Raw genomic sequence first — 56,790 nt, forward strand, 5'->3', positions numbered from 1 at the left:
GCCGCCTCTCCTGGCGTCAAACGCTCGTATAAATCCCGCTTTTTCAATCACTTGGATTTTGAGCCAGATCGATGATCGCTGCCCGCCAGGCGGTAGTGAATTTACCTCGGGGCAAACCAACGCGGAATTGACACACTCACCGCCAAGCTTCGGCCCACGCCGCTGACCTCCTCACCATAGCAGCCGGCCAGGGTTTGTCAGGCCGGGGGTTATCTAGCCGAGACTTGTCAGAACCGGGGCCGTCAGCAAGCGCCACGACCCAGGCAGCGGCGCAAATAGGCCCAGTCGAAAGCCGGCCCGGGATCGCGCTTGCGCAGCGGCGCGATCTGCGCGTGGCCCACCAGCCGCGCCGGCGTGATCGCCGGATAGTGCTGCATCAGGGTCGAGAGCACCGCGGCCAGGGCATGGTACTGCGCCGCCCGATAGGGGCGTTCGTCGGTGCCCTCCAGCTCGATACCGATGGCGAAGTCGTTGAGCCCCTCGCGCAGGCGGCCCGTCTCGTCACGCCAGCGCGAACGCCCGGCATGCCAGGCGCGGGCATCGAAGGGCACGAACTGTACCAGCTCGCCATCGCGGCGGATCAGCAGATGCGCCGAGACACGCAGCGCGGCGATGCTGGCAAAGTACGGATGCGCCGTGGGCAACAGCGTATTGGTGAACAGCTGCTCGATCGCCGGCCCGCCGAACTCGCCCGGCGGCAGACTGATACCGTGCACCACCACCGCCGAGACCTCCCCCTCGGGGCGGGCGTTCGCGTTGGGCGAAGGCACCCGCCGCGCCTGGGTCAGCCAGTGCTGCTCGAGCGTCAGGGTCATGCGTCGCCCTCCGGGTCGCGGGCCACCTGCACCAGGCGCTCATCGCGCGGGCTGATGCCGAAGTGGTGGCGATAGCTGGTGGAAAAGTGTGCCCCCGAGGAGAAGCCATGAGCCAGGGCGATATCGCCCACCGCCTGATCGCTCTCGCGCAGCAGCCGGCGCGCGCGCTGCAGGCGCAGGTTGAGATAGTAGCGGCTGGGCACCGCCTGCAGATGCTTCTTGAACAGCCGCTCCAGCTGACGCCGGGAGATCCCCAGATGCGCCGACAGCTCGTGGGTGGTGAGCGGCTCTTCGATATTGGCCTCCATCAGCGCCACCGCGTCGAGCAGGCTCTCGGGGGCGTTGCCCAGCCGCGAGCGCAGCGGTAGCTGCTGGGGTTCGTCGGCCATACGGATGCGCTCGCACACGAAGTGCTCGGAGATACGCTGGGCCAGCCCCGCGCCCTGCTGCTGCCCGATCAGCGTCATCAGCATATCCATCGCCGCGGTGCCGCCGCCGCAGGTCAGGCGGTCCCGGTCGATCTCGAACAACTGATGAGAGACATGGATTGCGGGAAAGGCGCGGCTGAAGGTGTCGGCGCTGGCATAGGGGATCGAGGCGCGATAGCCGTCGAGTACCCCGGCGCGGGCCAGCCACTGGGTGCCGCCGGCGATACCACCGAGCATCACCCCGCGCTGAGCCAGCCGCTTGAGCCAGGCGAGCAGGGTGTCGCTGGCATCGCGTGCCACCTCGGCGGCCAGCGGCGGCGCGCACACGAACAGCAGGTCGAGGTGGCGCGCATCGCTGCCGGCCACCCCATGGGGCGTCAACGCCAGCTCGGCCACGCTGGCCACCGGGCGGCCATCGATGCCGAAGGTGGTGACCCCGTAGAGGCGCCGCTCGGCCAGGCCATTGGCGACGATCAGCGGCTCGATGGCGCAGGCCTGGGCCAGCAGCGAGAACCCGGGCAGGAGTACGAACCCCACCTGCCGTGGGGCATCGTGGGCCGACGTGGTCATGCTGTCGAGACTCTCGGCATCACACCCGCGAGCCCCCGGCACCCTGCCCGCTCAACGCACGCGAATCACATCTGGACGACATCGAACTCAACCATCGGATCGACCTCGGCATCGTAATCGACGTCGTCGCGCTCGAAGCCGAACAGCTTGAGGAACTCGTGCTTGTAGCCGGCGTAGTCGGTGAGCTCGAACAGGTTGTCACTGGTGACCTGCGGCCATAGCGCCTTGCACGCATCCTGGATATCGTCGCGCAGTTCCCAGTCGTCCAGACGCAGGCGCCCGGCCTCGTCGAGCGGCGGCTCGCCGGCGGCATACAGGCGCTCGCCGAACAGCCGGTTGAGCTGCTCGATGGTGCCCTCGTGGACGCCCTGCGCCTTCATCACCTTGTAGACCATGGAGATGTAGAGCGGCATCACCGGGATCGCGGCGCTGGCCTGGGTCACCACCGACTTGAGCACCGCCACGTTGGCGCTGCCACCTTGCTGGCCAAGGCGTGCGTCGATCTCGCCAGCGGCGCGGTCGAGGTCTTCCTTGGCCTTGCCCAGGGCACCGTGCCAGTAGATCGGCCAGGTGATATCGGTGCCGATGTAGCTGAACGCCACCGACTTGGCACCGGGCGCGAGCACGCCGGCCTTGTCCAGGGCATCGATCCACAGCTCCCAGTCCTGGCCGCCCATGACATCGATGGTATCGGCGACCTCCTGCTCGGTGGCAGGCTCCACCGAGGCCTCGATGATGGTGTCCTTGTTGGTGTCGATGGCGGTCGCGGTGTAGGTCTCGCCGATCGGCTTGAGGCTCGAGCGCTTGAGTTCGCCGCTGTCCGGCATCTTGCGCACCGGCGAGGCCAGCGAGTAGATCACCAGATCGATCTGGCCCATGTCTTCACGGATCAGCTCGATCGCCTTCTCGCGCACTTCGTGGGAGAAGGCGTCGCCATTGATCGCCTTGCTGTAGAGCCCTTCGGCCTTGGCGAACTTGTCGAACGCGGCGGCGTTGTACCAGCCCGCAGTCCCCGGCTTCTTCTCGCTGCCGGGCTTTTCGAAGAACACGCCGAGGGTGTCGGCACCGTAGCCAAAGGCAGCGGTGATGCGCGCCGCCAGCCCGTAACCGCTGGAGGCACCGATGACCAGCACGTTGCGCGGCCCGCCTTCGACGCCATCGAGATTGGCGCGGGTCGCCTCGATCTGTTCGAGCACGTTGCGCTCGCAGCCGAGCGGGTGAGTCGTGGTGCAGATGAAACCGCGGACCTTGGGCTTGATGATCACGTCTAACCTCGTCTTCCAGTACCGAATCGGGACGCTGCGGGAGATGCCTCCCGCAACGATGTTGTGCGCATTCTAACAGGGTGACGAAAACTTGTGCGCAGGCCGCGCAGGCTTGTGTCGGCCTGCCCACTGTCCGAAGATGGCGCGCCATATCCCCCCGAGCCCCTGCGGCCAGAGAGTCAGCATGAGCGACGAACAGGAAATCGAAACGTTGATCGCCCGCCGCGGCGCGCTGTGGCTGGCGCTGTCAGCGCTGTGGCTGGAGCGCGAGCCGCGCGAGACGGATTTTGCGCGCATGATGCGCGAGATCGAGGCCAGCGGCCTGACGCTGAAAGAGCTGGAGTGGGTCTATCGGCTGGAGATGTCGCCGGTGATGGTGCGCTATCAGGTGTCGATGGCGGGCGAGTGGCGCGCCTTCGACGAAAACCTGCTGCTCTTGCGCCTGGTTCGCCATAACCGCCGCCTGAGCGGCGCACGCAAGGCCGTTGCCACCCTCTTTTCCGGGCTCACCACCATGATGAGCCGGCCGCGCTTCGACGAGCTGGTGTATCGGTTGATGGTAGAACGTGGCGAACGCCCGCCCACCTGAGCGCCCACCCATCTGAGAAACTCACGCGAGGCTCACGCCGAGAATGGCGTATCCAGCGCTTTCTGAATATCCCGCCGCAGCGAGCGCGGCGAGGCGCGGGGGCCGAAGCGGCGGATGATCTGGCCATCACGGCCGACCAGAAACTTGGTGAAGTTCCACTTGATCGGCGTGCTGCCGAGAAACCCCGGCGCCTGTCGCCTGAGCTGGGTGAACAGCGGATGGGCGTCGCGGCCGTTGACCTTGACCTTCTCCATCACCGGGAAGGTCACCGAGTAGCGCTGTTCGCAGAAAGCGCCGAACTGGCTGGCCGACTCCGGCGACTGGCGGCCGAACTGGTTGCACGGAAAGGCGAGAATGGTGAAGCCCTGGTCGCGGTACTCGCGATAGAGCTTCCCCAACCCCTCCAACTGGGGCGTGAAACCGCACTGGCTGGCGACGTTGACCACCAGCAGCACCTGGCCACGCAGCGCGCGCAGATTGAAGGGTTCGCCGGCATGGGTGCGGCAGTCTTGCGTGTACAGCGACATGGCGGGCCGCTCATCCTGACCTGGAACTCCGTCGCCGCAAAGCGCGACGGGCTCGTTGAACATCGAGGCGACAAGGTTGCCACGCCGGGCAGCGCTTCACCAGCCATCCTGATCCAATGCCAGTTCCAGCGCCACGCGGGTATCCGGTGTGGAGTGCTCCAGAGCCAGCGCCGCCGAGGGTTGCAGCCAACTGACCGCCGCCACCTCCTCCGGCTGTAGGCGCAGCGGGCCGACATAGCGCACACCGTAAAGACTGCCATAGATGCGCAGGGAGCCGTCGACGAAACGGAACTCACCCAGTGGGGTCAGCGGCACCCGACGAATCCCCAGTTCCTCCTCGAGCTCGCGCCGCGCCGCCGGCAGCGCCGCCTCCCCCGCCCCGACCACGCCACCGGCGGCGAGATCGTACCAGCCCGGATGGGTCTCCTTGATCAGCGTGCGCGTCTGCACGCAGAGCTCACCGGCCGGGTTGCGCACCACGATGTAGGTGGCGCGGTGCCAGCAGCCCAGGCGCCGCAGTGTCACCCGGGAGGTGCTGCCACAGGGGCGGTTACGCGGATCGACGAGCTGCACCTGCTCGTCGGCGATGATGGTGTCGCTCATGGGAAGCTCGTGCTCCATCGGCCAGAAGATGCGCGCCAGCTTAGCACCCTGCACTGGCGCCATCGCGTGCTGCTTCGGCTCAGCGCTTTACGCCATGCCCTTGCCATGCCCCACTGCCGCCTGGGTCGACTATCACGCCAGCGTCATCGCCCAGCGCTAGGCTCCAGGGTCAACGCATCGAACCTCAGGCTTGGGAGGCCAGGCATGATCGATGACGCCCAGCACACGGAGCTTTCCACCCACCGGGTCGAGGGCCAGCTTTCTACGCCCGCCACATGCGATCTCCGCTCCAACAATGCCGCCCTGAGCGGCGCTCGTGCTGCGCGACCTCGGCCCCGGAAGGAGGACTTTCCAATCCCGCCATTTTTAGGTATACAATGCACCTTTCAATCTGCCTTCATGCATCATGATTCGAACAATAACAAGAACCAATTCATGAGAAAGGAAGAACCACATTGAACGTAAAAGGCATACAAGTGGTTGAGCTCCTGCTATCCAAATACCTCAACATTTCCAAATCCAACGACCAGTACCGCCGCCTAGGCTTGATTCTCATCACGATTCTCTCTTGCACTGCCATATCGGCGTTTTTCACATTCTACAACCTGGTCATTGACTACTACCCGCCTCTTCTTTACGTCGATTTTATCGGCACCTTACTGGGTGGGTTATCGCTATATCTCTTCCTGCGTTTTCGCTGGATCTTACTGTCATCATTCATTTTAATCCTGATGGTGACCGGTGTCTGCTTCATGGTCATGGTAGACAGAAACAACCTGGACTATTCGCTGGCCTGGGCCTTTGTCGCGCCATTGATCAGCATCTTTTTGCTGGGCTACCTGTATGGCACGCTTTACAGCCTTCTGTATTTAGCGTTTGTCATGTGGCTGTCAGGCAGCAACCTGGGCGTTTGGCAGCCCGCCCCCTGGGATAGGGACTCTTTCGCCAACATCATCGCCATTTATCTATTGCTTTTCATGCTGTCGTGCTATTACGAAGCCAGCCGTCGCTACGCTCACCAGCTTCTCCAGGAATCCAATGACAAACTGAGAACTCTGGCATCGACTGACGCCTTGACCGGGCTATTCAATCGTCGCCACATGGAAGACCTGCTCCTGAACTCAAAAAAAATCTTATTTATCATCATGGCCGACGTGGACAATTTCAAAAGTATCAATGATGAATTCGGGCACGCGGTCGGCGACGAAGTTCTCGTCAGTCTGGGCAAGGTCATGCAGTCTGTCGCAGGCCCCGATGGCACCGTCGGACGATGGGGTGGCGAAGAGTTCATCATCGCGATCCATGCCGACCAAGAAAAAGAAGTGATGAGACTTCCGCAGCGCTTATTGGAAGCCGTCTCGAGCCATCCGTTCGCTACAGGGCGCCCCGTGACGGTCAGTCTCGGATGTGCATTTCATAACGCCAAAGAGCACCGTGCAACACTACGCTGCGTGGATGAAGCCCTATACAGCGCCAAAACCTCGGGCAAGAATTGTTACAAGCTGGTCAAATATCCTCTCTAATATAGATACGGGACCGCACGCGTCGGTGCGACCCCCTATCTGGAACCAGCTACTATTTATCTGAAACCAGCCAAGATCAATCTAAAATCAGCCACGATCAATCTTCGAACAACGGCGCACAAGGCTGCATCATTTCATTGGCCCGCCAATCGGCCTGTAAACAAAAGCAAGGGCGCAACTGCTTACTGTCAGCCAGGTCCAACCATAACGTACAAGCGCTATCGTCTCCTGCGTCGCCCAATCGCTTCATGTCACGGCGCTACGTCACGCCTTCGCCCCCCCCCTGCCGCATTGGTCGAATATCACGCCCACCCACATCGCCCAGCGCTATGCTCTAGGGTCAACGCTATCGAACCTGAGGCTTCGGAGACAGCGCATGACCGATTATGCCCCGCGTACAGAGCTTTCCACCCACCGGGTCGAGAATCAGCCTTGCGCGCTCGCCGCAGACGATCTCTGGGCCAGCGATGCCGCCCTGCGCGATGCCGTCGCCTACGCGGCCCCAGCCTGGGTCGGCGAGCGCCTGGCACGCCTGGGACAGCGCCTGGGCCAGCCCGACATCGCCGAGTGGGCCGACCAGGCCAACCGCTATCCCCCCACGCTGCGCGCCTTCGACCGTTACGGCCAACGCCTCGACGAGGTCGACTACCACCCCGCCTACCATGCACTGATGACGCTGGCGATCGAGGGCGGCTGGCACGCCGTGGCCTGGGAGCGCGAGCATGACGGCGGCCATCAGGCCCACGTCGCCGGGCTCTATCTGCTGACCCAGGCCGAACCTGGCTTCTGCTGCCCGCTCACCATGACCCATGCGGCGATGCCGGTACTGCGCCATCTCGAAGCCGACACGGGCTGGCAGCAGCGCCTGCGCGGCTGCCACTACGACCCGCTCGCGCTGCCGGCGTGGCACAAGTCGACCAACACCTTCGGCATGGCGATGACCGAGAAACAGGGCGGCAGCGATATACGCCGCAACACCACCCGAGCCGAGCCGATCGAGGCCCCGGGCAGCGGCGCCTGGTACCGGCTGAGCGGGCACAAGTGGTTCTGCAGTGCGCCGATGTCGGACGCCTTTCTCACCCTGGCGCAGACCGACGAGGGTCTCTCGTGTTTTCTCGCCCCGCGCTTCACGCCGGACGGCGAACGTAACGCCATCGAACTCCAGCGGCTGAAGGAGAAGTGCGGCAACCGCGCCAATGCCTCCGCCGAGATCGAGTACCGCGGCGCCTGGGCACAACTGGTGGGCGAGCCGGGGCGCGGCGTTGCCGCGATTCTGGAGATGGTGCAGCAGACCCGGCTGGATGCCGCCACCGCACCGGCCGGCATGATGCGCCAGGCGCTGCGAGCCGCCCACACGCATGCCAGCGGACGCGCGGCCTTTGGCGCCCGCCTGGTCGAGCAGCCGCTGATGCAGCGCTTGCTCGCCGACCTGGCACTGGAGACCGAGGCCAGCCTGTGGCTGGCCATGCGCGGCGCCCGGGCCATGGATCGCGCCGCCACCGACGCTCACGAAGCGGCGCTGGCACGACTGCTGCCGGCACTGGCCAAGTTCTGGCACAACAAGCGCGGCCCCGGCTTCATGGCAGAAGCGATGGAGTGCCTGGGCGGGATCGGCTACGTGGAGGAGTCACCGCTGGCGCGTCTCTACCGCGAGGCGCCGGTCAACTCGATCTGGGAGGGTTCGGGCAACGTGATCTGTCTCGATGTGCTGCGCATCCTCGCGCGTCATCCCGAGAGCATCGCGGCGCTGCGCCAGGAACTGGCACCGGCACGCGGCGGGCATCCCGCGCTGGATAGCGCCCTGGCAGAGCTCGATACCCTGCTCGCCGCCCCCGCAGAGACGCAAGCGGCGCAGGCTCGCTGGCTGACCCAGCGCATGGCCCAGGCGCTGCAGGCCGCACTGCTGCTGCGCCAGGCGCCGACCGCCGTGGCGGAGACCTTCTGTGCCACGCGCCTGGCCGCGGCCACCCCGCAGTACGGTGTCTTGCCCACCGGCGCTCCAGTGGCCGAGATTCTGGCACGGCTTGGGTGAACGCCCTGGCCGACGCCGGGGTGCGTGGCGGCGGCCACCGCTCAGCCCAACGCGACCCTCGCCGCCAACCCCAGTAGCACCACCCCCGTGAGGCGGTTGATCCACACCGCACGGCGCTGCAGCCAGGGCAGCACCCGCGAGTGGGAGAGCAGCAGCGCCACCAGCACATACCAGCCGCCATCCACCAGGGTCGCCGTGGCCACGATCAGCCAGCGCCCGGTGGCGCTCATGTCGGCACTCACGAACTGGCTCAGCAGCGCGACGAAGAACACGATCAGCTTGGGATTGCCCAGCGCCACCAGCAGGCCATCGCGCATGGCAAGCCGGCGGCCACTGGCGACCCGCGCCACGCGCAGCCCCTCGCCGCCCCCGGCACGCAGCGCCTGCACGCCGAGCCAGGCCAGATAGAGCGCGCCGCCCAGTGTCACCAGCCGGAACAGCCAGGGTTGATGCGCGATCACCGTGGCCAGGCCGAGCACGGTCAGCCCGGCATAGAGCCCCACCCCCAGCGCATGCGTAAGCGCCGCCACCACACCAGGCGCGCGGCCGCCGCTGACGGTATGACGCATCACCATGGCCAGGCTCGGGCCCGGCGACATCGCCCCCAGGGCGCAGATCAGCAAAAGCGACAACCAGAGTTCCGGGGACACGCTGATACTCCTTGTACGACTCGGTTTGACAGGCAGTCGGCGCGACGACCAAGTCGGCCAGTCAAGCCTGGAAAAGTGCCGACGTTACCCTCCAAGGCGGCATAGGGCTAGCGCGACGGCATCACAGGCGCTCTCTCGTCACACATCCCATTACGTCGTCTATTGCCAGGAGCTATTTCCAAGAGCTACTGCCAAGAGCTACTGCCAAGAGCTACTGCCAAGAGCCATTCATCCAGCGCTATCCAACACCAAGCGCTATCCAACACCAAACGCTATCGCCAGGACACTTTTCCCCGTCTACGCTGTCACAGGTCCAGACACCAGGGAGGTGGACCATGAGCTTATTCAAGCGTGATGACTCACAGACGCGAGCCGAACGTATCCGCGACGACATCCATGATATTGGCGATCAGAGCCGGGCGCTGGGACGCGACCTGCGCGACGAGACCGCGGACGCCATCGAGGAAGCCCGCCTGCGCAGTGAAGAGCAGTATGCCCGCGCGGCCGCCGAAGCCCGCCGGCGCCAGCGCCGCTTAGGCCGCTCGACCCGTCGCTCTCTCGATGAGTGCGACCGCTACGTGCGCGACAACCCGTGGCGCGCCATCGGCGCCGCGGCAGCCGCAGGGGCAGTCATCGGCCTGCTTCTCGGACGCCGCTGACCGCCGCTCGAGTTCGGCAACCAATTTCGACAACCGGTCAAGCGCAACCATAGCTTCAATGATTAACCACGATTAAACTTTCCAATCGAAGCTGTGGAATATTGAGAACGATAGTCGTTTAATCGTGGCACACCCGCTTTCAGGAGACCCGAGATGAGCGCTGACAAGTGGCAGACGATCGACGTGAAACACATCGACAGATCCGCCCGATCCCTACATGCCTGTTCGCTGGACCCGTCGATTCGCTGTCTCGCCGAACTGCGGGCGTCTCAGATCAACGGCTGCCTGACCTGCACCCACTTCCGCCAGGAGCAGGCCGAGGCGCTGGGCATCGCCCCCAGCAAGCTCTCGGCGCTCGACGCCTGGTCCGAATCCGACGAGTTCGACGAGCGTGAAAAGGCCGCGCTGGCCTGGTGTGAATCCTTCACCCGCTTCCGCCCGGCAGATCCGGCCATGCGCAAACTGGCACTCACCGCCTTCTCGGCGCGTGAACTGGCCGACCTGACCATGGCGATCGAGATGACCAGCGCGCTGAGCCGCGCCTCGCGCCGCGCGGCGAACTGATCGCGTCGTTCGGTCTCTTCAGGGCTCATCCCCGAAACCCCGCCATGAGCGGGGTTGTCGGCGTTGCCCGCTAGCCCCGCGACGCAAAAAATGGCAAGCAAGAGAGTACAGCTGCCAGAGAGCGTGACGCCGTCACGCGCCAGCCCTCACTCCACCCGCTCGATCTCATCATGCAGATGGCCCACGATGCTCCCCTCCGCTTCCAGCGCGGCGGCATCGAGCAGATGCACCCAGCCGCGCAGCCGGCGTAAAACCCCCTCCTGACGAAAAGCGGTCAAGGTCCGACTGACGTGCACCGGAGAGAGCCCCAGCGCATCCGCGAGCTGCTGCTGTGACAGCGGCACGCGAAAGGAGTCACCGGTCGAATCGTCGTTACGCTTGGTGCGCGAATAGAGTTCGAACAGTAGATAGGCGACACGCTGGCGCGCGCTACGCCGCGACAAATGCACCAGGCGCTCGCTCAACAGCGCCTGCTGGTAGGAGGCGACCGCGAAGCACAGGGAGGTCAACCGGGAAGAGTCGCGGAAGATCTCGAGCAGGCGCCGGTGAGGCGTCAAGCGGATCTCACCATCCTCCAGCATCGCCATGCTCGACAGCCGCTGCTTGAACGGGAACTCGCGCAACCCGATCACGTCGCCCGGCATGAACACCTCGAGGATATGGCGGGTACCATCCCGCAGCTCACGAAAGGAGTACGCCCAGCCCCGGCTCAGCGTAGCGAAATCCCGCGCGGCATCGCCCTCGCGCCATAACGCCTGCCCCTTGGCCATCGCCAGCGCCGGGCCTTCCAGCTGATCGAGCCGGCGGCACTCGCTCGCGGACAAGCTACCATAATGTTTGAAATGCTGAGATAGACAGCCTTCCTGCTGACCCATGCTTCCGTGCCTTTTGAAATTTTTCAGGCATGACAGCATGTTAGGAGAGCGAGTTATATAACACCGGTTAGATCGGCAAGCGAAATGGCCCCGGGGATCAGGCCCACAAGCGCTCTGCCGATAAACAACCAAGCCCCTCTTCATCGACAACAGGACGTTACCCCATGAAAGAGCGCGCAGATTTCGATTACCAAGCATTGTGGCAAACCGCACTGCATGGTGCCCTCTCCAAGCATGGCCTCGCCCGCTCGGAAACGAACACGCAGGAACCGGCTTATCAGGAAGCCCTGCGCGAAGCCTTCGGCTTCTTTCTGCTCACCTCTTACGCGGCGTCGATCCGCGAATCCCGCGCCACGCCCTGGTGCCCACTGGAGGGGCTGGATGCCGCCAGGCTGGTGGCCATGGAGAAACTCCATCTCCACCCCCACAATGCCCGCTCGATGATCGAACAGGACCTGCTCTGGGCGCTGCATCCCGAGCTGTGCGAGTTCACCCTGCCGGAAGCCGCTCGGGACACCTGCCGCCAAACCCTGGACGCCGCCGGCCTTGCCGATTGCCTGGCCGCCACGTCCAACGCCTGAGATACGACGGACACCCGCGCTCGACCGGCCGAGCGCGGCGATGAAGAAATCCCGGGCACTGCCGATAGAACGATGAGATTGCTAACGAAAGTTAGCGATTTTTTCATGGCTGTGACAAGGAACACGTCGTGCGCTTGACGAAACACGAACTGGCGAGCCTCCCCGAACGCAAACGCAGCCGGCGTCAACCGGGGAGCCTGGCAAGCCTGGCCGCCCAAGCGGGCATGCCACTGGGCACCCTGAAAAGCCGAGTCAAGACCCTGGTCGACCGAGGCTACGATCGCGACAAAGCGATCAAGCTAGCGCTGGAGACACCGATCGGGCCGCAAGGGAGACCCCGCAACCCCTGAGCGACCCGCTACCGAGCGGGGGAGACAAAGCGGGGCAATAAAGGGGGGGGGGAACAAAGGGGAGAGACAGATAGTGTCGCGGATGGCGCTGAACAGTCGAGGTTCGTTTACAAGCGCTGGCGCCACCGCGGGTTCGAACAGGAAAGCTAGGAACTTTTCAGCCCTGATGCTAATTATACTTAACAATCAACGGCTCGTTACAATTTTCCCGTGCTGCAGCGTGAAAAACCGGCGTAGACTGCCGTTGTGAATCGCACCCCGATCAGCGCACGTGAGCCGGTCTGCGTTCGATTCATGACAGACACAGACGACCATGAACGGAAGTGCGCAGACAAGTGCACTCGAAGCGGTTCATAATGCTATACCGCCCGCGGCCGCCTTCCCCCATCAGGGAGATCAGCGCGCCGCGGGCTTTTCATTACCCCATTTCAGCGCCTCTACCCACCACCCTGCTTTGCGTCTTGCCCCACGCTTATTGGCGGGTGGCTCACACGACACCGGGTCGATACGCCTGCCCTATCGCGGAGGAAGAAAAAAACATTCAACATTAGAATGCGCTAAATAGTGCAAATCGCGCCATCTTGGCGCATGATTCATGCCATCACGATCCCATGGCGAGCGGCAAGAACGGCCCGCCCCCACCGCGTTCATGGTCGCTTCTCTGAGCGATCTTTCCGCCCGATGCCAACGCCTCGGGCTTTTTTGCGTCGGCAAAACGTTCGAATGGCCAGGCACGCGCCCGACCATCGTCGCGTGCCCCGGCGCCTCTTGCCCTCAGGTACCGGTATGCAGCGACATAGGGGCCTTGTGCGCCTCCTGCTCGCCTTCCAGACCGATCATCTCGTCGTACGGCGACTGCTGGACCAGATACAGAGGCACGCCATCGAAACCCCCGGCATGGCGCAGCCGCTTGCGCGCATCCTGCAGCGAGGCGGGCCGCAGCACCCCGCCCGATTCGTTTTGAATCACCTCGCTGCCCGCCGCAGTCACCGCTCGATAGAGGAAGAGATCGCCCTCGAGCTTTTCGACATGGAGCTCCTCGATACCGCCCTGCCGGGCAAGTGTTACCAATTCCTGAAATGTCATCGTCGCCTCCCAGGCGTTGCAGCCAGAACGCGGCCAATTCCCGCGCCGCTTAATGGCACAAGTCTTGTACAGAAATTTTATTCTGTACAGCTTAGTGCTTCTGAAGCGGCTATCGATTCGCCAGAGACGCCAGCGCCCCGACTGCGAGGCAATCGGGGCGCTGGTGGTCTAGTTCTCGCTCGTCGAGAGCTTGGTCGTCAATAACTTAGAGGGCGATCAGCGCGCGGCATGGCGCGACGTCATCGCCAGTAGCACGATGGCCAGCACACAGGCACCGATCAGCAGCGCGAAGCCGCCATCCCAGCCGTAGGCATCCACGGTGTAGCCCACCAGCGCACTGGCGGCGACCGAGCCACCCAGATAGCCGAACAGGCCGGTGAATCCCGCCGCGGTGCCGGCCGCCTTCTTGGGCACCAGCTCGAGCGCATGCAGACCGATCAACATCACCGGGCCATAGATCAGAAAGCCGATGGCGATCAGGCTGAACATGTCGAGCATGGCGTGTCCCGGCGGTGTCAGCCAGTAGAGCGCGGTGAACAGCGTCACCAGCACCATGAAGGTGATCCCGGTCGCCGCGCGGTTGCCCTTGAACAACCGATCGGAAAGCCAGCCGCACAGCAGCGTGCCGGGGATGCCCGCCCACTCGTAGAGGAAGTAGGCCCAGGAGGATTTATCGACGGTGAAGCCCTTCACCTCCTGCAGATAGGTGGGCGCCCAGTCGAGCACGCCGTAGCGCAGCAGGTAGACGAAGACGTTGGCCAGCGCGATGTACCACAGCAGCCGGTTCTTGAGCACGTGCTCGACGAATATCTCGCGGGTGGAGAACTCCTTCTCGTGGGAGTCGTCGTAGCCCTCCGGGTAGTCGTTCTTGTATGCCTCGATCGGCGGCAGCCCGCAGGTCTGGGGCGTGTCGCGCATGGTCAGGAAGGCGAACACTGCCACGCCCACCGCCACCGCGGCGGGCACGTAGAACGCCGAGTGCCAGTCGTTGTACCAGGCCATGCCCAGAATGAAGAGCGGCCCGATCAGCCCACCGCCGACGTTATGGGCGATGTTCCAGGTCGAGACGATGCGCCCGCGCTCCTTCTGCGACCACCAGTGCACCATGGTACGGCCACAGGGCGGCCAGCCCATGCCCTGCACCCAACCGTTGAGGAACAGCAGCACGAACATGATCGCCACGCTGGAAGTGGCCCAGTCGGTAAAGCCGAACAGGAACATGATCAGCGCCGAGAGCAGCAGCCCGGTCGGCAGGAAGATACGCGGGTTGGAGCGGTCGGAGACCGCGCCCATCAGAAACTTCGAGATACCGTAGGCCACCGAGACACCGGCCAGCGCCACGCCCAGATCACCACGCGAGTAGCCCTGCTCCACCAGATGCGGAATCGCCAGGGTGAAGTTCTTGCGCACCAGATAGTAGCCCGCATAGCCGAAGAAGATCCCAGCGAAGATCTGCCAGCGCAGCCGCCGATAGACCGGATCGATACGCGCCTCGGGCAGCCGCGCCGCCGCGCCACCCGCCTTGAAGATGCCTAGCATGATTACCTCGTGAACACGGAATGAGTGCCGATACCCCACCGGCCGACTCGCCGACAGGCAGGCGAGCACGATGTTCACTTTCGAAAGCGAACGGACGCGCAAACTGTCATATTTCTGTCATATAAGCTGCTAGGCTTTAGTCTAATGGCGCTCGTGACGCCAGCCGGAAAGCAGGAAAGGTCTGGCTTTCAGGGTTATGATCCGCAAGAGTGGAAGCTGCGAGGTTGGTGTCGCCGACGGGCAGGCGCGGGGCGTGGTTTGGGAACACGCTTGCGATCAATGTACAGAAATGAACATCTACCAACGGGGGAAGACGCCCAGTGTCGCCCTCACGCCAACGAGGTCAGCGATGATCAAATCAGGCGTAGGCATGCGGTTTCTAATGAGGGATTTTGAACGCGAGGGATTCCGGCTTGTTTTGGCTGGTTTCCCTCGAATTCAAGCGCTTGGCGACGCCAATGGGCCGACTACAGCTTGTTCTGAACAGTGGCGGTGGACACAATGTGGTCAACCGATTTCGAATTCTAGCCCAAGGATGGCAAAAATTGTTTGCGTTAGAAAAAACACCCACTAACTGTATTTCAAAAAGCCAGTAAGCGTCTAAATGCGTTAACACGACTGGCAAGCCAATTACACAACAAGACTCACACTATAAAAGCAACAAAGATATTCTTACCTTCAGCTTATTTAAACGCAGCCAGACAAAGAAACCGAAAGAAAAAGCCTTGCAACCAAACCCAGTCAATAGTCACACCTCAAGATTAAGAGGTTTTTCACCCCAGCCCTTAGCGCTACAAGTTTTTCCTAAGATCTTCTATAGACGTATCGAACTTGTACCACAATCCGGCTTTTATTATGCTATATGCGCATATAGCCATACCAATCACACAAACACTGTACCAGCCCGTAAAAAAAAGCGAGATAGCGATGTCCGTTTTTGATGCTTTCGCATCTACAGCTAGCGCAACCGAAAACACTAGGCCAACAAGAGCACACACTGACTCCACAAAGAACACCACCATAAGAATTATTATTTTTATCCTAGAAACAAGAACCTCTTTGCTCATAAAAAAGCCTAGGATACCCAGAACCCCTACAAGAATAGAGATATCCAGGCTTGATATTGCTGCAGGCACCTTTTTAAAGAACCAATAGCTATGCACACAATCAAGCATTGGAAGAAGAAAAAATGCAATACCAACTAAGATGGGCAAAACTGAACACACCCAAAACATACAATTTTTCAGCTTTTTCCCTTCCTCCACAATTTTTTCCGTCCTTTCTAACCTGCAATTTATACACAGACGTTCACTCACTTCACTTTCTTTACTTTTCATTAACTCTCTCCACCAATTTCCTATCATAATTAAGCATCATTCTTTCCAATCTCACTCCGGCCGCCTCACAGGCTTGGTTCAGTATCCTATCCCGCTTCTGCCTTGCTTTCTGCTGGTGACTCGGGTCATCTAACTCGATAGCGCAACATACCCGGAAATCTTCCCGATAGCACAGCACAAAGTCGAAGTGCCATTGAGAGAGTTGTCTAAACAAAGCGTTATATTCTTTGGAGTTCTTCGGATGCAATGCCGTATTAGGTTGTATCACATCCACAACGCGCATCTGCGCGAACACAAAAAACCGATCTCGATATTTCTCTTCTATGACTCGGTAGGCAAGCTGCTCCGATGGCGTCATCACCTGCGCTTTTGAGACATAGGCATCGCCTCGCTCCATCAACTCTTCAGATAAATTCCGATCCCCTACCCTGGGCTCTTTTCGCTTTTTGTTCTGTCGACTTCCCCATTCATCAAAATATCTATCAAGAGTATCCCTCTCTTTCTTTTTCTCGTATTTATCGACTTCTTCCGCAACCGTCTTCATTGTCTCTTCGACATCATGCCACGATGATCGAAGCCTTCTGTTTATACCAATCCAAATGGGCTCAATTGCAGCAAAAAAAACACTATATGCCACAATTGATACAACAATAAAGCCCAATATTGGCCATTCCGACACCAAAATTAGCGCCTTAAATGATCCGATATAAACCCAGCAAATAAAAGCGACTACGGATATTGCACCACATATGCCTATCCATATCATACTTGTGATGTGCTTTGAGGGAGTCAGCCATAGCGCTAACCAGCTACCGACTGCTGTGCCGCCCCCCGTCAGCATAAGACCTTCTGAGATGTTCCCCAACATGCGCAATTCCCCCGACGGACCCCTTTCTATTTTTCATCGGTAGATCCTTGGCCATTTTGAGCGTCTACGCGCTCTCTCCTTCCGCCCGCCCATCACTGATTCCCTGTTCCCCGGTACCAGCGCGCAATTACCCGTCTCGCGAGTCGGTATCCGTGCCCTTCTGCTCGCACATCAAGCGAAACGAGGCCCTGCCGCTTGTGGCTAATCGGCAACATACCACAGCGACTGCTCTCATCAATCGCTACATTAGGCGGTCTGGACGGTGTGACTTGAGAAGATAGATAGAGGAAATGAAGACAAGCCAGAGCGGCCGGTGTCGAAGAGAAGGCAGGTAGATACAGAAGAAACAGGCGCTATTGGCTGCCACAGGCAGCGTATACCCAAAGGCTCGGGCGAGATGATGGAACGAGCAAATAGACGCCGCTGGTATACCCGGGCGCGAGCGCGCGACCAGACTGCGACCAAAAACGTTAAGGGGGGAGGTCTTTCAGGGGGATGTGGCGCTAAGCCACTGATCTCACACATGGTGCCGGCGGTCGGACTCGAACCGACACACTGTTTCCAGCGGCGGATTTTGAACGCGAGGTATTCCGGCCTGTTCTGGCTGGTTTCCCTCGAACTCAAGCGCTTAGCGACGCCGACGGGGTGGCTACAGCTCGTTCTGGACAGTGGCGGTGGACACAATGTGGTCAAGGGATTATGAGAGCAAATCCTTAGCTGTCCATTAGAGCTCGTTCCTATAGAAATCAGTCGATTGCCTCCTTCAAGCTGGTCTGCTATGGCTAGCTATGTCCTCTTAACGTGGGCAACGCGTTCTAAAAAGAAATCTCTTGATACCCTCGCCATGGAAATCATAGGCAGATACGGCATTTCGAAACTCTAAGGACCGTATCTGCCGATTTTTCGTGCAAATGATCACATGAGTAAAATCAACCTATTTCGGGATGCTCTTTATAAAATTCACTCAAATCCAGAATTGCTCTTCTATACGAGCGCGCATCGTCCAAAGGCACGTCAAAGTCGATATCTCCACCGTGCTCCTGGCCCACCAACAACCCTTGAGGATTTCTATCGGTATTTATAAGATCAACGTAAAGCCCGTAATCCAACTTATAAACAATAAATCTTTCACCTGGCCTGTGGGCTGCAGAACGGCTCTTGTTTAAAATATGCAAAGCCCTTTGATCGAACAATCTGTCAATAATAATATCTTTAGTACCAACCGGCAGTAGGAACGCCCTCGTTTGTCTATTACCAATAACCTCGTCTCTAATCCAGTCTAGCAGTATCCTGTTCTCCGGATTTGCATTAATTGCCGAATATTTCTCAGTGGTGAAAAATGAATATGCTGCAGAGCGAATTACCGGCATTGATATAGGACTTAGGTGAGACTTCTGTGCGCACAATGATAAAATCCGCATGGCATCTCGCGGCACACCCTCTGTTGCACGCACGAATTCAAGAAAGACATTTTCTTGAGTAAATGCCAAGTTGATTATTTCGGCATTGCTCGGCAACTCTACACCAATATCTTTAGCTGCTGCTCTAGCATGGTTAACGACGAAATTCTTAAAAAACTCTTTAGCTCTTTGCTCGTCGTTATCAACAACCAAATAATCATCTAGATTTATATTTGCAGCAATATCAGCACCGAGCTCGAAACCTATATAACCACCCCCTGCACTGTCTCTCTTAAAGTGGGACCTGTGCTCGATTGCAGCCACCTTTAGACTTATATTTGGCACACTAAACATTGATCGACGCAACATATCAGCCAAATGTGGCTGTATATCTGGAGGGATTGTCGTCCATTCATCAATCAAAACCCAAAGCCTTTTAGTGCCTATTGCTGACGCCAACGACCTAATTGATCTTGAAAAGAAACTGAAATCAATCCAGCTTTCTTCAACCCCCTTTTTCCTGCTCATCTCTTCAGTACTAGAGCTATTAGCTGTGGCGTACTGAGCTCCTGCTTTTATGGGACTTTCGATATTGCCTGCCGTTATTCCCATATTCTCGCTGACATGTTCAGAAGTCCCACTACTCGTTTGAGACTCTGTTTCTCCTTCGACCCTGGTTTCTGTAAATCCATTGACAAACTGATCCAGCACAGGGAGAACCTGCGACAAATCCCAGTCACTGCCAGGGTCCGTAAATATCTCTAACAGTTGATGGTGCATTTCCGAGCAGACATCTACTAATAGTCTCGTCGCTCTTTCCCTAACAGGCAAAGACTCGTCGTTATAGATAGAACCGTTCGAGCCAATTGCTTGAGCATCCACAAATATAGCTATATCACCATCTTCTATTTTTTTTGCTTGAAAAAAACGCATGGCGTGGGTCTTACCTGCCCCCCTCCTACCATACATAATTTGGTTATTCCTCGACTCCAACAAATTAATCAGCGGACCCACTTGTACAAAAGTATCAGCAACCTGATTAGGAGTAATCCTTTCTGCGCGATCTTCAAAACGCATTAAGCACAAGTTAATTTCTTGGATCACAATATTTCCCCGTGAATAATTTTAAGAGTTTATAAACTGTTAGACCATTGGAGCTTAGAGCATCTAACGCGCCCTTTCTCTCATCACCTTCGCTTCTTGGAACTTCTAAAAAAGCGTTTCTTTATCTTCGCCTCGATGATAACCCAAGAGAACGAAAGTACAAGCATACCTCCGACGAACAGAAAGAATTCCCCATACAGCTTGTGCATCAGCTCTTCAGGCATGAGCATCCCCCTCTGCTGTCTTCCACAGATTTATTCAACTACATAAATTGTCGTCTGTAGATCCTTGAGAAAGTTGAGCGTCTAACGCGCTCTCTCCTTCCGCCCGCCCATCACTGATTCCCTGTTCCCCGGTACCAGCGCGCCGTTACCCGTCTCGCGACTCGGTATCCGTGCCTGTCTTCTTGAGCGTCTGACGCGCCCTCTCGATCTCTGGGCTTATCTGCCCTGCTTCTTCGTTCACCTGGTCAGTCATCAGCCACAGCGTGTACTTCGGCCAAAGGTTGCATATCGCGGACAGTAGGTCCCCTTTCGGCACCCGCCCTGTCTGCTCGATCCCAATGAGCGTTTTCTTTGGCACACCAATCAGTTCTGAGAACTCTGCGCGGCCCGACGTCTCCGTTTCGCGGATGAGACGAATTTTGTGTGCAAGGTCGCTTGACATGTGCCTATCTCTGGGTACACTTCAAATCAAGCTGTGCTCATTTCTAGGTCCACCCTGAATAGAGCACAGCAATCGCAATGGACAACAACACCCAGAAACATACCACAGCGAGCCAAAACGAGCTGATACCGCCATGGAAAAGAGCAACGCGCCCCAGGTCCCGGCCACCGTGCCCGTGATGACCATCGAGCGATTCTCCGAGCTTTCCGGCATGTCCTATAGCGCCGTCAAGGGCCAGCTCCAATTGGGCAATCTGCCGCTGTTCAAGGTCGGCCGCCGTCGCATGGTCAATGTGGCGCTGCTCAACGCCGAATGCCTCCAGGCGGAGGACTGGTCATGATCCAGGTCACGTTCGCCCACCTCGTCGCCGACGCCCCCTCTGAGGGCACCGGCTTTTACCTGGATGGCCTATACGCGGGCTATATCGGGCAGGACGCTACCGGCGCCGCCTTTGTCTATTTCCATCGCGCGTTCTGGCTTCCTACTCGTCTTCGCGAGGCTCGCGGCTATGTCCCCGTCGCTGATCGATCCGCTGCCCTACGTCTTGTGTCTCGGCTTGCTCTACGTCTGGCTTACCGGCAACTGAGGTCTCGCGCTCGGGCTATCTGCCACTCCCAGTGTGCCAAGAGCTTCTACCAGCTCGTCCTCGATAGCCTGGATGCCCAGCGCCGCCTGTCCCGCGTGCTGATCGACCAGCGCACCTGGAATGACCCCAGCCAGGGCAACGGCTCTCGCGATCTCGCGTTCACTCCTGAATGCGCATCGCCTGAGCCCGTGCCCGCTGCGCGTTCCCCCAAGCGCGTCTTCAACGTCTACCCGGCGTTGACCTTCAACCTCTTGCACTACACCGACGGCAGCTATCGCCGCGTCACTGCCGCCGACATCCAGGCCGGGGCCGACCCACGCCCCGCCAATACCGCGTTCCCCTTCGCCCAGGTCACCGGTGGCTCGCTCCCCCCGTCGCCTGCCTCTGCCAGTGCCTGGGCGCTTTTTATTCCCCCGACCGTACCGCGTTTCTCGGGCGGTCATCGCCACGCAGTCCCCACCACGAGGAACACCCAATGACCACGACCAAGAAACAGCCCGTTCGTGTGTTCCTGGACCAGAGCGACCACTCGCGCTTCTTGGTTCAGGCTGGCACCAACCGCCTGACGCCTTCCGCCCTGGGCGAACGGCTCATGCAATACGGCCTCTCCCTGCTCGAAAGCGGCGACCGCTCGCCGTTGGCAGGCACCACCAACCCGGCCCGCCCGGACGCCGGGGCCTAAGTCATGTGGCTGCCTGCCCGTCACCCGTCGCCCATCGGTCGCGCGGCTCCCCGAGTCGGCCACGGCCCCGCTGTCACACCAAGCGCAGCGCCGGTTGACAGCGGGGTCGGGGTCGACTGCCGTGCGACTCGATCGATGGGCACGGTGGCGGCGCAGGTAGCAGCCTGCCCGGAGCCCCGAGCCTTGAGGGAGCGGGCCCAGCGGTGTCTCCAAGGCCGCGACTACGGCCACGCCGCCCTGCTCTACGCCCAGGCGGAACACTTAACCCGCATGCACGACCCCGACGCGACCGACCTAACGGAACTCGCCTTACTCGCGCACTACTGCCACCTCCTGGCTATCCGATACCCACGCTGAAGGAACCTCACCATGTCCATGATCAACACCATCATCGCCCGCGTTTCCGGTGCTTCCCGCTACGAATTCGATGGCCGCAAGGGCGGCAAGCTCAGCGTCATCAACGAAGTCGACGCCGACAACGACGATCAAGTCGGGATGCAGTGCTCCGACATGTCCGCCGACTTTTCCATCGTCGAGCAGATTCGTAACGCCGGGGCCGAGCTGCCGTGCAACCTCGAACTCGATATCGAGCTGCGCATGGTCCGCGCCGGCCAGAACCGGCAGCAAACCACCTCGATGCACGTCATCGCCGTGCGCCGCCCCAAGGGCACCGGGCATAGCAGCGCCGCGCCCAGCGCCAAGGCCGAAGCGCCCAAGGCGTAACCATGAAAGTTCAAGTCTGCGTCGATTGGAGTGAAGAACTCGGCGAGTGCCATCGCACTGGCTGGATCGACGCGGCCGATCTCGTCCACTCCGTGAGTGGGATGAGTGCCGAAGACGGTCTCAAGATCGCCACGGCAATTCTGGGGCTCTGGGCATTGGCCTTCGTCGCCAGAGCCATCGCTAAAGCCATAGACCTGAGGTAACGCAGACATGAAGCTGATCAAACAAGGGCAATTCCGCATCACCAAGCTGGCAGGCAAGGCGGCCGCTGTCTCCACCGCCACCCTGCTTCCCCTCGTCGCCTTCGCCAGTGACAGCGGTGGCAGCGATGCCGGCTCCTCTGCCGCATCCACCATCACCGCGGGCGCTGCCACGGTCGGTGCCGTCATGGCCGCCGTGCTCGGCGTGCTGGCCGCGATCAAGGTCGGCAAGCTCATCCGCCGCGCGCTGTAGGCTCACCGACCCGTGGTTGATCTGGAGGCCCATCGACTCGGTGGGCCTTTTTGCGACTGCTCATGGAGATCAGGGGAATGAACCATGCTCGATTTCAGCGATGGCAGTTTGGTCATTATTGCCTTCTTGGGCTGTGCCTGGCTCTTGTTTCACCACTGACCTTGGCCGCCAACCCATCGTCATTACGCACCACGGTCGACTCGATTCGCGCCCGATCCGGCCCCACCCTGGATAGCCTGGTGATCGCGACAGAGCAAAAGACGCGCGGCTTACCCGGTGGCCGCGTGCTGTATTCGTCGACCGAAACCGTGGTCAAAAAATCGGTCTTCCGCAAAGCCGGGGGGATTCTGCTCAAACGCGCCGTGCCGGGTCTGAGCACGTTGATTGCGGCCTATGAGATAGCGGGGCTCGTCTTCGATGCAGATACTGGCCAAGTCATGATGCCGGGTGAAAAGTCCGCTGTTGAACTACCACCGAACTATGCTCAGCTTAACCACGCCGGTAAGGGCTACACGTATTCGTGTTTTTACGCTGGTTCGCACTATGCCGCCACTGCCTTTTCCGCTGCTTCCGCTTGTGCTGATGCTTATGGGGCTTATATCGGCGACACCATGTCGCTCACGAGTGTCTTTACTCGTGATTCTGATCTGTTCTTTGCTTTCAAAGGCAAACTGTCTAGACACAATATCTATTCCGTCTCCCCGATCATCTCGGATAGACCGCCTAACACGCCCGAGAAGACCATTCCTGCTGGTGAGAATGTGCCCGTGCCGGATGACTATGACTGGAGCACAGTCGATCAGAACCTCTCCCCGGAGATCGCCCAGCAAATCTACGACGCCTCGCAACCGGTCCCCGAGTGGCAGCAGGAGATCGCCAAGCTCCCTGACTGGGAGACGCTCTCCACCAGCGGCAACATCCCCCCGGCGGTGGCCAAGACCGCGCTACAGACCGCCGCCAACCAGCAGGCCCAGCTTGCCGGCGAAGACAAGCCTTACCCCGATACCGCCACTGCCCCCGGGCAATCCGCGAGCGATGAACTGCTCGACCAGATCAACCAGCCGCCGCCCGACGGCGACGCCGATTTCCCACCCCAAGAACCCCAGTGGCAAGTCGACGTCATCGACACGCTCCCCGACTACGACGTCGGCCTGGGCGCCGGCGCCTGTCCCGCCCCTGCCTTGATCCCGCTGCCGCTCGGCTGGGGCAGCTTCGAACTCAACTGGCAACCGATCTGCGACTTCGCCGGCTGGATTCGTGGCGCCGTGATCGCCGTCGGTTTCATCGCCGCGCTCTATATCGTGCTCGGCGTTCGCTCCAACGCGTAGAGAGGGCAGACCCATGTGGACCATTCTCGTCTCGATCCTGACCCGCTTCGGCACCTACCTCGTCGGCTCGATGCTCATGCGCATCTCCTCGCTGGTGGTCTTCACCACCATCGGCTCGGCGATGATCTCCGGCCTACTCAACCAGGTCTCCAGCTACCTCTCCGGGGTCGGCCAGTTTCTCTGGTTCATGGAACTCGCCGGCTTCCCTGTGGCGCTCTCCGCCATCGGTTCCGCGCTGCTGCTGCGCGCCACCATGAACGCCTGGAGCCTCAAGCCCGGCGCCGCCATCACCGGGGGTAAAGGCTAATGGCCATTCATCTCATCTCCGGGGTGCCCGGCGCGGGCAAGACGCTGAGGGCCGTCGACACCGTGCGCAAGCTCCTCACCACCGAAGGCGGCCAGGATCGCCCCCTGTTCGGCAACGTCAACGGCCTCAAGGCACAGTCACCCATCCCCGAGGAATGGATGGCCTGCCCCGATGGCGCCATCGTCCTGATCGACGAATGTCAGCAGCGCTGGCGCCGCTACCGCAACACCGGCTCGCCGCCCCCGGAGATCGCCGCGCTCGAGACCCACCGCCACCGCGGTATCGACTTCATCCTCACCTGTCAGAACCCGCAACAGCTCACCGGTGACGTGCGCGCGCTCGTCGACGTTCACGAACACCTCATGCGCAAGGGCGGCTTGCAGGGCGCCGTCGTCAGTCGCTGGGAAGGGCAGTGCCACCTATCGCCCGCCGCGCATCGCAAGGACGCCGACTGCGAACAGACCATCTGGCGCTACCCCAAGGAAGTCTTCGCCATGTACCAGTCGGCCTCCATGCACACGGTCAAAAAGCGCCTGCCGCGCATCCTGCTTGTCGCCCCCTTCGTCTTCCTCGCGGCAGCGGCGGCGGTCTACTGGGCGTTTGCCGGCACCGTCTCCACGCTGCTGAGCGACGCCGAAGCCGCCGATGCCGACAAGTCCACCGCCGTCGTCAGCGTGAAGACGCCGACCGAGGCACCGCCCCGCGCCGCGCCACCGGCTGACACCCGCGTTCTGGCGGCCGGGGGCGTGCGCATCGGAGAAGACGAATGCCGCCTCTACACCCGCGACGGGCGGCGTCTCGACGTTTCCATGCCCACCTGCCTCAACGCCATGGCCATGGGGCTACCCCAACTGGTCGAGGAGCTACACCTATGATCGCCCGCACCCTCGATAGCTTTTTCGTCACCGATCGTGGTGGATCTCATAGCCTGCGCCAATCACCCGCGCGCTTCGACGCCTCCGCGATGGCCATCATCCAGACGCTGGCCATCCTCACCATGACGCTCGACCACGCCTCGATAGCCTTCCCCCTGGAGCTGGGCTTGCGAGGCACGGTAGGCCGCATGGCGCTCCCGCTGTTCTGCTTCATGGTCGCCTACAACGCCCTGCACACCCGTCGCCCCGGGCCTTACCCCTGGCGCATCCTCATCATCGCCTTGATCGCGCAGCTCCCGTTCGCCGTGCTCACCGGTCACGCGCTGCTCGCCAACATCTGCGTCACCCTGGCCGGGGCCGCCTTCCTCATCACCGGCCTCCGGCGCCGGTCGGCGGGCTATCTCACCCTCGCCATGGGCCTCTGTGCGCTCACCCCGGGGGTCGAGTACGGCTTTCCCGCCTATGCCCTCGTCCTCGCCTTTGCCGCCGCCTGCTACGCCCCGCCGCTGTGGTTGTTTCCGCTCCTGGTCTGGCCGCTCATGCACTACGGCGCCACCCCAGCCGCGCTGTTCGCCGCGCTCTCCACCGTCGTCATCCTGGGCGCGCCGCGATCACCGATTCCCTGGGATCGACTCCCTCGCTGGCTGACGCTGCCGTTTTACCCGGCGCACCTGGCAGTGCTCTGTGTCCTGTCATCGGCAGGGGCTTGACCGCGTGCGTGGAGGACCGCCCCACCGGACGGACCGCACCACGCACGCGGGCGAGACCCGCCCTGTAACACGTCTCGCTAACCGACTATCGATCTGACCATACCGGCTCACTACGGACAGTTTTGGAGTATTCGACAATGAAGACCTGGGAACGCTATTCGCTGGCATCGCTCGCCAAAGGCACGCAGGACGAGAAGGGGCGTTTGTTCATCAGTCCCAAGGGCCAGCGCAACCACGGCAACATCAAGCTCCTTCACGCCGGCGTCGACACCGTGCGCCAGCTCTACGCGGGCAAGCCCTGCATGGCCCTGTTCGATCAAATCATCGAGGTCTACCGCGAAGGTCGAGGCGCCACCATGGACCTGTTCGGCACCACCTGGAGCGTCGGCGCGGGCAACACCCAAAGCGGCTTCCGCTATCGCCTGCAGAACAACGACCTGGGCGTCATCGTCCTGTTCTACGCCCGGCACGTGAAGGCCGAAGACATCGGCACCCACCTCAAGATCGAGCTCTCCCCGCACTTCATCCACGAGCACAGCACCGCCGACGTGCAAGCCTACATGGATGGCATCGCCAAGCAGCTCCTCGCCTACGTCGAGCCCATGGGCTGTGCCGTCCACCTCGCGCTAGACGTCCAGGGCTGGCAGCCCCCCGCCGACTTCCTCGAACGCTTCATCACCCGCTCCAAGAAAGTCACGCGCATCAACGGCATCGACGACTTCAGCTTCAACCACGGCCACATCGCCACCTCCTACGGCAACGCCGAAACCTTCATGTTCGGCACCGCGGGCGCCCTACAGTGCTGCCTCTACAACAAGACCAAGGAGGCCCACTACCGCGACAAAATCCACTTCTGGGAAAGCATCTGGCAGCAGTCGGCCAGCGATGACCCCATGGCCTCCGACTACGACCCTGAGCGGGACGTATGGCGAATCGAGATGCGCTTTCACCAGTCGGTGCTGCGTGAGTTCGCCCAGGGCACCCCCTGCAACGTCGACACCGGTGAATGCCTCGACATGGCCCACGGCTTCAAGCGCTTCACCGACACCGTGCCCCACCTCACCGGCCTCTGGCGCACCGCCATGGGCAAGTATCGGCTCGACCACTCGCGTGACCTGATCGACAGCGCATGGCAGCTCCTGCAGGAAGACGCCCGCTTCTACGACCACGAACCCCACCTGTTCTACAAGCGAGCGCGCAAGGCCCCGGGGCTCGGCAACGAAAAGAACGTCGCCCTGGTCGTGGGTAATCTCATCTCCCTCTACGCACGCCAGGGCTTCACCATCCAGCAAGCCATGCAAGGACTCTCCCGCTGCGGGGCCTGGGACGACATCGCCAACTACTACCGCCGACGGGGATTGGATGCGGGACAGCTACGCCAGCTCATCGAACAACGGCTGGTCGAGCGACGATTACTTGGGAAGGCGGCTTGATGGCGATCAGCAAGACCGAGAAAGGCTGGAAGGTCGACATTCGCCCCAACGGGGCCGACGGCAAGCGGGTACGCCGGACGTTCAAGACGCAGGCCGAAGCCAGACGCTTCGAAGGCAAGATACTGGCCCAGGTCGCCGATGGTAGCCGCTACACGCCTACCAAGCGTGACAACCGTCGCCTCTCTGATCTCATCCAGATGTGGTACGACTTCCACGGCGTCTCGCTGAAGGACGGTAAGCGTCGCTATCATCAGCTCCTGGCACTCGCCGGCAAGATGGGTAACCCACTGGCACGCACCATCACGCCGATGGATGCCGCCCAGTTTCGCCAGCTACGACTCGCGGAAGGCATCACCCCGACCACAGCCAACCACGATCAGGCGCATCTACGGGCCGTGTTCAATCGCGTGGCCAAGCTCGGCCAGTGGCACCTCCCCAACCCGTTTGCCGGCATCCAGCCGATCAGGGTCGACGAAACCGAATTGAGCTATCTCACCGAGTCGCAGATACACGACCTACTCGCGATCCTGGACCGCCGCACCAACAAGGATGCCGCCCTGATCACCCGGTTATGCCTCGCCACCGGTGCCCGCTGGTCGGAAGCCCAATATCTGCGCGCCGAAAACCTCCGCGACGGTCGTGTCACCTTCACCGGCACCAAGAACGGTCGTAACCGCACCATCCCGCTGCCTCAGGAGCTTTATCAGACGCTGGTCGCGCACGGTCGGCGCATCGGTAGACTCTTCCCGACCACGGGCTATAACCCGTTTTCGGATGCGATCAAGGAAGCGGGAATTCAGCTCCCCAAGGGGCAGAGAACGCACGTGTTACGCCACACCTTTGCCAGCCATTTCATGATGAATGGCGGGGACGTATTAACGCTGCAAAAGATACTGGGGCACCAGACCATTACGATGACGATGCGCTACGCGCACCTGTCGCCCGATCACCTGACGGACGCCATCAAGTACGCGCCCAAGGTGTATGGACAAAAAGTGGACACGTGCCAAAAAAGGGAAGAATCAAGCTGAGAGGAAGGGAACGCTAAATGCTTGATTTCACATGGTGCCGGCGGTCGGACTCGAACCGACACACTGTTTCCAGCGGCGGATTTTGAATCCGCTGCGTCTACCAATTCCGCCACGCCGGCAGCGGAGTGGCATTATACGGACCCCGGCCTTTGCGTCAATCGCTGCGCTGACTTCGCTCCCCGCCTGCTTTATCATGGCGCCCTCGCTTGGGTCGCCCGGCGGCCTTCGAGGCCGCGGCAGCGGCTCGCTTCGAGTGGCCGCGCCAGGCTGCGGTCACGTCATCCTTTTTCGCCGATTCATGAGTGCCATGCAGCGCGCCGACTTCCATTTCGATCTCCCCGACGAGTTGATCGCTCGCTACCCTTCCGAGCAGCGCACCGATTGCCGCCTGCTGTGCGTCGACGGCCCTTCCGGGGCGCTGGCGCACGAACGCTTCCCCGATCTGCTCGGGCATCTCGAACCCGGCGACGTGGTGGTGTTCAACGACACGCGGGTGATCCCGGCGCGCCTGTTCGGCCAGAAGGCGAGCGGCGGCAAGGTGGAGATGCTGCTGGAGCGCCCGCTGGATGCCCATCGCGGCCTAGCTCATCTGCGCGCCAGCAAGTCGCCCAAGCCGGGCACCGAGCTGATCTTCGAGGGCGGTATTCACGCCGTGGTGGAAGGCCGGCAGGACGCGCTGTTCGAGCTGCGCTTCCTCGGCGAGACGCCGCTGATCGCGCTGCTCGAACAGCACGGCCATATGCCGCTGCCGCCCTATATCACCCGCGAGGACGAACTCGCCGACCGCGAGCGCTACCAGACCGTCTACGCCCGCCGCGAGGGCGCGGTCGCCGCGCCCACCGCCGGCCTGCACTTCGACGAGGCGATGATGGCGGCGCTGCGGGCCAAGGGGGTCGAGATCGCCTTCGTCACCCTGCACGTGGGCGCCGGCACCTTTCAGCCGGTACGCGTCGACGATATCCGCGAGCACCATATGCACAGCGAGTGGCTGGAGGTGGACGAGCAGGTCTGCGCCAGCGTCAATCGCGCGCGGGAGGCGGGCAAGCGGGTCGTCGCCATCGGCACCACCAGCGTGCGCTGCCTGGAGAGTGCCAGCCAGGAAGATGGGCGCCTGGCGCCCTACCGCGGCGAGACCGACATCTTCATCTATCCCGGCTATCGCTGGCGCTGCGTGGATGCCCTGGTCACCAACTTCCACCTGCCGGAGTCGACGCTATTGATGCTGGTCTCCGCCTTTGCCGGCTATGAAAGCGTGATGCGCGCCTATGCCGCTGCGGTGGAAGAGGAGTACCGCTTCTTCAGCTATGGCGATGCCATGTTCCTCACCCGCCGCGACGCGTGATCGCCCGGGCACGTATCGCGCAAGTGCCGGCGACCCGAGCAATAGAGAGCCGATCGCTGGCTCGCCGAGCGCTAACGAGATGGCCAGGTCGCCGAGCGTAGAGAAATAGCACGAAAGACATTCAGCGGCCCCGAGGGGCCCGAGCGTGGCGTGCGATTGCCGACGCGCCGAGAGACAGAGAATCCTATGCGACAAGAGTGCTTCATGAAGTTCGAACGCCTGGGTCAGGATGGCCGCGCCCGGCGTGGCCGCCTGACCTTCCCCCGCGGCACGGTGGAGACCCCCGCCTTCATGCCGGTGGGGACCTACGGCACGGTCAAGGGGATGACCCCGCGTGACGTCGAGGCGATCGGCGCCGAGATCATCCTCGGCAATACCTTTCATCTGTGGCTGCGCCCGGGTACCGAGGTGATCGAGGCCCACGGCGACCTGCACGACTTCTCCCAGTGGCAGGGGCCGATCCTCACCGACTCCGGCGGCTTCCAGGTCTTCTCGCTGGGCGCCATGCGCAAGATCACCGAGCAGGGCGTGCACTTCCGCTCACCGGTGGATGGCGCCAAGGTGTTCATGGGGCCGGAGGAGTCGATGGCGGTCCAGCGCTCGCTGGGCTCGGACATCGTGATGATCTTCGACGAGTGCACCCCCTACCCCGCCACCGAGCAGGAAGCGCAGAAGTCGATGGAGCTCTCGCTGCGCTGGGCCAAGCGCTCGCGCGAGGCCCACGGCGACTCGCCCTCGGCGCTGTTCGGCATCGTCCAGGGCGGCATGTACCCGGATCTGCGCAAGCGCTCGCTGGAAGGGCTGCTCGAGATCGGCTTCGATGGCCTGGCGATCGGCGGTCTCTCGGTGGGCGAGCCCAAGGAGGAGATGATCGGCGTGCTCGACTATCTACCCCAGTGGATGCCGGAAGAGCAGCCGCGCTATCTGATGGGCGTGGGCAAACCGGAGGATCTGGTCGAGGGCGTGCGCCGCGGGGTCGACATGTTCGACTGCGTGATGCCGACCCGCAACGCGCGCAACGGCCACCTGTTCACCGCCGAGGGCACGGTCAAGATTCGTAACGCCACCCACCGCCACGACACCCGGCCGCTGGAATCGGACTGCGACTGCTACACCTGCCAGCACTTCTCGCGCGGCTATCTGCACCACCTCGATCGGTGCGGCGAAATGCTCGGCTCGATGCTCAATACCATCCACAATCTGCGCTACTACCAGCGCCTGATGGCCGGTTTGCGCGGGGCTATCGAAGCGGGTACATTGGCCGACTTCGTAGCACAATTCTATCGGCGGCGGGGGCTTCCCGTACCGCCCGGGGTCGACTGACAAGAGACGCGCTGGCCGGTGGCGACGCCGGCGGGCCGGATAAGTCTCGTAACGTATCACCCGTTCACATCGCAACTCTCGCGACTTCCATCGCGCAACTTCGGAGAACCATCCATGCTGGACTTTTTCATCCCTGCGGCCCACGCCCAGGATGCAGCCGCACCTGGCGGTGGTGGCATTGCCCAGATCATCATGCTGGTCGGCTTCGTGCTGATCTTCTATTTCCTGCTGTGGCGCCCGCAGTCCAAGCGTGCCAAGCAGCACAAGCAGTTGATCTCCAACCTCTCCAAAGGTGACGAAATCGTCATCGGCGGCGGGCTGATGGGCCGCATCACCGAGGTGACCGACGACTTCATCAGCATGGAAATCGCCGAAGGCACCGTGGTCAACGTGCAGAAGAACGCCGTGGCCTCCGTGCTGCCCAAGGGTACCCTGAAGTCGCTGTAATCCTTCGGGCCACCGGCATCGTCGCCGGTGGCCCGCCTCATTTCCGCGACAGTCTTCGCACGACGATCCCCCCGATCGTCATTGAATGAAAGGACAGGGCTTCCATGCTCAATCGTTACCCCCTGTGGAAGTATCTGCTGATACTCATCGTCTTCGTCGTCGGTGTCATCTACGCGTTACCCAATCTTTATCCGCAGGACCCCGCCGTTCAGATCAGCACGACCAATGGCACCCTGGACAGCCAGCAGCTCGAGCGTGTGACCCAAGTTCTCGCCGACGACGGCATCGCGGTCAAGTCGGCCAGCATGACCGGCAACTCGACCGCCCTCATTCGTCTCGACAACGCCGAACAGCAGTTACCCGCGCGCGACGCGATCGACAAGGCGCTCGACGACAACTACACCGTGGCGCTCAACCTGGCCGACTCCACCCCCGAGTGGCTGACCAGCCTGGGCGCGACCCCGATGAAACTCGGCCTCGACCTGCGCGGCGGCGTGCACTTCCTGCTCGAAGTCGACATGCAGGCCGCGGTCAAGCAGCGTCTGGAAGCCACCGCCAGCGCCATCCGCGCCGACCTGCGCGACCAGCACATCCGCTACCGCGGCACCGAGATCGACGGCAACGCCCTGCATCTCGAGTTCGCCAACGTCGAGGATCGCAATGCCGCCCGCGACCAGATCCGGCAGAGTTTCCGCGAGTTCCAGCTCCAGAGCCGCGAAGAGGGCCGCCGCGCCTTCCTCGACATGTCGCTCACCGAGCAGTCGATCAAGGACATTCAGGACTACGCCGTCGAGCAGAACCTGACCACGATCCGCAACCGCGTCAACGAGCTGGGCGTCTCCGAGCCGCTGGTCCAGCGTCAGGGCCCCAACCGTATCGTGGTCGAGCTGCCGGGGGTGCAGGACACCGCCGAGGCCAAGCGTATCGTCGGTGCCACCGCCAACCTGGAGTTCCGCCTCGAGGCGCGCCCGGATGCGCCGGCCTCCGAGACCGAGACCTTCCCGTTCCGCAACAACCCGCAGCGCACCGCGACCCTGTCGCGTGACGTGATCATCACCGGTGACCGCGTCTCCAGCGCCAGCCAGGGCTTCGACCAGAACGGCCGCCCCCAGGTCAACATCAACCTGGACGGCACCGGCGGTTCGCTGATGAACCAGGCCACCCGCACCAACATCGGCCGCAGCATGGCGGTGCTCTATATCGAGCACAAGACCGAGACGCGCACGGTGATGAAGGACGGCAAGCCGGTGGTGGAGCACATCCCCTCCACCGAGCGCAGCATCATCAGCCTGGCGACCATCCAGAGCGCGCTGAGCAACCGCTTCCGCATCACCGGTCTGGACTCCCCGACCGAAGCGCGTGAGCTGGCCCTGCTGCTGCGTTCCGGTTCGCTCGCCGCGCCGATCTACTTCGTGCAGGAGAGCACCATCGGGCCAAGCCTGGGCGCACAGAACATCGAGCGCGGGATCTTCTCGGTGATCGTCGGCGGGCTGCTGGTGGTGGCGTTCATGCTGATCCGCTACAAGGCGTTCGGCGTCATCGCCAACGTCGCCCTGGCGGTCAACCTCACCCTGCTGATCGCGATCATGTCACTGCTCAATGCCACCCTCACGCTGCCCGGCATTGCCGGTATCGTGCTCACCCTGGGGATGGCGGTGGATGCCAACGTCCTGATCTACGAGCGCATACGCGAAGAGCTCAGGCGCAAGACGCCGGCACAGCAGGCGATTCACGCCGGCTACGGGCGCGCCTTCACCTCGATCGTCGACGCCAACCTGACCACGCTGCTGGTGGCGGTGGTGCTGTTTTCCATCGGCACCGGCCCGGTCAAGGGCTTCGCGGTGACGCTGTCGATCGGCATCCTGACCTCGATGTTCACCGGCATCATGGTGTCGCGTGCCCTCGTCAACCTCTCCATCGGCGGCAAGCCGTTGAAGAAACTCTGGATCTAGGAGACGCGAGCCATGCGCCAATTCGATTTCATGGGCAAACGCCGCATCGCCTTCATCGTCTCGATCGTCCTCACGATCGTCTCGGTCGGTGCGCTCGTGCTGCTCAACCTCAACCTGGGTCTGGACTTCACCGGCGGCACCGTGGTCGAGCTGCACTACGCCGCCGCGCCGTCGCTCGACGATGTGCGCGCCCTGCTCGCCAGCCACGGCTTCGAGAACTTCCAGGTGCAGACCTTCGGCGCCGCCAACGAAGTGCTGGTGCGCCTGCAGCAGACCTTCAACAACGATGTCGGCAATCAGGTGGTCGCCGCGCTCGATGCCAACGGCGCTTCGATCGAGCTGGTCCGGGCCGAGTTCGTCGGCGCCCAGGTCGGCGACCAGCTGCGTGACCAGAGCGGTCTGGGCATGCTGGTGGCCATGGCCGGTGTCGCGGTCTACGTCGCCTTCCGCTACCAGTACAAGTTCGCCCTGTGCGCGCTGATCTCGCTGGCCCACGACGTGGTGATCGTGCTGGGGCTGTTCGCGCTGTTCCAGTGGGAGTTCGACCTCACCGTGCTGGCCGGGATCATGGCGGTCATCGGTTACTCGCTGAACGACACCATCATCGTCTACGACCGCATCCGCGAGAACATCCGCCTCTCGCGCAGCGACGACATGGCGCAGATCTTCAACGAAGCGATCAACCAGACCCTGTCACGTACCCTGGCGACTTCGGGCACCACCTTATTGGTGCTGTTCGCGCTGTTCTTCCTCGGCGGTGACATGATCCACAACTTCTCGATCTCGCTGATCCTGGGGATCGTCGCCGGTACCTTCTCCTCGGTCTATGTCGCCGCAGCGCTGCTGCTGGTGTTCAAGCTCGAGCGCCAGGATCTGATCCCGGCGAAGAAGGAGAACGTCGAAGGCGAAGAAGAGCTGCCCTGAGCCGCGCCGAGACCGCTGCTTGACCCAAGGCCTCTCCCCGGAGAGGCCTTTTTCGTGGCTGCCTTCCCGCCCCCGGCAGCCTTATTGCCCCGCGACGCGCCCGGGACCGCGCCAGTGCGCTCGGAACTCGACGCCAGCGCGCCGAGCTGGGGTATGATGAGTCGCCCTCCACGCTTGCCATCAGGGAGATCCATGGCTCCTATCTTTGCCGATTCCAGCGTCGCCCGCTGGCTGCTGGTGCTGGTGATGATCGCCGGCGTCTACTTCTTCATCGACTTCCTGATTCCGGTGCTCGCCGCGCTGATCATCTGCGTCGCCAGCTGGCCGCTCTACCGCTGGCTGCTGGCACACTGCGGCCAGCGCCGCACCCTGGCCGCGAGCATCGCCCTGGTGCTGATCATCCTGTGCCTGGTGATCCCCATCGTGATGGCCTGCACCTACGCCTTCCAGGAGCTCAAGGGCTGGATCGGCTGGCTGCTGGCCGCCAACCAGCACGGCATTCCGGTGCCGTCCTGGGCCGCCCAGTTACCCGGAGTCGGTAGCTGGGTGCGCGAGCAGTGGCAGACCTACCTGGCCGAACCCCATGCGCTGGAGTCCTATCTTCAGTTGGTGGGTGGCGAGCACATCGGCAATATCTCGCGCTGGGTGCTGGCGCTCGGCAGCAATGCAGTGCATCTCGCCCTCACCCTGCTGTTCATGCTGATCACGCTGTTCTTTCTCTACCGCGACGGGGTGGGCATGGCGCGCCAGTTGGATATCGTCGGCGAGCGCATCCTGCCGGCGCGCTGGCAGCGCTTCTCGCGGGTGGTACCGGCGACCATCAGCTCCACCGTGGTCGGCATGGGCCTGATCGCCCTCGGTGAGGGATTGGTGCTGGGCACCGCCTACTGGATCGCCGGGGTGCAGTCACCGGTGGTCCTCGGCGTAATCACCGCCTTCATGGCGCTGGTCCCCGGCGGCGCCCCGCTCACCTTCACCCTGGTGTCGCTCTATCTGATCGCCACCGGGCATCTGCCCAACGGCATCGGGCTGTTCCTGTGGGGTGCGATCGAGCTGTTCATCGTCGACAAGACGCTGCGCCCACGGCTGGTCGGCGGGCCGATCAAGCTGCCCTTCCTGCCCACCTTCTTCGGGCTGGTCGGCGGGGTGAAGACCATGGGGCTGGTAGGGCTGTTCGTGGGGCCGGTGCTGATGGCCCTGCTGGTCGCCAGCTGGCGCGAGTGGCTGCACGACGACGAGGCCCCGGACGCCCCCAGCGAGGCGGAGCGCTGGGGCTACGGCAATCCACGGCTGATCGCCCGCTATACCGGTCAGCGGCCGGACTGATCGCGCCCCAGGGCGATGGCGTAGCGCTTCAGCTTGCGCACCACGCTGGGCTGGCTGATACCCAGGCGCTCGGCCAGCGCATAGGTGGAGCCGTGGGTCTCGGCGAGCTGGGCCAGGATACGCCGCTCGTGGGCCGCCAGCGCCGCTTTCAACCCCTCGCCCTCGGCCAGTAGCGCGGCGTCCGCCGGGTCCGTCGGATGCCGCGACGGCGGTGCCCCGGGGCTGTCCGGCTCGCTACCCGCCGGGCCACCGATCACACTGCTCTCCGCCGCCAGCCAGGCGCGCTCCAGCCAGTTCTCCAGCTCGCGTACGTTGCCCGGCCACTCGGCGCTCATCAGCTCGGCCCAGGCCCGCGGGTGGAGCATCTTGTCATCGCCGTAGCGGCGGTTGAGCCGCTCCAGCTGGCGCTCCGCCAGCCCGCGAATCTCTTCGCGGCGCTCGCGCAGCGGCGGCAGCGTCACCGGGATGACGTTGAGCCGATAGTAGAGATCGAGCCGGAAGGCGCCCTCCTCCACCTGCCGCGCCAGGTCGCGATTGGTCGCCACCACCAGACGGAAGTCGACCCGCCGCGAGCGGGTATCGCCAAGCCGGGTGAGCGAGCCATCCTGGATCACCTTGAGCAGCTTGGACTGCATGGTCAGCGGCAGCTCGCCGATCTCGTCGAGGAACAGGGTGCCATTGTGCGCCTGCTCCAGCAGCCCCGCCTTCCCCTGCCGCGCCGCGCCGCTGAAGGCGCCGGGCTGGTAGCCGAACATCTCCGACTCGAACAGCGACTCGGGGATCGCCGCGCAGTTGACGTCGACGAAGGCGCCATCGCGGCGGCGGCTCCAGCGGTGCAGCTGACGCGCAAAGGCGGTCTTGCCCACCCCCGACTCCCCCAGCATCAGCACCGTGGCGTCGGTCGGCGCGCTGCGCTTGAGCAGTTGGGTGATCTCACGCATCACGCGGCTCTTGACCACCAGCTCGCCGGCCTCGCCCGGAAGCTCTCCCGGCGCCTCGTGATGGCGCTTGAGATGCTCGGTGAAGCGCTGCTGCAGCAGCGCGTACTCGTCCTGCAGCAGGCGCAGATCGGTGAGATCCCGCGAGCGGCTGATCACCCGCACCAGGCGCCCGCCGACATACACCGGATGCGCCTCGGCGATCACCTGGCGGCCGGTGCCGGTGCGCTGCATCAGCTGCGCCGGCTGGCCGCTGCGGATCACTTCCAGCGACACCGAGGGCGAGAGCACGCCGCTGGCCTGCAGCGCCTGCACGGTGGTCGTGCACAGCGTCTCCCGCGGCATGCCGTAGACCGTCGCGGCGCCGGGGCTGACATCGAGGATGCGTCCCTCGGCATCGACCACGAACAGATGGTCCTGGGCGGTCTCGACCATCGCCTTCAGGGTGGCGAAGTCCGCTTGGGCCTCAGTCATCGGCGTCTCCGATTCGCTTTTGCATCATTGATACTTATTTGGATCAAATGCCGCAAGCCATCGATACAAAAACGCATCATGCCTCGCTAGCGATCGCCCAAAATCAATCAGTTACGGTTGGCACGCTTTATGCGTGGTGATCAGTGACCCTTAGACAATCACAATCCAGGAGACGGTATGTCCCACCAGCCCGAGGATCGCACCCCGCTCAACCAGCCGCTGGGCGGTAACGAGATGCCCCGCTTCGGCGGCCCGGCGACCATGATGCGCCTGCCGACCCAGCACAGCGCCGCCGGGCTCGATGCCTGCTTCGTCGGTATCCCGCTGGATATCGGCACCTCCAACCGCCCCGGCACCCGCTTCGGACCGCGCCAGATCCGTGACGAGTCGCGCATGCTGCGGCCGTTCAACATGGCGACCCGCGCCGCGCCCTTCGAGAGCCTGCAGGTGGCGGATATCGGCGACGTCCCGATCAACACCTTCGATCTCAAGAAGAGCGTCGGCATCATCGAGCGCTTCTACCACGAGATGCTCGGCCACGACGTCATCCCGCTGACCCTGGGCGGCGATCACACCATCGCCCTGCCGATCCTGCGCGCCATGGCCGCCAAGCACGGGCCGGTGGGGCTGATCCATGTCGATGCCCATGCCGACATCAACGACCAGATGTTCGGCGAGCAGATCGCCCACGGCACCCCCTTCCGCCGCGCCGTGGAAGAGGGGCTGCTGGATACGAACCGAGTGGCGCAGATCGGCCTGCGCGGCACCGGCTACGCCGCCGACGAGTTCGATTGGGGCCGCGACCAGGGCTTCAGGGTGGTGCCGGCGGAGGCGTGCTGGCACCAGAGCCTGACACCGCTGATGGCGGAGATTCGCGAAAAGGTCGGCGGTGGGCCGGTCTATCTGAGCTTCGACATCGACAGCCTCGACCCCGCCTACGCCCCGGGCACCGGCACGGTCGAGATCGGCGGGCTGACCATTCCCCAGGCGCTGGAGATCATCCGCGGCTGCCACGGCCTGGATCTGGTCGGCTGCGACTTGGTCGAGGTCTCGCCGCCCTACGATGCCCACGGCCAGACCGCGGTAGTCGCCGCCAATCTGCTGTTCGAGATGCTCTGTGTGCTGCCCGGCGTGAAGCGCCGCTGACGCCGCGCCGACCGTTCACGTCTGGATTCACAACAACAATCGCCGCCGGCACGGCGGCAGGATGACACCTCATGATGCTGGATCTTCTCGTCGTCGCGCTCTACGCGGCGGGCATGCTGCTTCTCGGCTGCTGGGGCATGAAACGCGCCCGCAGCAGCGACGACTATCTGGTGGCGGGCCGGCGCCTGGGTCCGGGGCTCTATCTGGGCACGCTCTCGGCGGTGGTGCTCGGCGGTGCCTCCACCGTGGGTACGGTCAAGCTGGGCTACGTCTACGGTCTCTCCGGGCTGTGGCTGTGCGGCGCCCTGGGCCTGGGGCTGATCGTGCTCAGCCTGGTGCTGGCCAAGCCGCTGGCCAAGCTCAAGCTCTACACCATCACCCAACTGCTGGAGCGCCGCTACACGCCGGCGGCCAAGACCGTCAGCTCAGCGGTGATGCTCGCCTACGATCTGATGATCGCGGTCACCTCGACCATCGCCATCGGCACCCTGGTGACGGTGCTGTTCGCGCTACCCTCCTGGGTCGGGGTGGTGATCGGCGGCACCATCGTGGTGGTCTACTCCACCCTCGGCGGCATGTGGTCGCTGACACTCACCGACATCGTCCAGTTCGTGATCATGACCGTGGGCATGCTCGGCCTGATGCTGCCGCTGACGGTGCACTATGCCGGCGGCTGGGACACGCTGGTCGCCAGCGCCGCGCCGGGGCACTTCTCGCTCACCGGGATCGGCTGGTCGACCATCGTCACCTACTTCGTCATCTACTTCCTGGGCATTCTGATCGGCCAGGACATCTGGCAGCGGGTGTTCACCGCGCGCTCGACCCGGGTGGCCCGTTTCGCCGGCACCGCCGCGGGGATCTACTGCCTGATCTATGGCGCCATCGGGGCGCTGGTAGGGGTGGCCGCCAGCGTGCTGCTGCCCGATCTCGCCGATGCCAACAACGCCTTCGCCGCGGTCGCCCAACTGGCGCTGCCGGACGGCCTGCGCGGGCTGATCATCGCCGCCGCCATGGCCGCGATGATGTCCACCGCCAGCGCCGGCATGCTGGCCGCCTCGACCCTGATGACCCGCGATCTGCTGCCGGCGCTGCGCAGCGGCCGGCAGAGCGAGCGGGTCTCGAGCTACCGCCTGTGGACGCTGCTGATGGGGCTGGTCACCATCGTCATCGCGCTAATGGTGGATGACGTGATCGGCGCCCTGACCATCGCCTACAACCTGCTGGTCGGCGGCATGCTGGTACCGATCCTGGGCGCGCTCTACTGGCGCCGTGCCTCCAACGGCGGCGCCATCGCGGCGATGGCCGCCGGCTCGCTGGGGGTGGTGGCGTTCATGCTCAAGGATGGCCTGCTGGCCAACTCGCCGATCTACGCCGGCCTGGTGGCGAGCCTGGTGAGCTTCGTCGTGGTCAGCCTGCTGCGTCCGGATCACAGCCGCCCCGTGGCCACCGAGGCACAGCCGGAGCCGCACGCATGAGCGTGGCACGCTGGCTGGTGCGGGCGCTGGAAGCGCTCGGCATCGATACCGTCTTCGGCATTCCGGGTGTCCACACCATCGAGCTCTATCGCGGGCTCGAGGGCAGCCGGCTGCGCCATGTCACCCCGCGCCACGAGCAGGGGGCGGGCTTCATGGCCGACGGCTACGCCCGCGCCAGCGGGCGCCCGGCGGCCTGCTTCATCATCACCGGCCCGGGGATGACCAATATCGCCACGGCGATGGGTCAGGCGCTCGCCGACAGCGTGCCCATGCTGGTGATCTCCAGCGTCAACCGGCGCGCCGAGCTGGGCATGGGCGAAGGCCGGCTGCACGAGCTGCCGTCGCAGCAGCAGACCCTGAGCGGGGTCAGCCTGCTCAGCCATACCCTGCTCGACCCAGCCAACCTGCCACGGGTGCTGGCGCGGGCCTGGACGCTGCTGCACACCGCGCGGCCGGGGCCGGTGCACATCGAGATACCACGCGACCTGCTCGACGCCCCGCTGGACGCCGAACTGCCAGTGCCGGGGCGCTGCCACCCGCCGCAGGCCGCGACGGCGGCACTCGACCAGGCAGCGGCGTGGCTCGACGCCGCCCGGCGCCCGCTGCTGCTGCTGGGCGGCGGGGCGATCGCCGACCCGGCGGCGGCACGCGAGCTGGCCGAACGCCTGGATGCGCCCACCCTGACCACCATCAACGCCCGCGGCGTGCTGGGGCGCGCGCACCCGCTCGATCTCGGCGCCAATGCCACCTGGCCCGAGGTGCGCGCGCTGGTGGCGGAGGCCGACGTGGTACTGGCGATCGGCACCGAGCTGGGCGAAACCGACTACGACGTCACCTTCGATGGCGGCTTCAGGCTCCCCGAGCGCTTGATCCGCATCGATATCGACCCGCGCCAGCTATGCGGCAACCATCTGCCGGCGCTGGGTATCGTGGCCGAGGCCGGGGCGGCGATGCGCGCGCTGCTGCCGCGGCTGGCATCGGGTTCGCACGACGCGGCCGCGCGCGTGGCTGAGCTCAAGGCGTCACTGGCGCTGGCCACCCGGGCTGATTTCGCCCCCTTCGTACCGCTGTTCGACGCCCTGGACCGCCACCGCCGCGATGCCGTGCTGGTCGGTGACTCCACCGCACCGGTCTACGCCGGCAACCACCTGGCCCAGCGCGACGCGCCGCGCGGCTGGTTCAACGCCTCCACCGGCTACGGCACGCTCGGCTACGGCCTGCCGGCGGCCATCGGCGCGGCGCTGGCCTGCCCCCAGCGCCCGGTGGTGGCACTGGTCGGCGACGGCGGCGTGATGTTCAGCCTGGCCGAACTGGCCACCGCGGTGGAGCTGGCGCTGCCGCTCACCCTGCTGCTGTGGCACAACGCCGGCTATGCGGAGATCCGCCAGGCCATGACCCATGCCGGTATCGCGCCACTCGGGGTCGACCCGGCGGCGCCGGTGTTCCAGCCGCTGGCTAAGGCCTTCGGCTGCGAATCCGAGCGCGTGTCGAGCCCCGCGGCACTGGCAGAGGCCCTGGCCGCACCCTGCACGGGACCACGGCTGATCGAGATCGATGCCACGGAATGGGAGGCGGCCTGCGGCTGAGGCCGCGCTGGCCCGGACATACGAGCAAGACAGGTAAGCCACACAGGCAAGCCCCAACGACACGAAGACAAAGACAAAGACAAAGACAAAGACAACGACCGAGGATCTCAACATGGCTTTCTTCGACCGCCTGCTCGGGCAGGACACCCTCGACGAGCATCAGCACAAGAGTCTCGGCGCCTTTGGCACCATCGCCCTGTGGCTGGGTGCCAACGTCGTCGTCACCACCATTCTCACCGGCATGCTGCTGGTGCCGGATCTCCCCTTCACCACCGCCATGGGCAGCGTGCTGGTGGGCTCGCTGATCGGCGCCGTGCCGCTGTTGCTGGTGGGGCTGATGGGCCAGCGCACCGGGCTGCCGTCGATGGCGCTCACCCGGCGCGCCTATGGGCCGCTGGGTAGCCGGCTGATCTCGCTGGTCAACATGGGCGTGCTGATCGCCTGGAGCTGGATCCAGGCGCTGCTCGCCGGGATGAGTCTGGACTACGCAATCCAGGCGACCACCGGCTACTCCAACCTGGCGCTGATGACCATCCTGTGCGAAAGCGTGGTGGTACTGATCGTGCTGCGCGGCCATCTGGGCATCGAGCGGGTCGAACGCTGGGCGGCGGTGGCCATGGTCGGGCTGGCGGCGGTGGTGCTTTACCAACTCAACCGCCACTACGACGTCGGCGCGCTGCTGACGATGCCGGTCGAGGCGCGCAACGGCATCACCCTCGGCATCGCCTTCGATATCGTGATCGCCACCGCCTTCTCTTGGATCTCCTCCTCGGCGGACTACAACCGCAACTGCAAGAGCGGCGCCATTGCGGTGTGGGGCACCTATGTCGGCTACGTGCTGGCGGCGCTGCTGGCGATGGGGCTGGGTGCCGCGGTATCCGGCCTCTCGGTGCTCAACGGCATGACCCAGACCTACGATCCGACGCGGCTGCTCTCCGGCTTCGGCTTCGGGCTGCCCGCGGCGCTGGTGATCTTCTTCTCGGTGATGACCACCAACGTCATGGCGGTCTACAGCGCCACACTCTCGTGCATGAATGTCGCCCCCGGCATGGCGTTCTGGAAGCCGGCGCTGGTGATCGGCGTGGTGACGGTGTTCGGCGCTCTGATTCCGGGCATTCTGGATCAGTTCCAGAACTTCCTGCTGCTGATCGGCGCGCTGTTCATCCCCGCCTTCTCGGTGATGATCGTCGACTACTACCTGGTCGGGCGCGACGGCTACGGCCGCGAGTTGCTGACCGCCAAACGCCAGCTGGGGCGGCCCACCGCGGCGGTGGCGATCGGCGCCTATCTGATCGGCGCCGCCCTCGCCGCCTACTGGTCGCTGGTCTCGCCGCTGGCATTCGGCGCCTCGCTACCGGTGTTCGTGATCACCGGCACGCTCTACTGGCTGGGCGCGCTGCTGCTGACCCGGCCGCGCTCGCAGGCCGCCGTCGAGGAGTCCGCGCCATGAGCGGTTTTTCCCTGCCCCGCGGCGATGCCGCGAGCTGGTATCGGCTGCAGCCCCTCGCCGATGCCATCACGCTGATCGACGAGCCCGGCATCAAACCGTTCTACCGCTGCAACATCTGGCACGTGCGCGGTCGCGACCGCGATCTGGTGGTCGACTTCGGCCTGGGCGCGGTGCCGCTGCGCGAGCGGGTCGCCCTGCTCAGCGAGCGCGATATCGTCGCCGTGGCCAGCCACACCCATTTCGACCATATCGGCAGCGCCCACGAGTTCGACTGCTGCCACGTACACGCCGCCGAGGCCGATATCCTCGCCGACCCGGACAACGCGCGCACGCTGGCCGCGCGCTTTCTCGACGACGCCATGTTCGACACCCTGCCACCGCTGCCCTATGCCCACAGCGGCTACCGCATCCCGGCGCCGCCGGCGCTCCGGACCCTCGAGGATGGCGACATGATCGATCTCGGCGACCGCCGCTTCGAGGTGATCCACACCCCCGGCCACTCGCCCGGGGGGATCGCGCTGTGGGAGGCGGCCAGCGCGACCCTGATCGCCGGCGACATCCTCTACGACGGCGAGCTGATCGAGGACGCCTACCACAGCGATCTCGACGACTACGCCGCCAGCCTGCGACGGCTGCGTGCACTGCCGGTACGCAGTGTCCACGGCGGCCACTTCCCCAGCTTCTCGGGGCAGCGCTGCCACGCCCTGATCGATGCCTGGCTACGCGACCACGACCGTTGAGGACGACCATGCAACGACTCGACCATCAGTTCATCGACAGCCGCTGGGTTGCCTCACGGGGCGAACGGCGCCTGCCGGTCATCGACCCTTATCGCCAGACACGGCTCGCCGAGATCACCGCCGGGGATGCCGACGACGTCGACGCGGCGGTGGCCGCGGCACGCCGCGCGCTGCCCGCCTGGCAGGCTCTCGGGGGTGAACGCCGCGCCGGCTATCTGGAGGCCTTCGCCGACGCCCTCGAGCGACGTCGCGAGACGCTGATGCGCCTGTCCGCCACCAACAACGGCAAGGCGCTGGCGGAGACCGATATCGACATGGACGACGCCATCGCCTGCTATCGCTACTACGCCGATCAGGCCCGCGCCCTGGAAAGCCGCCAGGGCCGAAGCGTCGCGCACGCCCTGGACGGGATCGAGGCGCGCATCTACGAAGACCCCGCCGGCGTGGTGGGCCTGATCACCCCCTGGAACTTCCCCCTGGTGACCAGCGCCTGGAAGATCGCGCCGGCGCTCGCCGCCGGCTGCACGCTGGTGTTCAAGCCCTCCGAAGTCGTGCCGCTGCCGGAGCTGGCACTGGCCGAGATCGCCGTCGAAATCGGCCTGCCCGCCGGGGTGTTCAATCTGCTGCTCGGCGATGGCGCGGGCATCGGCGCACCTCTGAGCGCGCACCCCGGGGTCGACAAGCTCTCCTTCACCGGCAGCAACGCGGTAGGCGAAGCGGTGATGCGCGCCGCCGCCACCGGCAGCCGCGGGGTCTCGCTAGAGCTCGGCGGCAAGTCACCGATCCTGGTGCTCGACGACGCCGATATCGACAGCGCCGCCGACTGGGTGATGGCGGGGATCTTCTTCAACAGCGGCCAGATCTGCTCCGCGACCTCGCGCCTGCTGGTGCATCACAGCCTGGCCGAGGCGCTCTACGCCGCCCTCGCCCGGCGCATCGACGCCATCCGCCTGGGCGACCCACTGGCCGAGGACACCGACATGGGGCCGATGACCAGTGCCCGCCAGCGCGACGCCGTCGAGGGCTATCTCGCCATCGCCAAAGCGGAAGGGCTCGACGCGGTGCGTGACGCACGCCATCGCGAGCTGCCGACCCAGGGCGAGTTCGTCGCCCCGACCTTGTATCGCGATGTGCCGCTGACCAGCCGGCTGTGGCGCGAGGAGATCTTCGGCCCGGTGCTGTGCGCACGCAGCGTGGCCGACGACGCCGAAGCGATCGCCCTGGCCAACGCCTGCGAGTTCGGCCTTGCCGCCACGGTGATCAGTGGCGACGCCGAGCGCGCCCGGCGGGTCGGCCGGGCGCTGCGCGCCGGCAGCGTGTGGTTCAACAGCGAGCAGCTGGTACTGCCCGAGGCCGGCTGGGGCGGCTTCGGGCGCAGCGGCATCGGCCGCGAGCTGGGGCCATGGGGGCTGGCCGGCTATCTGGAAATCAAGCATCTGATCGGCCCGGCGTGAGCGTCGGCCAAAGGGCATGCGACCTTTCTCTTACAGCCGCGGCGGCGGCGCTGTGTCATAACGTAAACGCTCGTTTGAGGACCACTCGTCGCCCCGCTGCCGGGGCCGGCCTGCACTCCCACGCGCCATGACAACAGCTCACAAGGGATCGACACCATGCCAATGCCGCGCTCTCGGCAACTGGCGCTGGGGGTGATCGTCGGGGCCAGCGCCCTGCCGCTCCCGGCGCTGGCCGTCTCCAGCTTCCATGACACCTTCGACGATACCGTCTTCTTCGGCGACAGCCTGAGCGACAGCGGCTACTACCGTGGCGCCATCGGCAGCGCGCTCTCGCTGACGCCGAGCCAGCAGGCGTTCATCGGCCGCTTCACCACCAACCCCGGACCGGTATGGGCCGAGCGGGTCGCCGGCCACTACGCCAGCAACGCCCAGCCCAGCAATGTCGGCGGCAACGACTACGCCGTCGGCGGCGCCCGGGTGACCACACCCGCCGCGACCCCGTTCGGCGCCGCACCCGCCCTCAGCGAGCAGGTCGCGACCTATCTCGCCAGCACCAGCGGTGTGGCCGATGGCGATGCGCTCTACGCCGTCTGGGGCGGCGCCAACGATCTGTTCGCGGTGGCCGGCGGCGCCGACGCCCAGAGCACCATCACCACGGCGGTCACCGGCACCGCGGGCATTCTCGCCACACTGGAAGGTGCCGGCGCGCGCCATGTGCTGCTGTTCAACATCCCCGACTTCGGCCTGACGCCGCGCTTCAACGGTGACCCCGTCACCAGCGCGACCGCCACCGCGCTGGCGAGCCAGTACAACAGCGCGCTCTACGCCGCGGTGGCTGCCAGCGGCGCCGAGGTGATCCCGGTGGATACCTTCGGTCTGCTGCAGGAGGTGGTCGCCGACCCCAGCGCCTACGGCTTCACCAATGTCACCGACCGCGCCTGTACCCAGACGCTGCCGCTGTGTACGCCCAATACCCTGGTCGCTCCCGGCGCCGACGAAAGCTATGTGTTCGCCGACGACGTTCACCCCACCACCGCCACCCATCGGATCATCGGCGAGTACGTGATCTCGCTGCTAGAAGCCCCGCAGCAGCAGCAGTTGCTGACCCATTCGGCGGTACTCAGCGGGCGCTCGCGGGCCAACCGGGTCGCCGAGCATCTTAATGCGGTGCCGCTGGCCAACGGCCTGCGCTGGTGGGGCGATCTACGCGCCGAGCATCAGCAGCTCGACTCCGGCGATCTGTATGACGCCAGCATGCCGGCAGGGCTGTTCGGGGTGGACTGGTATCAAGACGGGCTGGTACTCGGCGGGTTCGTCGGCTACGGCGATCAAGATGCCGACTTCGGCGACGGCCGCGGCAACTTCCAGCGCAAGGACACCACCCTCGGTCTCTTCTCCGGCTGGTATGCCGAAAGCGCCTGGGTCAACGCCCAGTTGAGCTACAGCTGGCTCGACTACGACATCGATCGCGAAGTGCAGCTGGGCAGCGCGACCCGCCACCACCGCGGCTCGCCGGACGGCAGCAATCTGAGTGCCGCGCTCAACGCCGGCTACGAGTTCAGCGCCTTCGCGATTCCCGAGGGCGACGTGCGCACCGGGCCGATCGCCGGGGTGACCTGGCAGCGGGTCAAGCTCGATGGCTATGACGAAGAGGGCCAGGCGTCGACCTCGCTGAGCTATCCCGATCAGGACATCGACTCGCTGGTGGGCCGGGTCGGCTGGCAGATCCGCCGCCACGGGCCGACGCTCAACCCCTACCTGCAGCTCACCTACAACCACGAGTTCGAAAAGAGCGAAGGGGTCGCGGCGACGCTGCAGAGCCTGCCGCAGCTGGGCGAGTATCACGTGCCCAAGCTCACCTTCGATCGTGACTATGTCGAGGTCAACCTCGGTGCGCGTGCCACGCTCTGGGGCGTCGATACCCAGGTCGGTGCCAGCGTCGATCCCGACAATGCGCGCACCAGCACGCTGTTCGTGAATCTGGGCAAGCGTATCTGAGCGCCGGGGCGCCCTCTCAGGCGCCCCGTTCCCGCACAGCGCAGGCCGCCCTTCAGCAGCCCAAGCCATAAACACGAGCTATAAACAAAGACACCCCGCCGGCGAAACCGGCGGGGTGTCTCTATGTCAGCAGCGCCTGATGCGCTGCGGGCGTGACGCCCGAGGCGTCAGACGCTCGCTTTCAACTGCTGGGCCAGGGCCTTGTAGAGGCGTGGGCCGGCAGCCATCAGGGTGCCGCCCACTTCCACGCTGGGCGAACCGTCGATGGCACCAGAGAGCGCACCGGCTTCCTTGAGCAGCAGCGAGCCGACCCAGTGATCCTGCTCCTCGAGACCCAGCACGAAGGCCGCATCGGTACGTCCGGCGGCGAACTCGAGCAGGTCGAGCAGCGCACAGCCACTGCCGATCAGCGTATCGATCTGCGGCCCGAGACGCTCGACTACGGTCAGATACTGCGGCAGCCAGCGCGAGCGGTACTCTTCACTGGGCCAGGAGAGCGCGAGACGCGCCCCGGGCACGCCGACCGTCTTGGAGACGCGCAGGCGCTTGCCGTTGCCCTGGGCACCGCGACCGCGACTGATCAGGAACTCGTCATCGCTGAACGGCGCAACGATCACCGCATGCTCGGGGCGACCCTTGACCAGACAGACCATCGAGATCGCGAACTGGCGGCTGCCCACGCCGAGATTGGACTCGCCGTGAAAGGGCTCGATGTGCCATACGGTGTCGCGCTCCTCGCCCTTGCCTTCGCGGTAAGGGGTGAAGCGTCCGGACACGCCGTGTTTGGGGTAACCGCGGGAGAGCTGATGCACGATCAGCGTTTCGGCATTACGCGCGGTGTCTTGCAGCAGACCGGAGGTGGCCTGCTCATCGTGGCTGACTTCGAGACGGTCGCGGATGCGAACGAACTGTTCAGCGGCGCTACGTGCGGCACGCAGCGCGAATTGAACCATCGGATGCATGGATCTGGCCTTGGTATCTATCGAAAACGGTATCGAGAGCGGGATCGAAAGCTGTTAAAGAGCGCGGCAGAGTCTAACAGAGCACGGGCATGATAGACTACGCGTTTTCCCGTTTTGCGCCCGATGGCCGACGCGCTCATGCTCGCCAGCCCTGGGCTCGGTCTCCCGCTACTCGACACCCCCAGGCTCGACAGACCCATGTCCGACACACCCATGTTCGACACACCAACGTTCGATACCTCCAGCATGCTCGACCGTATTCGTATCGTTTTGATCGGCACCAGCCACCCCGGCAATATCGGCGGGGCCGCCCGCGCCATGCGCAATATGGGGCTCGACGACCTGGCGCTGGTGGCGCCGCGCTGCGACCCCCAGGATCGCGAGGCCTACTCCCGCGCCTCCGGCGCCAACGCGCTGGTGGAAGGCGCCCGCGTCCATGACCAGCTCGAGGAGGCGGTCGCCGACTGCACCCTGGTGGTGGGCGCCAGCGCGCGTTCACGCCACCTACCCTGGCCGCTGATCGGCCCGCGCGCCCTGGCGGAGAGCCTGCCCGCAGCGCTGGCACCGCGCCAGAGCCGGGTCGCCCTGGTGTTCGGGCGCGAGGATACCGGGCTCACCAATGCCGAACTGCAGCGTTGCCATCGCCACGTGCACATCCCCACCAACCCTGACTTCAGCTCGCTCAACCTCGCCGCGGCGGTGCAGGTACTGGCCTACGAGTGCCGCCAGGCGTGGCTCAGCGCCAGCGAACCGGCCCCGGACGCGGATGACGAAAGCGCCCAGCCGTTCGGCGTGGCCTGGGACAACCCGCCGGCCAGCCACGCCGACATGGAGCGTTTCTTCGCCCATCTGGAGCGCACCCTGACCACGCTGGAATTCCACGACCCGGAGAACCCGCGCCAGCTCATGGCCCGTCTGCGCCGGCTGTTCCTGCGCGCGCATCTCGACAGCATGGAGATGAACATCCTGCGCGGCATCCTCGGCACCATGGACAAGCGCCTGCGCGAGATCGCGCCATCTCCAAATCGCGACAGCGAATGAGCACGCCGGCGGCCTCACCACGACGGCTGCCGGGGCGATGCGGCGCCGCGGGGAATGGTTGACCGTTCTACTCGGGTTTTCCATAATGCCGGCATCTTTGCAGCGACCGCCGACTCCGCCAATGCGTTTGACCACCAAGGGCCGCTACGCCGTCACCGCCATGCTCGATCTGGCGCTCAACGCCGATCAGGGACCGGTATGCCTGGCCGATATCTCCAAGCGCCAGGGCATTTCGCTCTCCTATCTCGAGCAGCTGTTCGCACGCCTGCGCCGGGCGCAGCTGGTGACCAGCGTGCGCGGTCCGGGCGGCGGCTATCGGCTGGCGCGCGCCTCCGAGGCGATCTCGGTCGCCGGGGTGATCGACGCTGTCAACGAGTCGGTGGACGCCACCCGCTGCCACGGCCAGGCCGACTGCCAGCAGGGCAGCAAGTGCATCACCCACCATCTATGGTGCGATCTCTCCGACGAGATCCAGCGCTTTCTCAGCGACATCACGCTGCAGGAGCTGGTGCGCCGAGAGGAGGTGCGGGTGATCGCCGAACGCCAGCGGCAGACGCCGGCCTCGCGCCAGGACGATCCGGCAACGATCACGGTATCGTCGCACTGAGCGGCTAAGCTTCGAGGTCACGCGTCACGACTCAGCTTCAAGACCAAGCTTCAAGACCATGCTTTAGGTCTAAGCTGCTAGAACAGGCTTCACGACCAAGCTTTACGGACAAACTTCACGACTGAGCGCCAGAGACGCCTTTATCTGGCTACGCCTTGATCTAGAGGCGCCTTTATATTGAGTACGGGGAGCGCCTCAGCTCTCCGACCGAACGTAGAGATTCGCCGTGCCATGAGCGCTCCTATCTATCTCGACTATGCCGCCACCACCCCTGCCGACCCCCGCGTGGTCGAGCAGATGATGCGTCATCTGACGCTCGACGGCGTCTATGCCAACCCCGCTTCGCGCAGCCATATGCCGGGCTGGCTGGCGGAGCAGGCGGTGGAACAGGCCCGCCGTCAGGTCGCCGACCTGATCGGCGCCGACCCGCGCGAGATCGTCTGGACCTCCGGCGCCACCGAGGCCGACAACCTGGCTCTGACCGGCCTGATGCGCGCCAACCGCGCCCGCGGCCGCCATCTGATCACCTCGACCATCGAGCACAAGGCGGTGGTCGACACGGCCAAGGCGCTGGAGACCGAGGGTTTCGAGGTCACCTGGCTGACCCCGACCCGCGAGGGCCTGATCTCCCCGCAGGCGCTGCGCGAGGCGATGCGCGATGACACCGTGCTGGTGTCACTGATGGCGGTCAACAACGAGCTCGGCAGCGTCAACGATATCGCCGCCCTGGCCGAAGTCGCCCATGCCCACGGCGCCTTCTTCCACAGCGATGCGGCCCAGGCCGCGGGGCGCCTGGCGCTCGACGTCACCGCCATGGGGGTCGATCTGATGTCGCTGTCGGCGCACAAGGCCTACGGCCCCAAGGGGATCGGCGCGCTCTACGTGCGCCGCGACCCAAATCTGCGCGTGGAGGCACTGATCCACGGCGGTGGGCATGAGCGCGGCATGCGCTCCGGCACCCTGCCCACCCACCAGATCGTGGGCATGGGCAGCGCCTTTGCGCTGGCGCTCGACGAGCGCGAGCAGGACGACGCCCGCCTGCGCGAGCTGCGCCAGCGCTTTCTCGACGGGCTCGCGCCCTGTGCGGGCATCCACAATCATTCGCCGACGGCGCACAGCGTGCCCAATATCGTCAATCTCGCCTTCGACGGGGTCGACGGCGAGTCGCTGCTGATGGCGCTGCGCGGGCTTGCGGTCTCCACCGGCTCGGCCTGCAACTCAGCCAGCGTCGATCCCTCCTATGTACTCAAGGGGATCGGCGTGCCCCACGCCCAGGCGCTGGCATCGATCCGCTTCAGTTTCGGCCGCTTCACCCGCGCCGACGACATAGACAACGCCGTGGCGGAGATCCGCCGCGCGCTAGACGGCCTGCGCCAACCGGCCAGTGCCGCCATGCATCAACGCGAGGCGAGCCATTGACTCGCCACGAGCAGGGAGAGACAGCCATGCAAAGCATCAGCATCAGTGAAGCCGCCGCCAACCAGATCCGCCACGTGCTCGCCGAGCGCGGCAGCGGCCTGGGGCTGCGGGTGGCGGTCAAGCCGAGCGGCTGCTCCGGCTACAGTTACGTCCTCGATATCGCCGACGAAGCGCGCGACGACGAGATCGCCTTCGAGGAGCGCGGGGTCAAGGTGCTGGTCGACCGCGAGGCGCTGGCGATCCTCGACGGCACCGAGGTCGACTACGTCAACGAAGGACTCAACCGCTTCTTCCGCTTCAACAACCCCAATGTCACCGACGAGTGTGGTTGCGGCGAAAGCTTCAGCGTGTAAAAGAGAGCTTCAGCGTGTGAACGGAAGCTTCAGCGTTTGAACGGATGCTTCAGTGTCTGACAGCAGCGAGCAGCCGGGGTGCGTCCCCCGGATGCTTAGGCTACAATGGCGCGATTTTTCGGCCCCTTCTCCCAGAGTCCAGCGTGTCGAGGTAGAAAGCGCCTGGCCGAAACCGTTTTTGACGACGCGCCACTTCGGTGGCGCGTCGTTTCATCTATCCCAACCGGATACCCGGCCGCCACCGCGGCCGGTTCCACCTTTCTCTACTGATCAGGAGACCGAACACATGGCTACCGAGCGCACGCTGTCCATCATCAAGCCCGATGCCGTTGCCAAGAACGCGATCGGCGACATCTACAGCCGTTTCGAGAAAGCCGGCCTGCGCATCGTCGCAGCCAAGATGCTGCACCTCTCCCAGGCGCAGGCGGAAGGCTTCTACGCCGAGCACAAAGAGCGCGGTTTCTTTGCCGACCTGGTCGCGTTCATGACTTCCGGTCCGGTCATGGTCCAGGTCCTCGAAGGTGAAGGCGCCGTGGCCAAGAACCGCGAGCTGATGGGTGCCACCAACCCGAAAGAAGCCGAGCCGGGCACCATCCGCGCCGACTTCGCCACCTCCATCGACGCCAACGCGGTACACGGCTCCGACGCCGCCGAATCCGCCGCGCGCGAAATCAGCTACTTCTTCGAAGAGAGCGAAATCTGCCCGCGCGGCTGATTCGCCAGACGACCGGCCGCTGCGGCCGGTCGTCGCCCGCGTCCCCCGGACACCCCGCCATTCTCGAGCCGGTCCCGTTGCCATGAGCGCTGCCACTGACACCCCGCGTACCAATCTTCTGGGTCTCTCCCGCGAACAGATGGAAGCCTTCTTCGTCTCGCTGGGCGAGAAGAAGTTTCGCGCCGCCCAGGTCATGAAATGGATCCACCAGGAAGGCTGCGACGATTTCGAGTCGATGACCAATCTGTCGAAGCCGCTGCGTGCACGCCTGGCCGAACACGCCGAGATCCGCGGCCCGGGTGTGGTCTACGAAGGCACCTCCAGCGATGGTACCCGCAAGTGGGTGCTCGAGGTCGAGGACGGCAGCTACGTCGAGACCGTGCTGATCCCCGCCGACAACGGCACGCGCCGCACGCTGTGCGTCTCGTCCCAGGTGGGCTGCTCGCTCGACTGCAGCTTCTGTTCCACCGGTAAGCAGGGTTTCCAGCGCAACCTCACCAGCGCCGAGATCATTGGCCAGGTGTGGGTCGCCCAGCAGCGTGCCGGCGGGCGCATGAGCGCCGCCGACGGTCGCCGCGCGATCACCAACGTGGTGATGATGGGCATGGGCGAACCGCTGCTCAACTACGACAACGTAGTGCCGTCGATGAAGCTGATGCTCGACGACAACGCCTACGGTCTGTCCAAGCGCCGGGTCACGCTCTCCACCTCTGGCGTGGTACCGATGATCGACAAGCTCGGCGACGAACTCGACGTGAGCCTGGCGATCTCGCTGCACGCAGCCAACGACGAGCTGCGCAACGAGCTGGTGCCGCTCAACCGCAAGTACAACATTCGCAAGCTGCTCGACGCCTGCAAGCGTTACCTCGACAAGTGCGGCGACACCCGCCACATCACCATCGAGTACACCTTGATCAAGGACGTCAACGACCAGCAGGCGCACGCCGAACAGCTGGCCAAGCTGCTCGACGAGCTGCCGTGCAAGATCAACCTGATTCCGTTCAATCCGTTCCCGCACTCGGGCTACGAGACCCCGTCGCGCAATCAGGTCATGCGCTTCCAGCGCTGGCTCTACGACCTGGGCTATACCGCGCCGGTACGCTCGACCCGTGGTGACGACATCGACGCCGCCTGCGGCCAGCTGGTCGGCCGGGTCAAGGATCGGACCAAGCGCCACGAACGCTACATTCAGTCGATCCAGCTCGACGCCGACTGAATCGGTTCCGCTGCGCCCCCATCCGGTGCCGATCGCACCCTCGCCGCCTTGACTTCGATCCGGTGCGGCGCTTTGATGGGAGCCCCAAAACCGCTTTGTTTTCAGCCGTTCGTAACAAGGCCAGCACGCAACGCGTGTCCGAGCTGCGGGAGAGCCGTCAATGAGCCGCCAATTCTGTCCACCACCGGTACGCGCTGTCGCTATCGCCGTGGGCCTGGCGTGCCTGATCAGCGGCTGTGCCACGCCGGTGGCCTCCAATGCACCGCGCGCCGAGAACAAGAGCGATGCGGCCGCCGCCTATACTCGCTTGGGCAAGGCGTACCTGGCCGAAGACAATCTGCCACGCGCCCAGCAGGCGCTGGAACACGCGCTCACCCTGGATGCGCGTGACGCCGAGGCGCTGGAAGGCCTGGCACTGCTCTACCAACGCCAGCGTGAATTCGATCTCGCCGCGCGTTTCTTCGAGCGCGCGCTGGCAGCGGCGCCCGATGCCACCCGTATCCGCAACAACTACGCCGCGCTACTCTATCAGCGCGAGCGCTATGCGCAGGCGTGCCAGCAGCTGACGCTGGCCAGCCGCGATATCACCTATACCAAACGCGCCCAGCTGTTCGCGAATCTGGGCCAGTGTCAGGACATGACGGGCGATGCCCAGGCGGCGCAGGCGAGCTATCGTCGCGCGCTGGACATCGATCCGCGCAACGCGCGCAGCCTGCTCGCCCTGGCACGCATCGATCATACGCAGGGTAATAACGAACGCGCCTGGGAACGCTTGCAGCGTTACTTCACCGTGGCCGGCACCAGCCCCGAGAGCCTGCGCCTGGCGAGCGATATCGCCAGTGCCCAGGGCGATTCGACGCGGGCGGCCTTCTACCGTCAACAGCTGAGCGGTTCCTGAGGCGCATGGACCCTAGAATGCAGAAGGATTTTCGCGCATGAGCGCCATCGACGAACAGCAGCAAGAGAGCGAGCACAGCACCCACGCCGAGTCCGCCGGCAAGATGCTGCGGGCAGAACGTGAACGCCAGGGACTCAGCCTCGACGAGGTGGCGCTGCAGCTCAACCTGCGACCCAGCGTGGTCGAAGGGCTGGAGCAGGACAACTTCGAGCAGGTCCCCATCGCCGCTTACCGCCGCGGCTACGTACGCGCCTACGCGCGCCTGCTGGGCATGAACGAGCGCCAGGTGGTGAGCGCCTACAACGCCGCCCACGGCCAGTCCGACATCGAGCGCAAGCTCTCGCCGGTGAATACCACGCGGCCGCCGTCACGCGTCGGCGCCTGGGTCATTAGGCTGTTCACGCTGCTGGTGATCGCCGCGCTGATCGGGCTCACACTGGTGTGGTGGCAGAGCCGCGAGGGCAACGATCTGTTCGGTGGCGCCAGCGACGACGCGCCGATCGCGGTCGACTCCCTCGACGGCACGAGCGACGCCGCACCGGCCGCCGATACCGGCACCCAGCTCGCCCCCAACAGCGATACCGCACTGCCGCCGATGCCCACGGCCGCCGACACCCCGGCCGCTGCCGACACCGCCGGCGACACCGGCGCCGCGCCGACCAGCGACAGCACGCCGCCGACTGCCGACGAGCGTGAGGCGCAGTCGGTCGCCGCCAGTGCCCAGACCGCTGGCGCGAGCACCGGCACGAACACCCAGGGCACGAACACCCAGGGCACGGACACCCAGGGCGCTAGCGATCAAAACGCTGCGGGCCAGAGTGCCGATACCGCCGCCGCGTCCAGCGACGAGAGCGCCCAGAGCACGCCCAGCGCCGACGTCAACACGCTCTCGCTGACCTTCAACCAGCAGTCGTGGACCGAGATCTACGACGCCACCGACAAGCGTATCTTCAGCGGTCTGCAGTCCGCCGGCAGTCAGGCGACTGCCAGCGGCAAACCGCCCTTCCGTCTGACCATCGGCAACGCCAGCGGTGTCTCGCTGCGCTACCGCGGCCGGACGGTCGACCTTGGCCAATACACCGGCGGCAACAACGTCGCCCGCTTCACGCTGGGAGACTGAGAAGCACCATGCACATGCACTCTCCGATCACCCGCCGCCTCTCGCGTCAGATCCATGTCGGCAACGTCGCCGTCGGCGGCGGTGCCCCCATCTCCGTGCAGAGCATGACCAACACCGACACCCTCGATGTCGATGCCACGGTCGCACAGATCGAGCGCCTGCAGGTGGCCGGCGCCGATATCGTGCGCGTCTCGGTGCCGGACATGGACGCCGCCGAGGCGTTCGGCAAGATCAAGCGTCGGGTCAGCGTGCCGCTGGTCGCCGACATCCACTTCGACTACAAGATCGCCCTGCGCGTGGCCGAACTGGGCGTCGACTGTCTGCGCATCAACCCCGGCAACATCGGCCGCGAGGAGCGGGTGCAGGCGGTGGTCAGCGCTGCCCGCGACAATGGCATCCCGATCCGTATCGGCGTCAACGCCGGCTCGCTGGAGAAAGACCTGCAGAAGAAGTACGGCGAACCGACGCCGGAAGCGCTGGTCGAATCCGCCATGCGCCATATCGATCACCTCGACCGGCTCGACTTCCCCGACTTCAAGGTCAGCGTCAAGGCCAGCGACGTGTTCATGGCGGTGGCGGCCTACCGCCAGTTGGCGACTCAGATCGAGCAGCCGCTGCACCTGGGCATCACCGAGGCGGGCGGGCTGCGCTCGGGTACGGTCAAGTCCTCGATCGGCCTGGGCATGTTGCTGATGGATGGCATCGGCGACACCATCCGGGTCTCGCTGGCCGCCGATCCGGTGGAGGAGATCAAGGTAGGCTACGACATGCTCAAGAGCCTGCGGCTACGCTCCAAGGGCATCAACTTCATCGCCTGCCCCAGCTGCTCGCGCCAGAACTTCGACGTGATCGGCACCATGAATGCCCTCGAGGAGCGCCTCGATGACATCATGACCCCGCTCGACGTTTCGGTGATCGGCTGCGTGGTCAACGGCCCGGGCGAGGCCAAGGAGAGCGATATCGGGCTCACCGGCGGCAGCCCCGCCAACCTGGTCTATATCGACGGCAAGCCGGCGAGCAAGCTGCGCAACGACCATCTGGTCGACGATCTCGAAGCGCTGATCCGGGCCAAGGCCAAGGAGAAGGAAGCGCGCGACGAGGCTGTGATCGCCCGCGGGGCCTGAACCCTTTCCCTCGAAGAACCATCCAGCGCCGGCGGGCCGGGAGTCCGCGGCGCTTTCCTTTAGGCAGGAGTGTCAGTTGAGCAACAAGATACAAGCCATCCGCGGCATGAACGATCTACTGCCGGATCAGTCGCCCGCGTGGCAGTACCTGGAACGCCAGTTGCGCGCGCTGGTGGCGCGTTACGACTACCGCGAGATTCGTACCCCGATCGTCGAGCAGACCGGTCTGTTCGCACGCTCGATCGGCGAAGCCACCGACGTGGTCGAGAAGGAGATGTACACCTTCGACGACCGCAACGGCGAGAGCCTGACCCTGCGCCCGGAGAACACCGCGGCGGTGGTGCGCGCGGCGATGGAGCACGGCCTTCTGCACAACCAGACCCAGCGGCTCTGGTACATGGGCCCGATGTTCCGCTACGAGCGGCCGCAGAAGGGGCGCTATCGCCAGTTCCACCAGATCGGTATCGAAGCCTACGGCATGACCGGGCCGGATATCGACGCCGAGATCATCTTGCTCTCGGCGCGTCTGTGGCGCCAGCTGGACATGTCCGAGCACGTCACCCTCGAACTCAACTCGCTGGGCTCGCCCGAGGCCCGGGCG

Annotated in this window: 56 protein-coding genes and 2 tRNA genes (1 of these 58 running past the window's edge); 41 read left to right on the forward strand and 17 right to left on the reverse strand. The window is 64.0% G+C overall.

The window, feature by feature from the left end; translation table 11 throughout:
* Positions 1-242 precede the first annotated feature (242 nt).
* The 3 genes from ampD to fabV all read right to left on the reverse strand — a co-directional run bounded on the left by ampD (position 243) and on the right by fabV (position 3,078).
* A complete protein-coding gene (ampD, locus tag J0A90_RS05110; RefSeq protein ID WP_370635724.1) occupies positions 243-815 on the reverse strand; it encodes a 1,6-anhydro-N-acetylmuramyl-L-alanine amidase AmpD in 573 nt (190 codons plus the stop codon).
* Entirely contained in the window at positions 812-1,813 is a 1,002-nt protein-coding gene (locus tag J0A90_RS05115; protein WP_207031936.1) for a GlxA family transcriptional regulator, read from the reverse strand. Before J0A90_RS05115 ends, ampD begins: the two co-directional genes overlap by 4 nt.
* 65 nt (positions 1,814-1,878) lie before the next feature.
* Positions 1,879-3,078, reverse strand: a complete 1,200-nt coding sequence (fabV, locus tag J0A90_RS05120; protein ID WP_035475938.1) for an enoyl-ACP reductase FabV — start codon at positions 3,076-3,078, stop codon at positions 1,879-1,881.
* 184 nt (positions 3,079-3,262) lie between these two features.
* On the opposite strand from fabV, the gene J0A90_RS05125 reads away from it, so the two are divergent.
* Positions 3,263-3,667, forward strand: a complete 405-nt coding sequence (locus J0A90_RS05125; protein ID WP_207031938.1) for a hypothetical protein — start codon at positions 3,263-3,265, stop codon at positions 3,665-3,667.
* A gap of 32 nt (positions 3,668-3,699) precedes the next feature.
* Here the strand turns inward: J0A90_RS05125 and J0A90_RS05130 are convergent, their stop codons facing one another.
* Together J0A90_RS05130 and J0A90_RS05135 are read right to left on the reverse strand one after the other, a co-directional pair.
* Positions 3,700-4,194: a glutathione peroxidase gene (locus J0A90_RS05130; RefSeq protein WP_207031940.1), complete on the reverse strand. Its 495-nt coding sequence runs from the start codon at positions 4,192-4,194 to the stop codon at positions 3,700-3,702.
* A 96-nt stretch (positions 4,195-4,290) separates the two neighbouring features.
* The gene (locus J0A90_RS05135) at positions 4,291-4,797 is read right to left on the reverse strand and encodes an NUDIX hydrolase (protein ID WP_233076515.1); all 507 of its coding nucleotides are present in this window, start codon (positions 4,795-4,797) and stop codon (positions 4,291-4,293) included.
* Between the two features lie 455 nt (positions 4,798-5,252).
* Between J0A90_RS05135 and J0A90_RS05140 the strand changes: the two genes are divergently transcribed.
* The gene (locus tag J0A90_RS05140) at positions 5,253-6,320 is read left to right on the forward strand and encodes a GGDEF domain-containing protein (RefSeq protein ID WP_207031942.1); all 1,068 of its coding nucleotides are present in this window, start codon (positions 5,253-5,255) and stop codon (positions 6,318-6,320) included.
* 376 nt (positions 6,321-6,696) lie between these two features.
* A complete protein-coding gene (locus J0A90_RS05145) occupies positions 6,697-8,352 on the forward strand; it encodes an acyl-CoA dehydrogenase family protein (RefSeq protein WP_207031953.1) in 1,656 nt (551 codons plus the stop codon).
* A gap of 41 nt (positions 8,353-8,393) precedes the next feature.
* Here J0A90_RS05145 and J0A90_RS05150 read toward each other — a convergent pair whose 3' ends face one another.
* Positions 8,394-9,002 carry a LysE family translocator gene (locus J0A90_RS05150; RefSeq protein ID WP_207031955.1) on the reverse strand — a complete coding sequence of 203 codons (609 nt, stop codon included), beginning with the start codon at positions 9,000-9,002 and terminating at the stop codon, positions 8,394-8,396.
* 335 nt (positions 9,003-9,337) lie between these two features.
* On the opposite strand from J0A90_RS05150, the gene J0A90_RS05155 reads away from it, so the two are divergent.
* Positions 9,338-9,661, forward strand: a complete 324-nt coding sequence (locus tag J0A90_RS05155; protein ID WP_207031957.1) for a DUF883 family protein — start codon at positions 9,338-9,340, stop codon at positions 9,659-9,661.
* A gap of 153 nt (positions 9,662-9,814) precedes the next feature.
* A complete protein-coding gene (locus J0A90_RS05160) occupies positions 9,815-10,225 on the forward strand; it encodes a carboxymuconolactone decarboxylase family protein (RefSeq protein ID WP_207031960.1) in 411 nt (136 codons plus the stop codon).
* A gap of 146 nt (positions 10,226-10,371) precedes the next feature.
* Here the strand turns inward: J0A90_RS05160 and J0A90_RS05165 are convergent, their stop codons facing one another.
* The gene (locus tag J0A90_RS05165; protein ID WP_233076517.1) at positions 10,372-11,049 is read right to left on the reverse strand and encodes a Crp/Fnr family transcriptional regulator; all 678 of its coding nucleotides are present in this window, start codon (positions 11,047-11,049) and stop codon (positions 10,372-10,374) included.
* A 215-nt stretch (positions 11,050-11,264) separates the two neighbouring features.
* On the opposite strand from J0A90_RS05165, the gene J0A90_RS05170 reads away from it, so the two are divergent.
* On the forward strand, positions 11,265-11,681 hold the full coding sequence (locus tag J0A90_RS05170; protein WP_207031964.1) for a hypothetical protein: 417 nt from the start codon (positions 11,265-11,267) through the stop codon (positions 11,679-11,681).
* Positions 11,682-12,805: 1,124 nt separating this feature from the next.
* On the opposite strand, the gene J0A90_RS05175 is transcribed toward J0A90_RS05170, so the two are convergent.
* The 7 genes from J0A90_RS05175 to J0A90_RS05205 form a co-directional block, all read right to left on the reverse strand.
* Positions 12,806-13,117, reverse strand: a complete 312-nt coding sequence (locus J0A90_RS05175) for a DUF6482 family protein (RefSeq protein WP_207031966.1) — start codon at positions 13,115-13,117, stop codon at positions 12,806-12,808.
* Between the two features lie 216 nt (positions 13,118-13,333).
* On the reverse strand, positions 13,334-14,656 hold the full coding sequence (glpT, locus tag J0A90_RS05180) for a glycerol-3-phosphate transporter (RefSeq protein WP_035475924.1): 1,323 nt from the start codon (positions 14,654-14,656) through the stop codon (positions 13,334-13,336).
* Positions 14,657-15,447: 791 nt separating this feature from the next.
* Entirely contained in the window at positions 15,448-15,993 is a 546-nt protein-coding gene (locus J0A90_RS05185; RefSeq protein ID WP_207031968.1) for a hypothetical protein, read from the reverse strand.
* Positions 15,983-16,861: a DUF2726 domain-containing protein gene (locus J0A90_RS05190; protein WP_207031970.1), complete on the reverse strand. Its 879-nt coding sequence runs from the start codon at positions 16,859-16,861 to the stop codon at positions 15,983-15,985. Before J0A90_RS05190 ends, J0A90_RS05185 begins: the two co-directional genes overlap by 11 nt.
* A gap of 524 nt (positions 16,862-17,385) precedes the next feature.
* Positions 17,386-17,503: transfer RNA gene (locus tag J0A90_RS05195), tRNA-OTHER, on the reverse strand.
* Between the two features lie 287 nt (positions 17,504-17,790).
* On the reverse strand, positions 17,791-19,365 hold the full coding sequence (locus J0A90_RS05200; RefSeq protein ID WP_207031971.1) for a hypothetical protein: 1,575 nt from the start codon (positions 19,363-19,365) through the stop codon (positions 17,791-17,793).
* A gap of 369 nt (positions 19,366-19,734) precedes the next feature.
* Entirely contained in the window at positions 19,735-20,031 is a 297-nt protein-coding gene (locus J0A90_RS05205; protein ID WP_207031973.1) for a transcriptional regulator, read from the reverse strand.
* 133 nt (positions 20,032-20,164) lie between these two features.
* Between J0A90_RS05205 and J0A90_RS05210 the strand changes: the two genes are divergently transcribed.
* The 12 genes from J0A90_RS05210 to J0A90_RS05265 all read left to right on the forward strand — a co-directional run bounded on the left by J0A90_RS05210 (position 20,165) and on the right by J0A90_RS05265 (position 28,159).
* Positions 20,165-20,371, forward strand: coding sequence for a DNA-binding protein (locus J0A90_RS05210; protein ID WP_233076518.1), 207 nt, complete (start codon positions 20,165-20,167; stop codon positions 20,369-20,371).
* The gene (locus tag J0A90_RS05215; RefSeq protein WP_207031975.1) at positions 20,368-21,096 is read left to right on the forward strand and encodes a hypothetical protein; all 729 of its coding nucleotides are present in this window, start codon (positions 20,368-20,370) and stop codon (positions 21,094-21,096) included. The genes J0A90_RS05210 and J0A90_RS05215 overlap by 4 nt, the downstream gene beginning before the upstream one ends.
* Positions 21,093-21,299, forward strand: a complete 207-nt coding sequence (locus J0A90_RS05220) for a hypothetical protein (protein ID WP_035471008.1) — start codon at positions 21,093-21,095, stop codon at positions 21,297-21,299. The genes J0A90_RS05215 and J0A90_RS05220 overlap by 4 nt, the downstream gene beginning before the upstream one ends.
* A 369-nt stretch (positions 21,300-21,668) precedes the next feature.
* A complete protein-coding gene (locus J0A90_RS05225; RefSeq protein WP_207031977.1) occupies positions 21,669-22,022 on the forward strand; it encodes a hypothetical protein in 354 nt (117 codons plus the stop codon).
* Positions 22,023-22,024: 2 nt separating this feature from the next.
* Entirely contained in the window at positions 22,025-22,225 is a 201-nt protein-coding gene (locus tag J0A90_RS05230) for a hypothetical protein (RefSeq protein ID WP_207031987.1), read from the forward strand.
* A gap of 7 nt (positions 22,226-22,232) precedes the next feature.
* Positions 22,233-22,475 carry a major capsid protein gene (locus J0A90_RS05235; protein ID WP_207031989.1) on the forward strand — a complete coding sequence of 81 codons (243 nt, stop codon included), beginning with the start codon at positions 22,233-22,235 and terminating at the stop codon, positions 22,473-22,475.
* A 77-nt stretch (positions 22,476-22,552) separates the two neighbouring features.
* Entirely contained in the window at positions 22,553-23,803 is a 1,251-nt protein-coding gene (locus J0A90_RS05240) for a virulence factor TspB C-terminal domain-related protein (protein WP_207031991.1), read from the forward strand.
* Positions 23,804-23,816: 13 nt separating this feature from the next.
* A complete protein-coding gene (locus J0A90_RS05245; RefSeq protein ID WP_035470996.1) occupies positions 23,817-24,110 on the forward strand; it encodes a DUF2523 family protein in 294 nt (97 codons plus the stop codon).
* Entirely contained in the window at positions 24,110-24,985 is an 876-nt protein-coding gene (locus J0A90_RS05250; RefSeq protein WP_207031993.1) for a zonular occludens toxin domain-containing protein, read from the forward strand. Before J0A90_RS05245 ends, J0A90_RS05250 begins: the two co-directional genes overlap by 1 nt.
* Positions 24,982-25,695: a TraX family protein gene (locus tag J0A90_RS05255; RefSeq protein ID WP_207031995.1), complete on the forward strand. Its 714-nt coding sequence runs from the start codon at positions 24,982-24,984 to the stop codon at positions 25,693-25,695. Before J0A90_RS05250 ends, J0A90_RS05255 begins: the two co-directional genes overlap by 4 nt.
* Before the next feature lie 137 nt (positions 25,696-25,832).
* Positions 25,833-27,128, forward strand: coding sequence for a hypothetical protein (locus J0A90_RS05260; protein WP_207031998.1), 1,296 nt, complete (start codon positions 25,833-25,835; stop codon positions 27,126-27,128).
* Complete coding sequence (locus J0A90_RS05265) at positions 27,128-28,159, forward strand: tyrosine-type recombinase/integrase (RefSeq protein ID WP_207032000.1); 1,032 nt, start codon at positions 27,128-27,130, stop codon at positions 28,157-28,159. Before J0A90_RS05260 ends, J0A90_RS05265 begins: the two co-directional genes overlap by 1 nt.
* A gap of 32 nt (positions 28,160-28,191) precedes the next feature.
* Here the strand turns inward: J0A90_RS05265 and J0A90_RS05270 are convergent.
* Positions 28,192-28,278, reverse strand: a tRNA-Leu gene (locus J0A90_RS05270).
* Positions 28,279-28,466: 188 nt separating this feature from the next.
* Between J0A90_RS05270 and queA the strand changes: the two genes are divergently transcribed.
* The 6 genes from queA (at position 28,467) to J0A90_RS05300 (ending at position 35,473) form a co-directional block, all read left to right on the forward strand.
* The gene (gene queA, locus J0A90_RS05275; protein WP_035475918.1) at positions 28,467-29,501 is read left to right on the forward strand and encodes a tRNA preQ1(34) S-adenosylmethionine ribosyltransferase-isomerase QueA; all 1,035 of its coding nucleotides are present in this window, start codon (positions 28,467-28,469) and stop codon (positions 29,499-29,501) included.
* Between the two features lie 204 nt (positions 29,502-29,705).
* On the forward strand, positions 29,706-30,824 hold the full coding sequence (tgt, locus tag J0A90_RS05280; protein ID WP_207032003.1) for a tRNA guanosine(34) transglycosylase Tgt: 1,119 nt from the start codon (positions 29,706-29,708) through the stop codon (positions 30,822-30,824).
* A gap of 114 nt (positions 30,825-30,938) precedes the next feature.
* Positions 30,939-31,271, forward strand: coding sequence for a preprotein translocase subunit YajC (gene yajC, locus J0A90_RS05285; protein ID WP_035475913.1), 333 nt, complete (start codon positions 30,939-30,941; stop codon positions 31,269-31,271).
* 104 nt (positions 31,272-31,375) lie between these two features.
* A complete protein-coding gene (gene secD, locus J0A90_RS05290) occupies positions 31,376-33,223 on the forward strand; it encodes a protein translocase subunit SecD (protein ID WP_207032005.1) in 1,848 nt (615 codons plus the stop codon).
* 12 nt (positions 33,224-33,235) lie between these two features.
* Positions 33,236-34,147 (forward strand): protein translocase subunit SecF, encoded by a 912-nt coding sequence (secF, locus tag J0A90_RS05295; RefSeq protein WP_207032008.1) that lies wholly within the window; start codon positions 33,236-33,238, stop codon positions 34,145-34,147.
* 192 nt (positions 34,148-34,339) lie between these two features.
* The gene (locus J0A90_RS05300) at positions 34,340-35,473 is read left to right on the forward strand and encodes an AI-2E family transporter (protein ID WP_051896376.1); all 1,134 of its coding nucleotides are present in this window, start codon (positions 34,340-34,342) and stop codon (positions 35,471-35,473) included.
* Here J0A90_RS05300 and J0A90_RS05305 read toward each other — a convergent pair.
* Entirely contained in the window at positions 35,458-36,885 is a 1,428-nt protein-coding gene (locus tag J0A90_RS05305) for a sigma-54-dependent Fis family transcriptional regulator (protein ID WP_207032017.1), read from the reverse strand. The genes J0A90_RS05300 and J0A90_RS05305 overlap by 16 nt on opposite strands.
* A gap of 177 nt (positions 36,886-37,062) precedes the next feature.
* Between J0A90_RS05305 and speB the strand changes: the two genes are divergently transcribed.
* From speB to J0A90_RS05340, 7 genes are all read left to right on the forward strand, one after another.
* A complete protein-coding gene (gene speB, locus J0A90_RS05310; RefSeq protein WP_207032019.1) occupies positions 37,063-38,031 on the forward strand; it encodes an agmatinase in 969 nt (322 codons plus the stop codon).
* Positions 38,032-38,102: 71 nt separating this feature from the next.
* Positions 38,103-39,506, forward strand: a complete 1,404-nt coding sequence (locus J0A90_RS05315) for a sodium:solute symporter (RefSeq protein ID WP_207032021.1) — start codon at positions 38,103-38,105, stop codon at positions 39,504-39,506.
* Complete coding sequence (locus J0A90_RS05320) at positions 39,503-41,092, forward strand: 5-guanidino-2-oxopentanoate decarboxylase (RefSeq protein ID WP_207032022.1); 1,590 nt, start codon at positions 39,503-39,505, stop codon at positions 41,090-41,092. Before J0A90_RS05315 ends, J0A90_RS05320 begins: the two co-directional genes overlap by 4 nt.
* A gap of 112 nt (positions 41,093-41,204) precedes the next feature.
* Positions 41,205-42,542: a cytosine permease gene (locus J0A90_RS05325; protein ID WP_207032025.1), complete on the forward strand. Its 1,338-nt coding sequence runs from the start codon at positions 41,205-41,207 to the stop codon at positions 42,540-42,542.
* Positions 42,539-43,282: an MBL fold metallo-hydrolase gene (locus J0A90_RS05330; protein ID WP_207032027.1), complete on the forward strand. Its 744-nt coding sequence runs from the start codon at positions 42,539-42,541 to the stop codon at positions 43,280-43,282. Before J0A90_RS05325 ends, J0A90_RS05330 begins: the two co-directional genes overlap by 4 nt.
* Positions 43,283-43,290: 8 nt before the next feature.
* On the forward strand, positions 43,291-44,736 hold the full coding sequence (locus tag J0A90_RS05335; RefSeq protein ID WP_207032029.1) for an aldehyde dehydrogenase family protein: 1,446 nt from the start codon (positions 43,291-43,293) through the stop codon (positions 44,734-44,736).
* A gap of 156 nt (positions 44,737-44,892) precedes the next feature.
* Positions 44,893-46,734 carry an autotransporter domain-containing protein gene (locus J0A90_RS05340; protein ID WP_207032040.1) on the forward strand — a complete coding sequence of 614 codons (1,842 nt, stop codon included), beginning with the start codon at positions 44,893-44,895 and terminating at the stop codon, positions 46,732-46,734.
* A gap of 167 nt (positions 46,735-46,901) precedes the next feature.
* Here J0A90_RS05340 and J0A90_RS05345 read toward each other — a convergent pair whose 3' ends face one another.
* Entirely contained in the window at positions 46,902-47,696 is a 795-nt protein-coding gene (locus tag J0A90_RS05345) for an inositol monophosphatase family protein (RefSeq protein WP_035469855.1), read from the reverse strand.
* 246 nt (positions 47,697-47,942) lie between these two features.
* Between J0A90_RS05345 and J0A90_RS05350 the strand changes: the two genes are divergently transcribed.
* The 10 genes from J0A90_RS05350 to hisS all read left to right on the forward strand — a co-directional run.
* The gene (locus tag J0A90_RS05350; RefSeq protein ID WP_207033619.1) at positions 47,943-48,737 is read left to right on the forward strand and encodes an RNA methyltransferase; all 795 of its coding nucleotides are present in this window, start codon (positions 47,943-47,945) and stop codon (positions 48,735-48,737) included.
* A 121-nt stretch (positions 48,738-48,858) separates the two neighbouring features.
* Entirely contained in the window at positions 48,859-49,344 is a 486-nt protein-coding gene (gene iscR / locus J0A90_RS05355; RefSeq protein ID WP_051895539.1) for a Fe-S cluster assembly transcriptional regulator IscR, read from the forward strand.
* Between the two features lie 231 nt (positions 49,345-49,575).
* Positions 49,576-50,763, forward strand: coding sequence for an aminotransferase class V-fold PLP-dependent enzyme (locus J0A90_RS05360; protein ID WP_207032042.1), 1,188 nt, complete (start codon positions 49,576-49,578; stop codon positions 50,761-50,763).
* 26 nt (positions 50,764-50,789) lie between these two features.
* Positions 50,790-51,116 carry an iron-sulfur cluster assembly accessory protein gene (locus J0A90_RS05365; RefSeq protein WP_035469853.1) on the forward strand — a complete coding sequence of 109 codons (327 nt, stop codon included), beginning with the start codon at positions 50,790-50,792 and terminating at the stop codon, positions 51,114-51,116.
* Between the two features lie 286 nt (positions 51,117-51,402).
* Positions 51,403-51,831 carry a nucleoside-diphosphate kinase gene (ndk, locus tag J0A90_RS05370; protein ID WP_035469851.1) on the forward strand — a complete coding sequence of 143 codons (429 nt, stop codon included), beginning with the start codon at positions 51,403-51,405 and terminating at the stop codon, positions 51,829-51,831.
* A gap of 82 nt (positions 51,832-51,913) precedes the next feature.
* Positions 51,914-53,047 carry a 23S rRNA (adenine(2503)-C(2))-methyltransferase RlmN gene (rlmN, locus tag J0A90_RS05375; protein ID WP_035469849.1) on the forward strand — a complete coding sequence of 378 codons (1,134 nt, stop codon included), beginning with the start codon at positions 51,914-51,916 and terminating at the stop codon, positions 53,045-53,047.
* Between the two features lie 160 nt (positions 53,048-53,207).
* Positions 53,208-53,945 carry a type IV pilus biogenesis/stability protein PilW gene (pilW, locus tag J0A90_RS05380; protein WP_207032045.1) on the forward strand — a complete coding sequence of 246 codons (738 nt, stop codon included), beginning with the start codon at positions 53,208-53,210 and terminating at the stop codon, positions 53,943-53,945.
* A gap of 37 nt (positions 53,946-53,982) precedes the next feature.
* On the forward strand, positions 53,983-55,065 hold the full coding sequence (locus J0A90_RS05385; RefSeq protein WP_207032047.1) for a RodZ domain-containing protein: 1,083 nt from the start codon (positions 53,983-53,985) through the stop codon (positions 55,063-55,065).
* An 8-nt stretch (positions 55,066-55,073) separates the two neighbouring features.
* Entirely contained in the window at positions 55,074-56,189 is a 1,116-nt protein-coding gene (gene ispG / locus J0A90_RS05390; RefSeq protein ID WP_035469843.1) for a flavodoxin-dependent (E)-4-hydroxy-3-methylbut-2-enyl-diphosphate synthase, read from the forward strand.
* A gap of 76 nt (positions 56,190-56,265) precedes the next feature.
* On the forward strand, positions 56,266-56,790 hold the 5' end (the start) of the coding sequence (hisS, locus tag J0A90_RS05395; RefSeq protein ID WP_207032049.1) for a histidine--tRNA ligase. 765 nt of this gene lie beyond the right edge of the window; the window shows 525 of its 1,290 coding nt (coding positions 1-525); its start codon is at positions 56,266-56,268; its stop codon lies off the right edge, out of view.

The sequence above is a fragment of the Salinicola sp. DM10 genome (assembly GCF_017306975.2).
Classification (GTDB): domain Bacteria; phylum Pseudomonadota; class Gammaproteobacteria; order Pseudomonadales; family Halomonadaceae; genus Salinicola.

Coding starts and splice junctions, on each gene's coding strand:
- ampD (WP_370635724.1), bottom strand. CDS start 815: ATGACCCTGACGCTCGAGCAGCACTGGCTGACCCAGGCGCGGCGGGTG.
- J0A90_RS05115 (WP_207031936.1), bottom strand. CDS start 1,813: ATGACCACGTCGGCCCACGATGCCCCACGGCAGGTGGGGTTCGTACTC.
- J0A90_RS05125 (WP_207031938.1), top strand. CDS start 3,263: ATGAGCGACGAACAGGAAATCGAAACGTTGATCGCCCGCCGCGGCGCG.
- J0A90_RS05130 (WP_207031940.1), bottom strand. CDS start 4,194: ATGTCGCTGTACACGCAAGACTGCCGCACCCATGCCGGCGAACCCTTC.
- J0A90_RS05135 (WP_233076515.1), bottom strand. CDS start 4,797: ATGAGCGACACCATCATCGCCGACGAGCAGGTGCAGCTCGTCGATCCG.
- J0A90_RS05145 (WP_207031953.1), top strand. CDS start 6,697: ATGACCGATTATGCCCCGCGTACAGAGCTTTCCACCCACCGGGTCGAG.
- J0A90_RS05155 (WP_207031957.1), top strand. CDS start 9,338: ATGAGCTTATTCAAGCGTGATGACTCACAGACGCGAGCCGAACGTATC.
- J0A90_RS05160 (WP_207031960.1), top strand. CDS start 9,815: ATGAGCGCTGACAAGTGGCAGACGATCGACGTGAAACACATCGACAGA.
- J0A90_RS05170 (WP_207031964.1), top strand. CDS start 11,265: ATGAAAGAGCGCGCAGATTTCGATTACCAAGCATTGTGGCAAACCGCA.
- J0A90_RS05175 (WP_207031966.1), bottom strand. CDS start 13,117: ATGACATTTCAGGAATTGGTAACACTTGCCCGGCAGGGCGGTATCGAG.
- glpT (WP_035475924.1), bottom strand. CDS start 14,656: ATGCTAGGCATCTTCAAGGCGGGTGGCGCGGCGGCGCGGCTGCCCGAG.
- J0A90_RS05185 (WP_207031968.1), bottom strand. CDS start 15,993: ATGAAAAGTAAAGAAAGTGAAGTGAGTGAACGTCTGTGTATAAATTGC.
- J0A90_RS05190 (WP_207031970.1), bottom strand. CDS start 16,861: ATGTTGGGGAACATCTCAGAAGGTCTTATGCTGACGGGGGGCGGCACA.
- J0A90_RS05205 (WP_207031973.1), bottom strand. CDS start 20,031: ATGTCAAGCGACCTTGCACACAAAATTCGTCTCATCCGCGAAACGGAG.
- J0A90_RS05210 (WP_233076518.1), top strand. CDS start 20,165: ATGGAAAAGAGCAACGCGCCCCAGGTCCCGGCCACCGTGCCCGTGATG.
- J0A90_RS05215 (WP_207031975.1), top strand. CDS start 20,368: ATGATCCAGGTCACGTTCGCCCACCTCGTCGCCGACGCCCCCTCTGAG.
- J0A90_RS05220 (WP_035471008.1), top strand. CDS start 21,093: ATGACCACGACCAAGAAACAGCCCGTTCGTGTGTTCCTGGACCAGAGC.
- J0A90_RS05225 (WP_207031977.1), top strand. CDS start 21,669: ATGTCCATGATCAACACCATCATCGCCCGCGTTTCCGGTGCTTCCCGC.
- J0A90_RS05230 (WP_207031987.1), top strand. CDS start 22,025: ATGAAAGTTCAAGTCTGCGTCGATTGGAGTGAAGAACTCGGCGAGTGC.
- J0A90_RS05235 (WP_207031989.1), top strand. CDS start 22,233: ATGAAGCTGATCAAACAAGGGCAATTCCGCATCACCAAGCTGGCAGGC.
- J0A90_RS05240 (WP_207031991.1), top strand. CDS start 22,553: ATGAACCATGCTCGATTTCAGCGATGGCAGTTTGGTCATTATTGCCTT.
- J0A90_RS05245 (WP_035470996.1), top strand. CDS start 23,817: ATGTGGACCATTCTCGTCTCGATCCTGACCCGCTTCGGCACCTACCTC.
- J0A90_RS05250 (WP_207031993.1), top strand. CDS start 24,110: ATGGCCATTCATCTCATCTCCGGGGTGCCCGGCGCGGGCAAGACGCTG.
- J0A90_RS05255 (WP_207031995.1), top strand. CDS start 24,982: ATGATCGCCCGCACCCTCGATAGCTTTTTCGTCACCGATCGTGGTGGA.
- J0A90_RS05260 (WP_207031998.1), top strand. CDS start 25,833: ATGAAGACCTGGGAACGCTATTCGCTGGCATCGCTCGCCAAAGGCACG.
- J0A90_RS05265 (WP_207032000.1), top strand. CDS start 27,128: ATGGCGATCAGCAAGACCGAGAAAGGCTGGAAGGTCGACATTCGCCCC.
- queA (WP_035475918.1), top strand. CDS start 28,467: ATGCAGCGCGCCGACTTCCATTTCGATCTCCCCGACGAGTTGATCGCT.
- tgt (WP_207032003.1), top strand. CDS start 29,706: ATGAAGTTCGAACGCCTGGGTCAGGATGGCCGCGCCCGGCGTGGCCGC.
- yajC (WP_035475913.1), top strand. CDS start 30,939: ATGCTGGACTTTTTCATCCCTGCGGCCCACGCCCAGGATGCAGCCGCA.
- secD (WP_207032005.1), top strand. CDS start 31,376: ATGCTCAATCGTTACCCCCTGTGGAAGTATCTGCTGATACTCATCGTC.
- secF (WP_207032008.1), top strand. CDS start 33,236: ATGCGCCAATTCGATTTCATGGGCAAACGCCGCATCGCCTTCATCGTC.
- J0A90_RS05300 (WP_051896376.1), top strand. CDS start 34,340: ATGGCTCCTATCTTTGCCGATTCCAGCGTCGCCCGCTGGCTGCTGGTG.
- J0A90_RS05305 (WP_207032017.1), bottom strand. CDS start 36,885: ATGACTGAGGCCCAAGCGGACTTCGCCACCCTGAAGGCGATGGTCGAG.
- speB (WP_207032019.1), top strand. CDS start 37,063: ATGTCCCACCAGCCCGAGGATCGCACCCCGCTCAACCAGCCGCTGGGC.
- J0A90_RS05315 (WP_207032021.1), top strand. CDS start 38,103: ATGATGCTGGATCTTCTCGTCGTCGCGCTCTACGCGGCGGGCATGCTG.
- J0A90_RS05320 (WP_207032022.1), top strand. CDS start 39,503: ATGAGCGTGGCACGCTGGCTGGTGCGGGCGCTGGAAGCGCTCGGCATC.
- J0A90_RS05325 (WP_207032025.1), top strand. CDS start 41,205: ATGGCTTTCTTCGACCGCCTGCTCGGGCAGGACACCCTCGACGAGCAT.
- J0A90_RS05330 (WP_207032027.1), top strand. CDS start 42,539: ATGAGCGGTTTTTCCCTGCCCCGCGGCGATGCCGCGAGCTGGTATCGG.
- J0A90_RS05335 (WP_207032029.1), top strand. CDS start 43,291: ATGCAACGACTCGACCATCAGTTCATCGACAGCCGCTGGGTTGCCTCA.
- J0A90_RS05340 (WP_207032040.1), top strand. CDS start 44,893: ATGCCAATGCCGCGCTCTCGGCAACTGGCGCTGGGGGTGATCGTCGGG.
- J0A90_RS05345 (WP_035469855.1), bottom strand. CDS start 47,696: ATGCATCCGATGGTTCAATTCGCGCTGCGTGCCGCACGTAGCGCCGCT.
- J0A90_RS05350 (WP_207033619.1), top strand. CDS start 47,943: ATGCTCGACCGTATTCGTATCGTTTTGATCGGCACCAGCCACCCCGGC.
- iscR (WP_051895539.1), top strand. CDS start 48,859: ATGCGTTTGACCACCAAGGGCCGCTACGCCGTCACCGCCATGCTCGAT.
- J0A90_RS05360 (WP_207032042.1), top strand. CDS start 49,576: ATGAGCGCTCCTATCTATCTCGACTATGCCGCCACCACCCCTGCCGAC.
- J0A90_RS05365 (WP_035469853.1), top strand. CDS start 50,790: ATGCAAAGCATCAGCATCAGTGAAGCCGCCGCCAACCAGATCCGCCAC.
- ndk (WP_035469851.1), top strand. CDS start 51,403: ATGGCTACCGAGCGCACGCTGTCCATCATCAAGCCCGATGCCGTTGCC.
- rlmN (WP_035469849.1), top strand. CDS start 51,914: ATGAGCGCTGCCACTGACACCCCGCGTACCAATCTTCTGGGTCTCTCC.
- pilW (WP_207032045.1), top strand. CDS start 53,208: ATGAGCCGCCAATTCTGTCCACCACCGGTACGCGCTGTCGCTATCGCC.
- J0A90_RS05385 (WP_207032047.1), top strand. CDS start 53,983: ATGAGCGCCATCGACGAACAGCAGCAAGAGAGCGAGCACAGCACCCAC.
- ispG (WP_035469843.1), top strand. CDS start 55,074: ATGCACATGCACTCTCCGATCACCCGCCGCCTCTCGCGTCAGATCCAT.